Raw genomic sequence first — 56,399 nt, 5'->3', positions numbered from 1 at the left:
GCCCCGTGGCAGGTCGGCAACGAGCGCCAGGGCAGCACCTCTGCCTTCGGCCAGGTACCCAACCCGCCCGCGGCGCGATGACCCCGGCCGCCGGTCCGGCCGACCGCGCGGTGGTCGTACTGGGTCAGGCACAGGGCAGCGGAGTCGCGCTCAACAGCCGCCTCGTCCTCACCTGCGCCCACGTCGTCGGCGACAACCCGGCACCCGCGATCGCCCATCCCGGCCGCGCCGAGCCGATCACCGCCCAGGTCATCTGGCAGGACGCCGGGCTGGACGCGGCCCTGCTGCTCACGAACGCCGACCTGCCCTGCACCTCCCACGTCCGCATCGGCCACCTGGACACCACCCGGCCCCTCCCGCAGTGCGAGACCATCGGCTACCCGGACATTCAGCGGCGAGGCCCGGCAGGTCACCTCGCCTCCGACCAGTACGCGGGCACGGTCCTGCCGGCCGCGGCCCGCCCCCGCTCCGTCCTCACCTTCGCCTTCGACCAGCCGCCCGCCGCCGAACTCCCCGACGGCCCCTCCCCGTTGGCAGGCCTGTCCGGGTCCCCCGTCTTCGCGGGCGACGTCCTGCTCGGCATCGTCGGCACCATCCCCCGCGGGCGCGCTCACCTCCGCGCCGAGGGCACTTTGATCAGTGACCTGACGGACATGCCGTACGACCTGCCGCACAGCGAGCCGATCAGTCATCACCATCCACTGGACCGCCAGTACGAAGCGGAGTACGCGCAGGCCGTCGGCGCCGCCTATCGCAACACCAAGATCTTCGGTCTGGACGATCTCGGTCGTCGTGAATCCGAATGGGACCTGGACACCGCGTATCTGAGCCTGGAGGCGGCGACCCGCATCTCGGAGGCCGACGCGCGCAACCTGGACACCACAACGACGCGGCAGAGGTCGTCCCGGACGAGCCGCACCCCGCTGCGCGTCGATACGCTCATGTCCACCCGCCCCCGCGTCCTGCTGCGCGGTGACGCGGGCGCCGGCAAGACGACGCTGGTGTGGTGGCTGGCCGCCCACTCCGCCGCGGGCACCCACGGCCCCAGCCTGGCCGGGCTCAACGGCCTCGTCCCCCTCATCGTCCCCCTGCGGACCCTGCGCGCCCAGCGTGTGGACTTCCCGCCCCCGTCCCAACTCCCGCACGCGGCAAAACTGGTGATCGACGAGCCGCCCGACGGCTGGGTGGGCCGGGTCCTGCGCGCGGGACGCGCCCTCCTGCTCGTCGACGGCCTGGACGAGGTCCCGCAGACCGACCGCGAGGAAGCGCACCGCTGGCTGTCCGCCCTGCTGCGGCGCTACCCGGGCACGCGCTGCGTCGCCACCGTACGTCCCCTCGCCGTCGAGCCCGACTGGCTCGAGTCGGAGCAGTTCGAGGAGTTACGCCTCCTGCCGATGCGCGACGACGACATCCAGACCTTCATCAAGGCCTGGCACCGCGCCGCCCGCCTGGGCGACGACGACCACGACCTGCTGCGCGAACTGGAAAAGGACCTGTCCCAGCAGTTCCGCCACAATCCCTCTCTCAGCGACCTGGCCCGCACGCCACTCCTGTGCGCGGTGATCTGCGCACTCCACCGCCGCCTGCAGGGATTTCTTCCGGAAACCCGCTTCAAGCTGTACCAGTCGGCCCTGGAGATGCTCCTCGGCAACCGCGACAAGCGCCGCCGAGTGGACGCGCCCGACGGCATCACCATGTCCGTCGAGGAGCATCACCAGATCCTCCAGCGCATCGCGGTCTGGCTGGTCCGCTGCGGCCAGTCCGAATTCACCCGCACCCAGGCCCGTCCCCAACTCGAAGCCGCCCTGGCGGGCATGGAACGCGTACGGGGCCAAGGCACGACCGAAGACGTCCTCACGCACCTCCTCAACCGCTCGGGCCTGCTCCAGGAACGCGCCGCGGATTCCTACCAGTTCATCCACCGCACGTTCCAGGACTTCCTCGCCGCCAAGGAACTCGTCGAAAGCGGCTCCCTGAAGGAACTCGTCCGCAATGCCGACGACGAACTGTGGCAGGACGTCATCCTGCTGGCGTCGGGCCATTGCCGCCGTGAAATCAGGGAGTTGCTGACCGGACTCCTCGCCAAGGCGGAGGCACCGGCCACTCCGGGGCCCTTGCGCACCCAGCTCTACGTCCTCACCGCACTCTGCTCGGAGCACGCGGCATGGCTGGAGGGGGATTTGCGCGACCGCATTCGCGGTCACATCGCCGAGCTGGTCTCCTCCTACACCTCCTCCATCACCGGAACACAGACCGTCCATCTGGCGCGGCTGGGTCCCTACGCCCTCGAGTTCCTTCCCTCAGCCCACGAACTGGCGAACAGTCAGCAGCAGTACCGGGTCGCACAACTCGTTGGCAGAATCGGAGGAGCCGAGGCCATTCCCTATGTGCGTCACCTGGTCTCCAGCCCACATACGAGGCCCTCGGCGATCTCGCGGCTCGTCAGCGCGTGGGCCAATTTTCCCACCGAGGAGTACGCGCGTGAGGTCCTCGGACACGTGCGTCTGCTGGCCCACCTTCCCCTGCCGGTGGCCACCAAAGAGCAACTGTCGCTGCTGCGCCTGCTGCCCGGCGCCAACAACCTCACGCTCACCGGGCCCTTCTCGTCGAAGGAACTCCAAGAAGCTCCCTTTCCGAAGGTCCGGACACTGGTTCTGCACCGAATGCCTGTCCTGGAGGACCTGGCCTTCCTGGACGCTCAGGAAGAGTGCCTGAACAAGCTGACCTTGTCGTCCTGCCCGTCACTCACGGACGTCTCATCCCTGGCTCAGATGTCTTCTCTGAACTCCATCCATCTCAGCCTCCAGCCGCTTCCCGCCGATGCGCTGGACCACGTACGAGCCGTCCCCGGACTCAGGGGTCTGACACTCACCGCTCCCCACCTCACGACGGTGGCATCCATCCCCGCCCACCCGACCGTCACCCGCCTCGAGCTGCCCGGACAACGGCTGCTGGACACCACGGGCCTTGAGGCCTGGCAGTCACTCACCGACATCACCCTGCCCTGCCCGCTGTCCCCCACCAGGTTCTGGGACTGCGTACGTGACGCGGACCGGATCAGCCACGTCGAGACATCGGTCCGCTCCCTGTCCGACCTGCGCCACGTGCGCCCACTGCCCCGCGTCACGAACCTGCGGCTCACCGGGATCGGTGACTGGGGTGACGTGGGCGTCCTGCCCTCGATATTCCCGGCCCTCTCCCGCCTTTCGCTCGGCTTTCAGACGGAGAAACGCGACGAGGAACTGGATCTACGCGAACTGCACACGCTGCCAGACCTCCAGGTGACCCTGACAGGTGCTCGCCCGGTGCGCGTCCTCGGAGGCGAACCGGTCGGTGTCCGGGCCGACTTCACGTAACGCCGGCACACAGAGAAGGGGCTGCCCCAGGACCGAAGTCCCAGGGCAGCCCCTCTGTTCAGCGAACCCGGAGGTTACGCGTCCTTGCTCAGGTTGGGCCCGGCGCCGCCGGCCGCCTGCTCGATCGGCGGGACGTCGGGAAGCGCCGACTTCTCCTCACCCCGGAAGGTGAAGGTCTTGGCGTCGCCCTCGCCCTCCGTGTCGACGACCACGATGTGGCCGGGACGCAGCTCGCCGAAGAGGATCTTCTCGGACAGGATGTCCTCGACCTCGCGCTGGATCGTCCGGCGCAGCGGCCGGGCGCCCATGACGGGGTCGTAACCCTTCTTCGCAAGGAGCGACTTGGCGGACGGGCTGAGCTCGATGCCCATGTCCCGGTCCTTCAGCCGCTCGTCCACCTTGGCGATCATGAGGTCGACGATCTGGATGATGTCTTCCTCGGTGAGCTGGTGGAAGACCACCGTGTCGTCGACACGGTTCAGGAACTCCGGGCGGAAGTGCTGCTTCAGCTCGTCGTTGACCTTGGTCTTCATACGCTCGTAGTTGGTCTTGACGTCACCCGAGGCCGCGAAGCCGAGGTTGAAGCCCTTGGAGATGTCCCGGGTGCCGAGGTTGGTCGTCATGATGATGACCGTGTTCTTGAAGTCCACGACCCGGCCCTGGGAGTCGGTCAGGCGACCGTCCTCCAGGATCTGCAGCAGCGAGTTGAAGATGTCCGGGTGGGCCTTCTCGACCTCGTCGAAGAGGACCACCGAGAACGGCTTGCGACGCACCTTCTCCGTCAGCTGGCCGCCCTCTTCGTAGCCCACGTAGCCGGGGGGCGAACCGAAGAGACGCGAGACCGTGTGCTTCTCGCTGAACTCCGACATGTCGAGGGCGATCAGCGCGTCCTCGTCACCGAAGAGGAACTCCGCCAGGGTCTTCGACAGCTCCGTCTTACCGACACCCGAGGGGCCGGCGAAGATGAAGGAACCACCGGGACGCTTCGGGTCCTTCAGACCCGCTCGCGTACGACGGATCGCCTGCGAGAGCGCCTTGATGGCGTCCTTCTGGCCGATGACCCGCTTGTGGAGCTCGTCCTCCATGCGCAGCAGACGCGAGGACTCCTCCTCGGTCAGCTTGAAGACCGGGATGCCCGTGGCGGTGGCCAGGACCTCGGCGATCAGCTCGCCGTCGACCTCGGCGACGACGTCCATGTCGCCGGCCTTCCACTCCTTCTCCCGCTTGGCCTTCGCGGCCAGGAGCTGCTTCTCCTTGTCGCGGAGGGAGGCGGCCTTCTCGAAGTCCTGCGAGTCGATCGCGGACTCCTTGTCGCGGCGCACGCCCGCGATCTTCTCGTCGAACTCGCGGAGGTCCGGCGGAGCGGTCATCCGGCGGATGCGCATCCGGGAGCCCGCCTCGTCGATCAGGTCGATCGCCTTGTCGGGGAGGAACCGGTCCGAGATGTAGCGGTCCGCGAGCGTCGCGGCCTGGACCAGAGCCTCGTCCGTGATGGAGACGCGGTGGTGTGCCTCGTAACGGTCGCGCAGGCCCTTGAGGATCTCGATCGTGTGGGGGAGGGAAGGCTCCGCCACCTGGATCGGCTGGAAGCGGCGCTCGAGGGCCGCGTCCTTCTCGAGGTGCTTGCGGTACTCGTCGAGAGTCGTCGCACCGATGGTCTGGAGCTCACCGCGGGCCAGCATCGGCTTCAGGATCGAAGCCGCGTCGATGGCGCCCTCGGCGGCACCCGCACCGACCAGCGTGTGAAGCTCGTCGATGAACAGGATGATGTCGCCGCGGGTGCGGATCTCCTTGAGCACCTTCTTCAGGCGCTCCTCGAAGTCACCGCGGTAGCGGGAACCGGCCACCAGCGCGCCGAGGTCCAGGGTGTAGAGGTGCTTGTCCTTGAGGGTCTCGGGCACCTCGCCCTTGACGATGGCCTGGGCGAGGCCCTCGACGACGGCGGTCTTGCCGACGCCGGGCTCACCGATCAGGACCGGGTTGTTCTTCGTACGGCGGGACAGCACCTGCATGACCCGCTCGATCTCCTTCTCGCGCCCGATGACCGGGTCGAGCTTGGACTCACGAGCGGCCTGGGTGAGGTTCCGGCCGAACTGATCGAGGACCAGGGACGTGGAGGGGGTGCCCTCGGCAGGACCGCCTGCGGTGGCGGTCTCCTTGCCCTGGTATCCGGAGAGCAGCTGGATCACCTGCTGCCGCACCCGGTTGAGGTCTGCGCCCAGCTTGACCAGGACCTGGGCGGCGACGCCCTCGCCCTCGCGGATCAGGCCGAGCAGGATGTGCTCCGTGCCGATGTAGTTGTGGCCCAGCTGAAGGGCCTCGCGGAGCGACAGCTCCAGGACCTTCTTGGCACGAGGGGTGAAGGGAATGTGGCCGGACGGGGCCTGCTGGCCCTGGCCGATGATCTCCTCCACCTGCTGGCGGACCGCCTCGAGCGAAATCCCGAGGCTCTCCAGGGCCTTAGCGGCGACACCCTCACCCTCGTGGATCAGGCCCAGGAGGATGTGCTCGGTGCCGATGTAGTTGTGGTTGAGCATCCGGGCTTCTTCCTGAGCCAGGACGACAACCCGCCGCGCGCGGTCGGTGAACCTCTCGAACATCGTTAATCGCTCCTCAGAGCGGTCAGGCAGTAAGGGGACGCTCCCCTCCCTGTCCTTCCGCAGCTTAGTCCCGCAAGCGGGGACCGCTCATTCCAACTGCCGACACCGTCCTTGGCCTCCTGACCCCGAACGCCGACATATGCTCCAACCTGATGGTGCGAGACGATGTTCCCGCAGGCCAGGCAGATACCCTCACCATCTGTACGCCGATGGCGAACGCGAGATGCCCGAGCCATGCGTGTCGCCCACTCCCACTAGGGATGTCTTACCCGTACGCACTGACACTCCATGCGGCGCGCACCGGTTCCCTCCGCTATGGGCGAACATCCTTGCGCCGCCGAACGCCTCCGCACGCCCCCATTTCCGGAACTCTGCGTATTCATTGGAATACCCAGCGTAACTCCGGAGCCCTTCTGGCGGTTGCTCCTGGCATGGTTCCCACCGTCCCTCTCGCCCGTCGGCCGCTCGGTCCGAGTGATCTGGTGCATCACTGGGATCTGGTGCATCAGTGGTACGAGAACGAACTGGGCTGGGCGGCAGTGCCCGGCACACCGGTACGGCTTGCCACCGGCCTGCGCTTCGACGTGCTGGAGGTGCCGGCGGAGGCGGGATTCGCGGCGCTGCGGCATCTGGGGCCCGGGTCTCCGGTGGTCCTGCAGGGCAACCGGATGCGGCTCCTGGTCGCCGCGGGAAGCGCGGACGAGGTGCCGGGGCTGCTCGACTGGCTGGAGTGGGGCGCTCTCGCGCTGGATCTCACGGCGATCGGCGCGGGCGGGAGCATCGAGGCTCCACCGCCGCCCGGAGGGGCCGACGGGAGCCAGACGGATGCCCGAGGGGCCGACATGGGCCTGGGCGGCTTGCTGGGGGCCGCCGTCTGGCTGCGGCCCCCGGAGCCTGGCTGCGAGGTCGAGCCGACGCTGCCGACGCTGTCGGCGCTGGGCGGCGGAGCGGTCGGAGGGGGCGGTGGGGGCGCCCCCGATCTCGTACGACTCGTGGACACGATGGCAACGCAGTGCCACCGAGTAAGGCTGCGGCGCGCGTGCGCTCAGCCGTTGGCCTTCTCGTAGGCCTCACGAATGGACGCGGGAACTCGGCCACGGTCGTTGACCTCGTAGCCGTTCTCCTTCGCCCACGCGCGGATCTGCGCGGTGTCCTGGCTGCCACCGGAAGCGACGCGCGCCTTTCCACGTGCTCCCGAAGCACGGCCTCCAGTACGACGGCCACCCTTCACGTAGGCCTCGAGAAGGCCACGAAGCTTGTCCGCATTGGCGGTCGTGAGATCGATTTCGTACGTCTTGCCGTCCAGCGCGAACGTCACGGTCTCGTCGGCCTCGCCACCGTCGAGGTCGTCGACAAGAAGGACCTGAACCTTCTGTGCCACCGGATTTCCTTTCATCGATAACTTCAGGGCCGAGGGCCGCGGCGTGTGCCGCTGTTTCGCGTCCCCTGTTATATGCAGTACTGCAGTACGTCGGAAAGCAAACCGCTTTTGCTGGAAAAACACAAACCCCTGGGGGAGACTCACAGGGCACTGGCAGTCCGGAAACGTACGCGTTTCGGACATAGGGAACGTGGGCAAGGCGGTCCGCCGGAATAGTCGCCGACGATCACAGGTGCAGAAGCATCCGACTGTTGCCCAAGGTGTTCGGTTTCACTCGTTCGAGACCGAGGAACTCCGCCACGCCCTCGTCATAGGAACGCAACAGCTCGGCGTAGACATCGGTGTCAACGGGTGTCTCGCCGATCTCCACGAAGCCGTGCTTCGCGAAGAAGTCGACTTCGAAGGTCAGACAGAAAACCCGTCGAACACCGAGCCAGCGCGCGGTGTGCAGCAACTTCTCCAGCAACTGATGGCCGACGCCGGCGCCCTTGACCGCTGGGTTCACGGCGAGAGTACGGACTTCCGCGAGGTCTTCCCACATCACGTGCAGCGCACCGCAGCCGACGACCTCCGCGTTGTCGTCGCGTTCAGCGACCCAGAACTCCTGGATGTCCTCGTAAAGCGTCACCGTCGCTTTGTCGAGCAGGATGCCGCGTCGAACGTTCGCGTCAAGGAGCCGGCGCACGGCCGGGACATCGCTGGTCCTGGCCCGCCGGACAGTGATGGCTTTTGCGCTGGCTTCGGGGCGCTCTGCCGGAAGCTCTGCGGGATGCTCTGCTGGCATGAGCGGACGCTATCGCCCGCTGTCGCCCTCGTCGGCGGCGGGGTTCTCGTCCGCCGGGTTCCCGGCCGGGTTGTCGGCAGGCTTCTCGGCCGGGTTGTCGGCAGGCTTCTCGGCCTGGTTGTCGGCCGGCTTCTCGGCCACGGGGGTTTCCGGTCCTTGGACCATACGCACGGCATCGCGCAGCGCTTCGCGCTGTTCCGGGGACATCATGCCGAAGAAGGCGACGAGAGCGGCGGCGGGGTTGTCGCTCTGCGACCAGGCATCGTTCATCAGTGCCGCCGCGTAGGCGGCACGTGTGGAGACCGCCTCATATCGATAGGCCCGGCCTTCCGCTTCGCGGCGCACCCAGCCCTTCTGATGGAGATTGTCCAAAACGGTCATCACCGTGGTGTACGCGATGGACCGTTCCTGCTGAAGGTCTTCCAGGACTTCTCGAACGGTGACCGGGCGGTTCCACTTCCACACCCGCGTCATGACCGCGTCTTCGAGTTCTCCCAATGGGCGAGGCACAGTTCAGAACAATAGTGGGAGATCGGCAACAAAAAGGGCGTACGACTCGAAAAACGTATGAGTCGTACGCCGATGAGTTGCGCGGTGCGGGCGGGGCTCAGCCCTTGATGTCTCGGGAGACCTGGCGGGCGCCCTCCGCGCGCGCGAGGGCGGCGTCGACCACCGCGTCCTCCTTGGACTTGTTGGCCCCGCCCTGGGTCTTCACGATCGTCACGATCAGCCAGATGAAGAACACGGCCATCACTACGGGGGGCACGAGCGCGGAGACATAGTCCATGCCTCCAGAGTAACTAGCCCGCGGCGAGCTGTTGAGGGGGGTTCGCCGGTGGCGGTGCGGGCTTGCGCTTCGGGGGGAAGACCTCGCCCGGGGTGGGGATGGGGCGCTCTGTGGCCGGCTTCGGCTTCGGAGCGGCGGCGGGCCTTTCCGCGGGCTTGGCGGGCTCGTCGGAGGCCAGGCCTCCGGGGAGGGCCAGCAGGCGGGTGCGGGACCGCGGGACCGTGGGTGCGTCCGCATGGCCCGCCAGGCGGGCGCGTACGTCCTGCTCGGCGAGCACCCGGCAGCGGTCCAGGAGGGCCGCCGCGGCCGGGTTGCCGCGCAGCGCGCGGAGTGCGGCGAGGTCGTCGGGGTTGGGCCGGTAGCCGTTGCCGAGCGCCTCCTCCAGGAGTACGAGGTAGCCGCCGGCGGTGCCGGGCAGCGCGCCCCGGTAGCGGGCGAGGTCGGCCAGCAGAAAGGCCCGGAGCCTGGCTCCCTCGTGGGCCGCCTCGTCGACGGACTCGGCGAGACGAAGGCAGTCCTGGACGTCCTCGGCCGAGGCGGGGCTGGGGTGCACGGCGAGGGCGAGAGCGCGGCGGAGCACACGCAGCTCCTCCGCACCGAACGCCATGCCGCCGCGGGATCCGTATGGCGTGGGCATGCGCCGACGATACGCGCTAATCAGACAAAATCCGCATAGCAGGCATATGTGGCGTGGCTTGGGTTTCATCCCCGCCGCCCCTGCCCTCCCCCGTTCTCACTCACTTCGCTCGAGCGGGCGGCAGCCCCCGTCGTCCCCTGGGGGCTGCCGCCCCCGGACCCCTGCTTCGGCCTGAACGGCCTCACGTACGCGACACGTTCCGCTCGTAGACCAGCCGGAGCCCGATCAGCGTGAGCCAGGGCTCGTGTTCGTCGATGACCGAGGACTCGCCGAGGACCATCGGGGCCAGTCCGCCCGTGGCGATGACCGTGACCTCGTCGGGGTCATCGGCGAGCTCGCGGGCCATACGGTTGACGACCCCGTCGACCTGCCCCGCGAAGCCGTAGATGATGCCGGACTGCATCGCCTCGACGGTGTTCTTGCCGATGACCGCGCGCGGCCGCGCCACCTCGATCTTGCGGAGCTGCGCGCCCTTGACGCCGAGCGCGTCGACGGAGATCTCGATACCGGGAGCGATGACACCGCCGATGTACTCGCCCCGTGCACTGACCGCGTCGAACGTCGTCGCCGTACCGAAGTCGACGACGATCGCCGGCCCCCCGTAGAGCTCGACGGCCGCGACCGAGTTGATGATGCGGTCCGCGCCGACTTCCTTGGGGTTGTCGGTGAGGATCGGCACCCCCGTCTTGACGCCGGGCTCGACGAGGACGGCGGGAACGTCGCCGTAGTAGCGGCGGGTCACCTCGCGCAGCTCGTGCAGCACGGACGGGACGGTGGCGCAGATGGCGATCCCGTCGATGCCGTCACCGAGCTCCTCGCCGAGCAGTGGGTGCATGCCCATGAGGCCCTGGAGGAGCACGGCGAGCTCGTCGGCCGTGCGGCGGGCGTCCGTGGAGATGCGCCAGTGCTCGACGATCTCCTCCCCGTCGAAGAGGCCGAGGACGGTGTGCGTGTTGCCTACGTCGATGGTCAGCAGCATGGTCGCGGTTACTCCGCCGCTCGCAGGTCGAGGCCGATGTCCAGGATCGGCGAGGAGTGCGTGAGGGCGCCCACCGCCAGGTAGTCGACGCCCGTCCTGCCGTACGCCTCGCCGTTGCCCAGGGTGAGGCGGCCCGAGGCCTCCAGGAGGGCGCGGCCGTCGACGAGGGCGACGGCCTCCTCGCACTCGACGGGCGTGAAGTTGTCCAGAAGGATGAGGTCGGCGCCCGCGTCCACGACCTCGCGCAGCTGGTGCAGGGTGTCGACCTCGACCTCGATCGGGACCTCCGGGAAGGCCTCCCGTACGGCCTTGAAGGCCTGCGCCACGCCACCCGCGGCGACCACGTGGTTGTCCTTCACCAGGGCCGCGTCCGAGAGCGACATGCGGTGGTTGACGCCGCCGCCGCAGCGCACCGCGAACTTCTCCAGGGAGCGCAGCCCCGGGGTCGTCTTGCGGGTGTCACGCACGCGGGCCTTGGTGCCCTCCAGAACGTCCGCCCACGCGCGCGTGGCGGTCGCGATGCCGGACAGGCGGCACAGGAGGTTCAGCGCGCTGCGTTCGGCCGTGAGCAGGTCACGGGTGCGCGTGGTGACGCTCAGCAGCTTCTGGCCCGCCTCGACGCGGTCGCCGTCGTCGACATGCCGCTCGACCGCGAACTCGTCGGTGCAGACCACGGAGATGACCGCCTCGGCCACCCGCAGGCCCGCGACCACGCCGGCGTCGCGGGCGGTGAAGTCGGCGGTGGAGACGGCGTCCTCGGGGATGGTCGCGACGGTCGTCACGTCCACGCCGTGGTCGAGGTCCTCCTGGATGGCCACGTTCGCGATGTCCTCGACCTCCAGGGGGTCGAGACCGGCGTCGGCGAGGAGCTGGGCGAGCGCGGGGTCGAGGCCGCACTCCAGGTACGCCTCGTCCATGTCGGCGCCGCAGCCGCAGCCGTCGCCGCAGCCGCCGCTCTGGGCGAGGGGAAGGTCGGGGGTGCTCACTGCTGTCACTGCTCCTGTGGACGGGGCGCCGGCTGGGGCATGGGGGTCCCCCCGCGCGAGCGGAGCCGAGCGTGGGGGAGGGTCGGGGGGAAGTCTGCTGTGTCGGTGGTGCGTACCGCGAGGGTCCGGTCGGGATTCAGCCGTACGACGATGTGACGGCGCCAGTCCGAGTCGTCCCGGTCTGCATGGTCCTCGCGCCAGTGGCAGCCTCGGGTCTCCTCACGGAGACGGGCGGCGGCGACCAGGACCCGGGCCACGCACAGGAGGTTGGTGGCCTCCCAGGTGTCGACGCCGGGCTCGGAGGTCTTGCCGTTCTCGTCGAGGGCGTCGCGTGCGTCGGTGTGCAGCTGCTGGAGGCGGTCGGCGGCGGTCGCGAGGGACGTGGCCGAGCGCAGGACGCCCGCGCCGTCCGTCATGATCCGCTGGATCGCGAACCGTGACTCCGGGGCGAGCAGCGGGTGCGCGGGCTTCTCGGGGTGCGCGATCGGCTCGGGCACGCGCGCGTGGAGGCCGTTTTCCGCCTGGCTCTCCGCGATGTCCGCCACGATGCGCTCGGCGTAGACCAGGCCCTCCAGGAGGGAGTTCGAGGCGAGCCGGTTGGCGCCGTGCACGCCGGTGCAGGCGACCTCGCCGCACGCGTACAGGCCGGGCACCGTGCTGCGGCCCCGCGCGTCCGTGCGGACGCCCCCGGAGGCGTAGTGGGCGGCCGGGGCGACCGGGACGGGCTCGGTCACCGGGTCGATGCCGTGGGAGCGGCAGGCGGCCAGGATCGTCGGGAAGCGGTGCTCCCACATGTCGGCGCCGAAGTGCCGGGCGTCGAGGAACATGTGCTCGGCGTCCTGCTCCTGCATGCGACGCATGATGCCCTTGGCGACGATGTCCCGGGGCGCCAGCTCGGCCAGCTCGTGCTGCCCGACCATGAAGCGCACGCCGTCCGCGTCGACCAGGTGGGCGCCCTCGCCGCGTACCGCCTCGGAGACCAGCGGCTGCTGGCCCTCGGCGTCGGGGCCGAGGAAGAGCACGGTCGGGTGGAACTGCACGAATTCGAGGTCGGAGATCTCGGCTCCGGCGCGCAGGGCCAGGGCGACCCCGTCACCGGTCGACACGGACGGGTTGGTGGTCGCCGAGAAGACCTGGCCCATGCCGCCGGTGGCGAGGACCACGGCGGGGGCGTGGACGGCTCCCACGCCGTCGTGCTGGCCCTCTCCCATGACGTGCAGGGTGACGCCCGCGGTGCGGCCGTCGGCGTCCGTGAGGAGGTCCAGGACGAGCGCGTTCTCGACCGTACGCAGCCCGCGCGCGCGGACCGCCTCGACCAGGGCCCGGGAGATCTCCGCGCCGGTCGCGTCGCCGCCCGCGTGCGCGATGCGGCGGCGGTGGTGGCCGCCCTCGCGGGTGAGTTCGATCGAGCCCTCGTCGTCGGTGTCGAAGTGGGCGCCGGTCGAGATCAGGCGGCGCACGGCGTCGGGGCCCTCGGTGACGAGAATGCGTACGGCCTCCTCGTCGCACAGGCCCGCGCCCGCCACCAGGGTGTCGTCGAGGTGCTGCTCGGGGGTGTCGCCCTCGCCGAGGGCCGCGGCGATACCGCCCTGCGCCCAGCGCGTGGAACCGTCGTCCAGGCGGGCCTTGGTGACGACGACGGTCTTCAGGCCCGCGGCCTCGCAGCGGAGGGCCGCGGTCAGTCCCGCGACCCCGGAGCCGACGACCACGACGTCCGCGGTGAGGGCCCAGCCGGGGGCGGGCGCGTGCAGTCGTATGCCAGTGCCTGTACCTGTACCTGTGCCTTTGCCGGTCACGAGGCGGCTCCGAAGGTGAGGGGGATGTTGTCGATCAGCCGGGTCGTCCCGACCCGGGCGGCGACGGCGAGGACCGCCTCGCCGGTGAAGTCGTCGTCGACCTCGGTGAAGTCGGAGGGATCGACCAGGGCCAGGTAGTCCAGGACCAGCGGCGGCTGCATGCGGGCCGCCTCGTCGAGAACCAGGCGGGCGGCGGCGCGAACGCCCGTGGGACCGCCGGGGACGGCCTTCGCCACGGCGTGCGCGTCGGCGGCGGCGCGGGATTCACCGATCGCGCTGAGGGCCTCGGCACGCGCGCGCGTGGCGGGCACTTCGCGGGCACGCGCGCGCAGTGCCTCCTGGGCGGCGTGCCGGTCGCGGCCCGCGAACAGCGCCTGCGACAGGGCGAGCGCGGTGCGCCGCTCCTCGGGCGAGAGGTAGCGGTTGCGGCTGGAGAGGGCGAGCCCGTCCTCCTCGCGCACGGTGGGCACGCCGACGATCTCCACGCCGAAGTTCAGGTCGCGCACCATGCGCCGGATCAGCGCCAGCTGCTGGGCGTCCTTCTGCCCGTACAGCGCCGCGTCGGGCCGGGTGAGGTGGAGCAGCTTGGCGACGACGGTGAGCATGCCGTCGAAGTGCCCGGGGCGTACGGCCCCCTCCAGGCGCTCGCCCAGGGGGCCCGCGGAGATGCGGACCTGGGGTTCGCCACCGGGGTAGACCTCGTCCACGGCGGGGGCGAACACGACGTCCGCGCCCGCCTGCTCGGCGATCTTGAGGTCGGCGTCGAGGGTGCGCGGGTAGCGGTCGAGGTCCTCGCCCTTGCCGAACTGGAGCGGGTTCACGAAGACGGTGACGACCACTTCGCCCCGGTCCCCGGCGATCTCGCGGGCGGTGCGGATCAGCGTGGCATGGCCCTCGTGGAGGGCGCCCATGGTCATCACGACGGCTCGGCGGCCTTCACGCGCGCGTGCGTGCAGTTCGTCGGCGGTGCGCAGCAGGGCGGTGGTCATCGGGCGTCTCCGTTTCCGAGCGCGCGCGTCATCGGGCGTCCCCTTCGGTCCCGTTGGCGAGTACCCCGAGGAGGTCCTCGGCGAGTTCCGGCTTGAGCAGTCCGTGGGCGAGCGCCCGGTCGGCGGTCGCGCGGGCCATCGCGAGGTAGCCGGCGACGGTCTGCGGGGCGTGCTTGCGCAGCTCGGCGACGTGCGCGGCGACCGTGCCCGCGTCCCCGCGCGCGACGGGCCCGGTGAGGGCCGCGTCGCCCGACCTGAGGGCGTTGTCCAGGGCGGCGCCGAGCAGCGGGCCCAGCATCCGGTCGGGTGCCTCGACGCCCGCGGCGCGCAGCAGCTCCATGGACTCGGCGACCAGGGTCACCAGGTGGTTGGCGCCGAGCGCGAGGGCCGCGTGGTAGAGCGGCCGGTTCTCCTCGGCGATCCACTCGGGCTCGCCGCCCATCTCGATCACCAGGGCCTCGGCGGCCAGGCGCAGCTCCTCGGGCGCGGTGACCCCGAAGGAACATCCGGCGAGCCGCTGTACGTCCACGGGGGTGCCGGTGAACGTCATCGCGGGGTGCAGCGCGAGCGGCAGCGCGCCCGCCCTGAGCGCCGGGTCGAGCACGCGCGCGCCGTACCGCCCGGAGGTGTGCACGAGCAGCTGTCCTGGCCGTACGGCCCCCGTCTCGGCGAGTCCCTCGACGAGCCCGGGCAGGGCGTCGTCCGGGACGGTCAGCAGCACCAGCTCCGCACGCTCCAGGACCTGTGCCGGGGACACCAGCGGCACGTCGGGCAGCAGCTGCGCGGCCCGCCGCTTGGAGGTGTCGGAGACCCCGGAGACGGCCACCGGCCGGTGTCCGGCGAGCTGGAGCGCCGCGGCGAGCGCGGGGCCGACACGGCCCGCGCCGACGACGCCGACGGTGAGCCGGGCGGGGCGGTCCTTGGGGTCTGGCTGTGGAAATGTACTCACTCGACGGCGGCCTTCCGTTCCAGTCCGCTCGGGGTACCGGACGATTTCTCGTCATGTTAACGCGATTGGTTCGGGGGCCGTTTTCGTTGTCCACAGGCTGTGGGTTTCCGCGGGGCGCGGGGGCGTGGAAATGCGAGTGCCCGAGCAGCCCGGCTCAAGAGATGATCCGGGGATGAGTGATACGGCGGAGCAGCCCGAAGAGCAGACCGAGGTGCCCTCGGCCGAGCAGGGCGAAGGGCTGGTCGAGGCGCCCTCGGCCGAGCAGCGGCGGGAGCGGCGGACGGCCGCCTACCGGGGAGCTGAGCGCCTCCTGTCGCGCCCCGGGCACAAGGCCACGCTCCGGGAGCGGCTGGCGGACCTGGACGAGGTGGCACACCTGTACGACCTGGACGAACCCGTGGACATGTACGGGAACCGGATAGTCGAGGCCCTGGAGGAGCGGGTCGCCGGACTGCTGGGCATGGAGGCCGCCGCCTTCTTCCCCACGGGCACGATGGCCCAGCAGGTGGCGCTGCGCTGCTGGGCGGGCCGCACCGGCAACACGACCGTCGCCCTGCACGGGCTGAGCCACCCCGAGGTGCACGAACGCAACGCGCTCAGCACGGTCAGCGGGCTGCGCCCGGTCCGTGTGACGAGTGAGCCCCGACTGCCGACCGCCGACGAGGTCCGGGACTTCGAAGAGCCCTTCGGGGCGCTGATGCTCGAACTGCCCTTGAGGGACGCCGGTTTCGTCCTGCCCTCCTGGGAGGAGCTCTCCGAGGTCGTGGCAGCCGCCCGGGAACGCGACGCGGTGGTCCACTTCGACGGGGCACGCCTGTGGGACTGCACCCCGCACTTCGGCCGTCCCCTGGACGAGATCGCCGGACTCGCGGACAGCGTCTACGTGTCGTTCTACAAGTCGCTCAACGGGTACAGCGGCGCGGCACTCGCCGGCCCCAAGACCCTCATCGACGAGACGAAGACCTGGCGCCACCGGTACGGCGGCATGGTCGTCCACCAGTTCCCGGCGGTGCTGTCGGCGCTGGCCGGACTGGAGCGTGAGCTGCCCCGGCTGCCTGAGTACGTGGCCCACGCGCGCGTGGTCGCCGCGGCGCTGCGCGAGGGGTTCGCGGCGGCCGGGGTGCCCTGGGCCCGCGTACACCCCGAGGAGCCGCACACCCACGAGTTCCAGGTCTGGCTTCCCTACGACGTCGACGTGCTGGAGGACGCGGCGACGGCGCAGGCCGAGGAGACCAAGACCTTCCTGTTCGCCGGCCCCTGGGGCAGCGCCGGGCCGGGCCTGGCGTTCACCGAGGTCTCCGTACGGTCCGACGGGCTGGAGTGGACGGCCGACGACGTCAGGGCGGCCGTCTCGGACTTCGTGGCACGGCTGCCCCGCTGAGGCCCGGCCCGGAGCGCCCGGCTTCGGGGTCCGCTCCGAAGGCCGGCCCGGGTCAGCGGCTCGCGTGCCGCCGCTCGACGGCTCGCGTGCCGCCGCTCAGCAGCTCGCGTGCCGCCGGCCGTGCAGCCACCGGCCCAGGGCCTGCCGTATCCGCCCATGGGCCGGGCGCTCCGCCACGGCCGCCCGGAACTGCCGGTAGTCGCGCAGCTCGCGCGCGACCTGCCAGTCGTGCCGTCCGGGCGCCGGAGGGGTGGGCTCGCCGTGCTGCCGAGCCCGGTAGGTGTCGAGGAGGTACTGCTGGGTGACGCTCATGGCGGTTCGCCTCTCGGGACGGGAACTGGGATCCGTAGGCCCCGCGCGGTCTGCCCCGGTTCTGATCCCAGACTGCGCCCGCTCACGGCACATGTCGCCCCGATTGACGGCCGCCGTCAATCGACGGCGGGGTTGTCAGTGGCGGGGTGCACCATGAGGTCATGAGCGTGCACATCGATATCACCGGGCTGCGACGGGAGCGGATCGCCGTCGTGCCGTCACCGCTGGCCGAGCTCGGCATGGCGCTGCACGCGCTGTCCGAGCCGGGGCACCACCCCGGTCTGCAGGGCTGGGCGACCGGGGTGACCGCCCGGCTCGACCCGCATCTCGCCGACCGGATGTGCGAGGCGGACTTCCTGTGGCGTACGACGTTCTCGGATCTGTTCCTGCCGTACGCGGGGATTCCCGGCAGGGCGACGCTCCCGGGCGCCACCCTCGCCGAGGAGCTGGACCTGCTGGACAAGCTGACGGACGAGCAGTTCGTGGACGCGGCCCTGGAGTTCACCTGCGCGCTCCCCTACGCCGCGCCGGGCCGGGACACACTCTCCGACCCGGAGCTGCAGCAGCGCGCGCTGGAGCTGGCCGCCGCGCGCGGGCCGCAGCAGCTGCGGTTCAGCAAGCGGCTGCTGGACGACCCGCCCAGGATCCGGGCGTGGCTGCGACAGTTCCTGGAGGACTGCGACGAGGCGTTCTTCGCGGAGTCCTGGGCCCGGCTGCACCACCAGCTCGCCGCGGACGCCCGCCACAAGACGGACCTTCTCCGGCGCAAGGGCCTGGCCGAGGCCGTGGCGTCGGTGTCCTCGGCGGTGGAGCTCGACGAGGCCGCCCACGCGATCACGGTCGACAAGCTGGGCCACGCGCGTACGGCGACCGGCGACGGCGGCCTCCTGCTCGTGCCGACCAGTCTCGGCTGGCCCCACCTCATGGTGCTGCACCGGTACGGCTGGCAGCCGGTGCTGCACTATCCCGTCGGATCCCCGGAGCTGGCGGCACCGTCCTCGCTCGAGCAGCTGACCCTGCGGATGACCGCGCTGTCCCATCCGGTGCGGATGCGGATCTGCCGGAGTCTGGGCCGCAGCGCGTTCACCACGGGCGAGCTGGCGCAGGTGCACGGAATGACGGCCCCTGAGATATCCCGGCATCTGGGCGTGCTCAAGAAGGCGGGCCTGATCACCACGAGGCGCCGGGGCCGGTATGTGCTGCACCAGCTGGACGTCACCGTAGTGGCTCGGCTGGGGAGCGACTTCTTGGAAGGCATCCTGCGCTGAAGCCGGGGGCACCCGCGGACCGCGGGCGCAGCCTCAGTCGAACCGGATGTGCTTCGCCCCTGTCCATGCCCGGCGCAGCCGCCCCCGCACCACCCCGTCCCGGTTCGGCGTGAGTGCCAGCCCCGCCAGTACGGCGATCCGGTCGGCGGTCTTGGCAACCGTCGTGTGATCGGTCCACAGATGCTCGGCGAACTCCGGCTCGCGCAGCCGCTCCAGGCAGTGGTCGAGCTGCCGCACGGCCCAACTCTCCCTGCGCAAGGGAGCGTCCTTCCCGGCGACGTACTGAAGGAGGTGCCCGAAGCCGCGCTCACGCAGCCGCTTCAGTACGGTCTCGCGCTGGGCGAGGAGCGCGAAGTGACGTACGTCGTGGCCGAGTTCGCCCAGCCGTCCGACGGTCTCCTCGAAATAGCGGGAATTCGTGACCGTCATGGGGGCGATGACCACGCCGTCGTGCTTGGTGAGGACGAGGTCGAGCACCTCGACCACGCCCTGCCGCCAGGAAGCCAAGTCCTGGAAGTCACTGCGGAGTTCGGGCGGCAGCATGCGGCGCAGGCCGAAGCCGGCCTCTTCCGGGTCGCAGATGACGCTGCCCGGCAGGCGCCGCTGGATCTCGTGTGCGGTCTGTGTCTTGCCACCCCCGAAGGGGCCGTTGATCCACAGGAGCATGCGGAGACCCTAGTGGGCACGGATTACGCCCCGGTCACGCGCCCCCACGCAGCCCTGTCCGCCCCGCGCACAACCCCGTCCGCCTCCCCGCGCACCACCCCGTCCGCCCCGGGTCAGCCGTACCCGCCCGCCCGGGTCATCCGTGCCCTCCCGCCCGTACCAGTCCTGTCTCGTACGCCAGGACAACGACCTGCACGCGATCCCGCAGTCCCAGCTTCGTCAGAATGCGCCCCACATGCGTCTTCACGGTCGCCTCGGAGAGCACGAGGCGTGCCGCGATCTCCCCGTTCGACAGGCCCTGCGCGACCAGCACCATGACCTCGCGCTCGCGGTCGGTGAGCCGCTCCAGCTCCTTGTGCTGGGGGGCCTTGCCCGCGTGGGGCAGCATCGGCGCGAAGCGGTCGAGCAGGCGCCGGGTGGTGGAGGGCGCGACCACGGCGTCGCCGCTGTGCACGGAGCGGATGGCGGTGAGCAGCTCGCCGGGCGGCACGTCCTTGAGCATGAAGCCGGAGGCGCCCGCCTTCAGCCCGGAGAAGGCGTACTCGTCGAGGTCGAAGGTGGTGAGGATCAGCACCTTCGGGGGGTTCGCTTCCAAGCAGATGCGGCGAGTGGTCTCCACGCCGTCCAGCTTCGGCATGCGCACGTCCATCAGCACCACGTCGACCGCGGTGGCGCGCAGCACCTGGAGGGCCTCGACGCCGTCGCCCGCCTCGGCCACGACCTCCATGTCCGGCTGGGCGGCGAGCACCATCCGGAAACCGGTGCGCAGCAGCACCTGGTCGTCGACGAGCATCACTCGGATCGCCATCGGGGTCCTCTTCCGTTCGGTCAAAAAGGGCGGCCGCCATCGGGGGCCGTTACAGGTGTCAGTGGGCGGGCTTGAGCGGGAGCAGGGCGCTGATGCGGAAGCCTCCACCGGGCCGCGGCCCCGCGTCCAGGGTGCCGCCGACCATGCCGACGCGCTCGCGCATGCCGATCAGGCCGTGGCCCTGGCCGTCGGCGCCCCCCTCCTCGTACAGCTCATGGGGCGCGCCCTTGCCGTCGTCCTCGACGAGCAGTCCGAGGCCGTCGTCGAAGTAGACCAGGCGCACGCTCGCGCCCGTGTTCGGGCCTCCGTGCTTGCGCGTGTTGGTGAGCGCCTCCTGCACGATGCGGTACGCCGTGAGTTCTACCCCGCTGGGGAGGGGGCGCGGGGTGCCCTCCACCTTGAAGTCGACGGGGAGGCCCGCGATACGGCACTGCTCGATGAGGTCGTCGAGCTGCTCGACGTCGGGCTGCGGCACGTACTCGCCGCTCTCCTGGTGCTCGCCGGTGCGCAGCACGCCGAGCAGGCGGCGCATCTCGGCGAGGGCCTGGCGGCCGGTTCCGGAGATGGTTTCCAGGGCCTTCCTGGCCTGGTCCGGGGCGGTGTCCATGACGTACGCGGCGCCGTCGGCCTGGACCACCATCACCGAGACGTTGTGCGCGACGACGTCGTGCAGCTCGCGCGCGATCCGGGCGCGCTCGGCCGCGACGGCGACCTTGGACTGCGCCTCGCGCTCCTTCTCCAGACGGGCGGCGCGCTCCTCGAGCTGGGCGAGGTAGGCGCGGCGGGTGCGGATGGAGTCGCCCAGCACCCAGGCGAGCGCGAACGGAACCGTCTGGAAGACCGCTATCAGCACGACGGCCAGCCCGCCCGATTCCGCCGCGGGCCAGCGGATCTGCGAGAGGGTCCCCGCACACAGGCCGCCGGTCAGCGCGAGCCGGGAGGCCCAGCGGGCGCCGTCCGCGGCGACGGTGTAGATGATCACCAGCATCGCGAAGTCGGCGGTCATCACCTCGACGTCGAGGATCAGCTGCGCGAGGCCCATCGCGGCGGCCAGGATCAGCATCTTCTCGGGCATACGGCGGCGCAGCGCCACCACCAGGCACAGGACGACGGAGATCAGGAACGACTCGGTGAACGACCCGTGGTGGTTCGGGGCCCCGTTGACGCTCGTGATGTTCACGCCGGTGATCCCGAGCAGGACGACGGCCCAGAAGCTGTCGACCCACGTCGGGTACCTGCGGAGAAAGTCATAGAGGCGCTGCACGTAACCCAGAGTAGGGAAGCGTGCAGTGTGCAGGGGTCAACCGGAGGACCGATCCGCGACCGGCGCTCGTACTCCCCAAGGTGGAGGCTCCCTTGTCCGTGACGCCTAGCCTGGTCCGGTGAGACGTGAGGCGACAGGCGAGTGGCGGGGTTGGCGCGAGGCGACGGAGGAGGCGCTGTACGGGCCCTCAGGCTTCTACCGCAGGCCCGAGGGGCCCGGGGGCCACTTCCGCACCTCCGTGCACGCCTCACCGCTCTTCGCCCAGGCCGTGGCCCGGCTGCTGTGCCGCGTCGACGAGGCACTGGACCGCCCCGCGTCGCTCGCCTTCGTCGACATGGCGGCGGGCCGCGGCGAACTCGTGACCGGGGTCCTCGCCGCCCTCCCGGCCGAGGTGGCCTCCCGCGCGCGCGGGTACGCCGTCGAACGCGCCGACCGCCCCGCAGACCTTGATCACCGGATCGAGTGGCTCCCTGAGCCCCCTGAGGGCGTCACCGGGCTGCTGTTCGCCAACGAGTGGCTGGACAACGTACCGGTGGACGTCGCCGAGGTGGACTCGGAAGGGGTGGCGCGGCTCGTTCTCGTACGCGGGGACGGGACCGAACGCCTCGGGGAGCCCGTCGCGGGGGCGGAGGCGGAGTGGCTGCGGAGGTGGTGGCCGCTGTCGTCCGAAGGAGCCGGCGCGCTCACCGAGGCGTTCGGTCCCGTCCCCGAAGAGGCCCGCGCGCCGTCCGAAGAAGCTCACACGCCATCCGACGAAGCCCACGCGCCGTCCGACGAAGCCCGCGCGCTCCTCGATGGAGCTCGCACGCCCTCCGAAGGAGCGCGCGCTGAGATCGGGCTCCCCCGGGACACCGCCTGGGCCTCCGCCGTCGCCGTCCTCGACCGGGGTCTCGCCGTCGCCGTGGACTACGCGCACTTCGCCGCCGCCCGGCCGTCCTTCGGGACGCTCACCGGATTCCGGGAGGGGCGGGAGACGGTGCCGTTGCCGGACGGGTCGTGCGACATCACGGCGCACGTCGCGCTGGACGCGTGCGCGCTGCCCGGGGGGCGCGTGGTGACCCAGCGCGCCGCGCTGCGCGCGCTGGGCGTGAGTGGCGCGCGCCCGGCGCTCACGCTCGCGTCCACCGACCCCACCGCATACGTGCGCGCCCTCGCGAGCGCGGGCGCCGCGGCGGAGCTCACCGCGCCCGGCGGCCTCGGCGACTTCGGGTGGCTGATCCAGCCGGTTGGAATTCCGAACGATCCCCTTGAGGACTAGCGGTTTGAATTCCGAACGATCTCGTCGGAGGCGGTCGGGGACTTCCGAGACCTACTTGTCGATGTCCCCGACCACGAAGAACAGTGACCCCAGGATCGCCACCATGTCCGCGACGAGCGTGCCCGGGAGCAGTTCGGTGAGCGCCTGGATGTTGTTGAACGAGGCCGAGCGCAGCTTCAGCCGGTACGGGGTCTTCTCGCCCTTGCTGACGAGGTAGTAACCGTTGATGCCGAGGGGGTTCTCGGTCCAGGCGTACGTGTGGCCCTCGGGCGCCTTAAGGACCTTGGGGAGCCGCTGGTTGATGGGTCCCGGCGGCAGCTCCACGAGGCGGTCGAGGCAGGCGTCGGCGAGGTCGAGCGCGTTGTGGACCTGTTCCAGGAGGCACTCGAAGCGGGCGAGGCAGTCGCCCTCCTGGCGCGTGACGACCTTCAGGGTGTCCTGGAGCTCCCCGTACGCGAGGTACGGCTCGTCCCGGCGCAGGTCGAAGTCGACCCCGGAGGCGCGCGCGATCGGCCCGCTCACGCCGTAGGCGTGCACGGTCTCCGGCGTGAGGGCGCCCACGCCCCGCGTACGCCCCCGGAAGATCTCGTTGCCGAGCACCAGGTCGTCGTACACGTCCATCCGCGAGCGCAGGGCCGCGACGGAGGCACGCGCGCGTGAGGTCCATCCGGCCGGAAGGTCCTCCTTGAGGCCGCCGACCCGGTTGAACATGTAGTGCATGCGCCCGCCGGAGACCTCCTCCATGACGTGCTGGAGCTCCTCGCGCTCCGTGAAGGCGTAGAAGATCGGGGTGATCCCGCCCAGCTCCAGGGGGTACGAGCCCAGGAACATCAGGTGGTTCAGGACCCGGTTGAGCTCCGCGAGCAGCGTGCGCGTCCACACCGCGCGCTCGGGGACCTCCATGCCGAGCATCCGCTCCACGGCGAGGACCACGCCCAGCTCGTTCGAGAACGCGGACAGCCAGTCGTGGCGGTTGGCGAGCATGATGATCTGGCGGTAGTCGCGCGCCTCGAAGAGCTTCTCCGCGCCGCGGTGCATATAGCCGATGACCGGCTCCGCGTGCTGGATCCGCTCGCCGTCGAGGACGATCCGCAGCCTGAGCACACCGTGCGTGGACGGGTGCTGGGGCCCGATGTTGAGCACCATGTCGGTGCTCTCCGCGGCGCCGCCGATACCGACCATGGTCTCCGTCGTAGGAGTCATGGGAACAGTCTGTCCTACGTACGCTTGCGATATGGAGACGGGGAGCGCCGAGAACACGGGGACCACCGCGAACGCGCAGGGTGAGCCGGTCTGGACCGGGCTGCCTCCGGGGCTGCTGCGGATGCGACGACTGTTGCTGGTGGTGTGGCTGGGGCTGCTGACGATCGGCGCGGGGCTGCTGCTCACGCTGCTCGCCGGGCCCGTCTGGGCGTCCTTCGCCCTGCTGCCGCTCGCCCTGATGGGGTGGGGCTGGCGGATGCTGGGGCGCAACTGGCGCTCCTGGCGGTACGCCGAGCGCGCGGACGACCTGCTGATCAGCCGGGGTGTGCTGTTCCGCGAGGAGACCGTCGTGCCGTACGGCCGGATGCAGCTGGTCGAGGTGACCTCCGGGCCCGTCGAGCGGCACTTCGGGCTCGCGAGCGTGCAGCTGCACACGGCGGCCGCGGCGACCGACGCCTGCATTCCGGGCCTCGACCCGGCCGAGGCCGAGCGGCTGCGGGACCGGCTGACGGAGCTGGGCGAGGCACGATCGGCGGGGCTGTGAGTACGGCTCCCCCGGGCCAGGAGGGTACGACTCCCCCAGGCCGGGAAGGCGCGACTCCTCCAGGCGAGGAGGGTGCGGCTCCCCCGGACCAGGAGGTGCGGGAGCGGAAATCGCTCTTCGAGCGGCGGCTGCACCCCGTGACGCCGCTGCGGCGGGCGTGGGCACCGGTCGCCGTGATCGCCGGGTGGGCCGTGCACGACCCCAACCAGGCGCAGGAGCAGCTGACCAAACTCACGACGACCGCGCTGCTCATCGGGTTCGCCGTGTTCGTCACCGGCGGGGCCCTCTACGGCCTTCTGACCTGGTGGTTCACGCACTTCGCGGTGACCGACACCGAACTGCGCATCCGAACGGGCCTGTTGTTCCGGCGCACGGCACACATCCGGCTCGAACGCCTCCAGGCCGTCGACGTCACCCAGCCGCTGCTGGCCCGCGTCGCGGGAGTCGCCAAACTCAAACTCGACGTCATCGGGACGGACAAGAAGGACGAACTAGCCTATCTCGGCGAGGACGAGGCCCGCGCCCTGCGCGCCGAACTCCTCGCCCGCGCGGCCGGTTTCGCGCCGGAGACCGCGCACGAGGTCGGCGAGGCGCCGGTGCGGCAGCTGCTGCACGTGCCGGCGGGCGTACTGGCGGTGTCCCTGGTGCTCACCGGCGCCACCTGGGGATCGCTGGCCGCCGCCCTCGTCGTACCGCCGCTGCTGTGGTTCGGCACCCACAGTGTGTGGACGGTCCTGGCGACCGGGGTGCCGCTGCTCGGCGCGGCGGGCGCGAGCAGTGTGGGGCGGTTCGTCGCCGAGTACGACTGGACGGTGGGCGAATCGCCGGACGGGCTCCGGATCGACCACGGGCTCCTCGACCGTACGCACGAGACGGTGCCGCCTGGGCGCGTGCAGACCGTACGGATCGTCGAGCCGCTGCTGTGGCGGCGATGGGGGTCCCCCCGCTCGAGCGGAGCCGAGAGTGGGGGAGGGTGGGTGCGGGTGGAGCTGGACGTGGCGGGGTCGTCCAACTCCGTGCTCGTGCCCGTCGCTCCGCGCGAGGTCGCCGAGTCGGTGATCGCTCGGGTGCTGCCGGGGGTGATGGTGCCGGACTCGCTGTCGCGGCCACCGCGCCGGGCCGGGTGGTGCGTGCCGTTCTGGTGGCGGGGGTACGGGCTCGCCGTCACCGACACCGTGTTCGTCGCGCGGCATGGGCTGCTGCGCCGCAGCCTCGCGCTCGTGCCGCACGCGAAGGTCCAGAGCGTGCGGCTGGAGCAGGGGCCGTGGGCCCGCTTCAAGCGGCTCGCCGACGTTCATGTGGACACGGGGGCCAACAAGACGGTGACGGCCCGCCTGAGGGACGCCTCGGAGGCGGTGGAACTTCTTCAGGCCCAGGCCGACCGGTCCCGTACCGGGCGTCGGGAGGCGCGGCCGGATCGGTGGATGGCTTGACGCCGCGCCGAACGGGATGAGGGCAGTGGCTCGGCGCCACTGCCCTCATGTACGAAAACAGGCGGGTTCAGGAAACCGCGCTCCGCAGCTCCGCCACGTCGATCTGTTCCGTCTCGTCGTGGGCGGTCAGGTCGATGACCTGGCCGATGCCGCGGGACTCCTCGTCCGCGGGCTTGAACCCGGCCTCGGCCTCGGCCTTGTGCAGGGCCAGCGCCTCCTGGCCCACCACGTCCGCGAGATCCTCGTTCTGCACGGCCTCCAGCGCGGCCGCGGACGACTCCTTCTGCGTACCGAAGAAGTCGAACCCGCCCTCGACCGACGGGCGCCGCACGGGCGCGGCCGGTACGACGGCCACCGCGGTCGGCACGGTGAAGTGCCCGGAAGGCTTCGCGGGCTTCACGGGCTTCACGGCCTGCGGCGACTTCACGGCCGGCGACGACAGCGGCGACTCCGCGGCCGGGGAAGGCTGGGACAGCTTCGTCTCGGCGGCCGCGCGCTCATGCCCGCCGGCCGCCTCGGGCTTCCCCTGCGCCTCGCCCTCCTCCGCGGCGGCGGCGTCCGCGGAGGGACCCGCCCCGGCGGAACGTCCCTTCGCGGGCTCGCCGCTCACCGACTCACCGTTCACGGACCCGCCGCGCACGGAATCGCCGCTCACGGAATCGCCATGCGCAGAGTCGCTCTGCACCGGCTCGTTCGGCGCCGGCTCGCTCTGCGCCTCCTCGCTCTGCGCCGAGCCGTCCGGCTCCGGAGTGCCGTTCGCGATCCGGCTCAGCGCCGCGTCGGCCCGAAGGAAGAGCGATGAACCGGCCGGGGAGAAGACCTGGGGAGACTCCGGCGAATCCGTCGACGCGGAGGCGTCGGCGGTGGAGGCGATCTCTGAGCCGGTCTCGGAGGCGTCGGCGGCCTCATCCGCAACAGAAGCCTCAGCAGCCTCGGTTCCCGCACTCCCCGACCCATTCGCGGCAGCCACGTCCTCGAGCACCTCAGGCGCCTCGGACATCTCGGGCACCTCGGGCGCTTCCAGGGACGCCGGCGCCTCGGGAGACTCCGGCTCTGCCGGAGCCGTCCGCGCGGCGGGCAGCGCGCGGGCCGGAACCGACGTCTCTATCGCGAGCAGCCGACGCCCTTCCAGGGCGCTCGCCCGCTCCGTCTCCGCCGTGGCGTACCGCCGCAGCAGCGCCGCGTGTTCGTTGCGCAGGCCCGCCAGCTCCGCCCGCTTCGCGCGCAGCTTGTGCTCCAGCTTGGTGCGCAGCTCACGCGACTCGTCGAGGTCGGTCTCCAGCTCGGCGACGCGCTCCTCATGGCGCCACTCGTCGCTCGCCCGCGCGCGCGTGAGGTCCGCGACCTGTTTGCCCGCCGCGGTGTCCCAGCGGCGCATGACGACCGCGCCGAGGACCGCCGTCACCGCGGCACCCGCGGCCAGCCCACGGAGCACCAGCGGCTCCGCGAACAGCCAGGGCCCCACGGCGCAGACGAGCGAGACGCCTGCGATCGCCGAAGGAGGCAGCAGCCTGTGCAAGGGCGGGGAATGGCGGTGACGTCCACGTGGCATGGCCAGAAACTTACCGCGCGTAGGCGAATCTTGGTGCCCCGCCTGGCAAAAACACAGCCACCCCGAAGCCTTCACGCCGCCTCAGCCGCCCACAAGGGCCACTCCTTGCGCCTACTTGCCGCTTTTTGGCCCTTCTCGCCGCTACCGCTTCTGCCCCTTCTTGCCGCTACTTCTTGATCAAACCCTTCGACTCCAGATAGTCCTTGGCGACATCCGCCTCCTTCTGGCGCTCCGCGTCGACCTTCCGGTTGAGTTCCACGAGATCATCCGTGGTGAGCGTGTCCGTGAGCTTCGCGAGCGCTTCGGCTATCTCCTGGCTGCCCGCGTCCTTGGCGTTCACCACGGGAAGCACGTTGTCCGCGTTCTGCAGTCCCTTGTCGTCCTTGAGGAGCACGAGGCCGAAGTTCTTCAGCGTCGCGTCCGTGGTCGTCGTCAGCACCACCTGGTCCGTGCCGTTCTTGACCGCCTGCTTGGCCTGCGTCGTACCGACACCCTTGGGATCGATTCCGGAGACGTCGATTCCGTACAACTTCTTCAGACCCGGCGCGCAGAAGGGCCGCGTCTCGCATTCGTCGCCGGCCGCGATCTTGACCTTGAGGCCCGACTTCCCGAGATCCGAAAGGGTCGTGAGGTTGTGCTTCTTGGCGAATTCGGAGCTCACCGCGAACGCGTTCTGGTCGACCGCGTCGCCGGCCGGCAGCACCTTCAGGCCCTTGGGCTCGGCGAGCTTCTTCAGCGCGGTGACGGTGGCGTCGACATCGCTGGAGGCGACCGCCTTCGCGTTCGAGCCGTTCTCCTTCAGGTTGAGGAATTCGGCGAGCGTCGCCGCGTATTCGGGGACGATGTCGATGGCCCCCTTCTCCAGCTGAGGTTCATAGATCTCGCGGTTCTCGACCGTCTTGACCGTCACGCTGTAACCGGCGTTGCCCAGCACCTGCTTGTAGAGCTCGCCGAGCACCTTCGCCTCGGTGAATCCGGCGGCGCCCACGACGAGCTTGCCCTTGCCGCCACCGGACGACTTGCCCGAACCGCCGCTTTCGAGGCTGTCCCCGCCGCACGCGGCGAGCCCCGCGGTCAGCGCACCCACGGCCACCGCCGCGATCGTGATCCGACGCGTCCTGCTGTTCATCGCTACCCCTATCAAGAAGTCGAACGTCACCGCGCCGCGCCCGAGCGCCCGCGCATGGGGTCGAAGACCCGCCCCGCCATCACCAGCACGCCCTCGACCAGCAGGGCGAGCACCGCCACCAAGAGGGCGCCCGCGACCACTTGAGGTGTGTTCTGCAGGCTGAACCCGGCCGTGATGATCCGGCCGAGCCCCCCTTCGCCGGCCGACGCGGCGAGCGTCGCCGTGGCGATGATCTGCACCGTGGCGGACCGCACGCCGGTCATGATCAGCGGGTACGCGAGCGGCAGTTCGACCTGCCGGAACACCTGGCCGCCACTCATGCCCATGCCGCGCGCGGCCTCCAGGACCGACCGGTCCACCTCGCTCATCCCGATGTACGCGTTGGTCAGCAGCGGCGGCACCGCGAACAGCACCAGCGCGATGAGCGTCGGCAGATCCCCGTGTTCACCGAGCGGCGTGAGCGTGAGCAGCACCAGCACGGCCAGCGTGGGCACCGCCCGCCCCACATTGGAGAGGTTGACTGCGAGCGCTCCGCCCTTGCCGATGTGCCCGAGCCACAGCGCGAGCGGCAGCGCGATCAGGCAGGAGACGGCGAGCGTGACCCCGCTGAAGTACAGGTGTTCCACGAGCCGGTGCCACACCCCCTTCTCCCCCTGCCAGTTGGCGCCGGTGGTCAGCCAGTCGTACGCACCTGATATCGCGTTCACGCCGCTTCAGCCACCTTCGTGGAGGCCGGGCGCCGCCGTATTCGGGGAGCGCGGGTCGCGCGCACCCAGGGCGTGAGCAGTCGCTGGAGTCCGAGCAGCAGCAGGTCGGCGGCCAGGGCGAGCAGCACGCAGATCACGGACGCGGTGAGCACCTGCGCCTTGAAGTCGCTGTGCAGCCCGCTGACGATCAGGGTGCCGAGCCCGCCGTAGTCCACGATGTACCCCACGGTCGTCAGCGCCACGGTCGACACCGTGGCGATGCGCACCCCGGCGAGCACCGAGGGCAGCGCGAGCGGCAGTTCGACCTCCCACAGCAGCCGCGCGGACCCGTACCCCATGCCGCGCGCGGCCTCGATGGCCTCCTCAGGGACGGCCCGCAGACCCGCGAGGACATTCCGCACGAGGATCGTCAGCGAATACAGGACGAGACCGGTGATCACGAGTGAGGCCGAGAGCCCGAACAGGGGCAGCAGCAGCGAGAACATCGCGAGTGAGGGGATCGAGTAGAGGACCGTCGTCAGGCCGAGGATCGGACCCGCGAAGCTGCGGTACCGCCGGGCGAGCAACGCCAGCGGAAAGGCCACGATCACGCCGATGGCCACCGAAACCGCCGTGATCCACACGTGCTGCACGGTCGCGTCGATCAGTTCCTGACTGCGGGAGCGGACGTACTCCCCGCAGATCCAGTCATTGGCCACCAGACAGTTCTGCTCGCTCACCCACCCCACCTCCCCCGAAAATCCCCAGCACGCGCTCATGAAGGCGACTTGCTGGCGACCCTAACCCCCACCACTGACAATGGCCGAGAGTCGCCGTAAGGCCGAAACATTGCCTTCACACAACTCCCGCCGCACCCGGCCACAATGGGGAGCCATGATCCGGTTCGAGAACGTCACCAAGCGATACGCGGACGGCACCACGGCCGTCGACGACCTGTCCTTCGAGGTTGCCGAGGGCGAACTGGTCACGCTGGTCGGCCCGTCGGGCTGCGGCAAGACCACCACGATGAAAATGGTGAACCGGCTCATCGAACCGTCGAGCGGCCGGATATTCCTCGACGGCGACGACATATCCGTCATCGACCCGGTCCAGCTCCGCCGCCGTATCGGCTATGTCATCCAGCAGGTCGGCCTCTTCCCGCACAAGACGGTCCTCGACAACACGGCGACCGTCCCGCATCTCCTCGGCGTCAAGCGCGCCAAGGCCCGCGAGCGCGCCGCCGAACTCCTCGACCTGGTCGGCCTCGACCCGTCCGTGTACGGCGACCGCTACCCCGAGCAGCTCTCCGGCGGCCAGCGCCAGCGCGTCGGGGTGGCCCGCGCACTGGCCGCCGACCCGCCCGTGCTGCTGATGGACGAGCCGTTCGGCGCGGTCGACCCGGTGGTGCGCGAGCATCTGCAGAACGAGTTCCTCAGGCTCCAGCAGACCGTGCGCAAGACGGTCCTGTTCGTCACGCATGACATCGAGGAGGCCGTACGTCTCGGTGACCGCATCGCCGTGTACGGGCAGGGCCGCATCGAGCAGTTCGACACCCCGCCGGCCGTCCTCGGCGCGCCCGCCACCGACTACGTGGCCGACTTCGTCGGCGCGGACCGGGGCCTCAAGCGGCTGTCCGTGACGCCCATCGAGGAGAGTGACCTCGAAGAGCCGCCCGTGGTGCGCCTCGACGACCCGCTGCCCATGAAGCTGGACGCCCGCTGGGCCGTCGTCCTGGACGCGGCCGGCGATCTGCACGGCTGGATCTCCGCCGAGCACGCGCGCGTGGGGACCGGCACGGTCCGCGAGCACGCCCGCCGCATGGAGGCCTGGCTGCCCGTCGGGGCCTCCCTGAAGCAGGCGTTCTCGACGATGCTCCAGCACGACGCGGGCTGGATCGCCGTCATCGACAAAGACAGCGAGGGCCGCTTCCTGGGCGTGCTCACTCCGGCCCGGCTGCACGAGGCGCTGCGCCGCTCGACGGCCGCGGACGCGCGGGACATCGCGCGCGCGGATGTCGAGCTGGAGACGCTGGACACGGTGGTCAGCGGCCGCTGAAGCGTTTCTTCCCCAGGTGAAGCTTTCTTCCTCAAGTGAGGCTTTCTTCCACAGCGCAAGCCCTTCTTCCCCGGCTGAAGCGTTTCTTTCACCTGCCGGCCCGAGTGACCGTCACCGGTCGCTCAACCGCCCGCTGATCCACTGCAGCGTCGCCGGGATCTCCCGTCGCCACGTGTTGAAGTTGTGGCCACCGCTGTCGAGGATGATCGACGAGATCCGGGTGCGCTGATTGGACTTCACGAGGTCTATGAACTTCAGCGTGGCCTTGTAGTTGGCCTCGCCGATCTTGCTGCTGCTGACGAGCAGTGAGGTGTCGGGCGCGGGCCTGTTCTTGAGGTACCACCTCAGGTCGGCGCTGTTCTGCAGCGCCTTGTCGCCCTGGAAGAGGTCGCCCGTCGTGGGGTCGATCGGCGCCTTGTAGTACGGCGACAGGCCTGCACCGGCGGCGTACACCTCGGGGTGGTGGACGGCGAGCTTCAGGGCGCAGTAGCCGCCCGTGGAGTCGCCGATGATGCCCCAGCTCCCGGGCTTTTTGCCCACCCTGTAGTGGGCCGTTACGGCGTCGGGGAGGTCCTTGGCGAAGAACGACTCGGTCTGCGGGCCGCCGGGGATGTCCACGCACTCGGTGTCCCGCGGCGGCGCGACGGTCGGCCGCAGCATGACCAGGATCATCGGCTGCACCTTCCCGTCCTTGGCCATCTCGTGAGCCGTCTGCGGATAGTGCAGGCCCTTGATGAGCGCCTCGGCGGTGCCCGGATAGCCGGTGAGGACGGTGGCGGCCGGGAAGGTGCGGGTGCGGTACCGAGCCTGGAAGTACTCCGGAGGCAGATAGACGTACGCCGGAGTGGCGATGTGCGTCGTACGGCCGACGATGTCGACCTTCTGGATCTGGCCGCCGGTCTGCGGCCGGGAACCGCCCGACACGTTCACCGCCTGGGTGCCGACGACTTGGAGGGGGCCGCCGCCCGCGCCGTTCTGGCCGTTGTGGTCGACGACCACGCCCTGGCCGCTCTCCTGGCCGAAGAGGTCCGCCCAGCTGGCGTAGAACCCGAACGCCTGGTTGACCGATAGTCCGATCGAGACGAAGACCACCAACTGGGTGGCCAGCAGCAGTCCGACCCGTCCGCTGACGGCCCGCCAGTTGCGCCGCGCCAGCCGTGGCCACAGCCACACCGTGCCGACGAACAGCAGTACGGCGAGCATGACCGCCAGCACCAGCACCTTGTTGCTCGTGAGACCCATGAGCCTTCCTGCCTGCGCTTCCTGTCCCGAACGCGCCCCGCTCCTTCGCGCGGGCTTGCCCCGGACTTTCCTTGCCTTTTGAAACGGCTTTCCGGAGGGGAGTGAACCTGTCTCCCCAAGACACCGTCCTAGAGGGCGCAATGTCGCCGGATGCCGGAATGGCACCGGATTCAAGGTCTCTCGCAGAACTACGGGATGCGATGTCTGTCAGGATAGATGGGGAAATGTCGGGTGGGGTTCCGAGTCGATCAGGCCGGACGCGGCGCATAGTCCGCGGTCCGCGTCCGGACGCCGTGCCCGCCCTTGTCGCCAGGGCCTGCACGCTCGTAGGGGTCCTGGACATCGCCGCCGGCGTCTTCCCGCGTTTCCGGCGCAGCCGTATGCACGCCATGGCCGAGGTACTCCCCGGCGCGCTCGGCCCGTTCGCCGCCGCGCTGTCACTCAGCGCCGGCGTGCTTCTGCTGCTGCTCGCTCACGGGTTGCGCCGCCGCAAACGCCGGGCGTGGCGGGCCGCCGTCGTACTGCTCCCGGCCGGTGCCGTCGCGCAGTTCGTGTACCGCCACTCGCTCATCGGCGTCGTTATCTCCGCGGCCCTGCTCGCGCCGCTGCTGCGCCACCGGAGCGAATTCGCGGCCCTGCCCGATCCGCGCAGCCGCTGGCGCGCGCTCGCCAACTTCGTGCTCATGGGAGCCGGTTCCCTCGTCCTCGGACTCATCATCGTCAGCGTCCACGAGAACCGGATGGTCGGCGACCCGAGCCTCGCCGACCGCATTACCCACGTCCTGTACGGCCTGCTCGGCTTCGAAGGACCCGTCGACTACAGCGGACCCACGTCCTGGACGGTGGCCTTCTCGCTCGGCGCGCTCGGCTGGCTGACCGCCGTCACCACGATCTACCTGGCCTTCCGCCCCGAACACCCCGCCGCGCGCCTCACGGAGGACGACGAGGTCCAGCTGCGGGCCCTCCTGGAGAAGCACGGCAGCCGCGATTCGCTCGGCCACTTCGCGCTCCGCCGCGACAAGGCCGTCGTCTTCTCGCCCAGCGGCAAGGCGGCCGTCACCTACCGCGTCGTCTCCGGGGTGATGCTCGCCAGCGGCGACCCCATCGGCGACGTCGAGGCCTGGCCCGGCGCCATCGAGCGCTTCATGGACGAGGCCAAGGCGCACTCCTGGACACCCGCCGTCATGGGCTGCTCCGAGACGGGCGGCGAGGTGTGGACCCGCGAGACCGGCCTCGACGCGCTCGAACTGGGTGACGAGGCGGTGGTGGATGTCGCGGATTTCTCCCTGGCCGGGCGCGCGATGCGAAATGTGCGCCAGATGGTGAAACGCATCGAGCGGGCTGGTTACGAGACACGGGTACGGCGCATCCGTGACCTCAGCGAGGGGGAGCTGGACCGCATACGGCGCGCGGCGGAGGCCTGGCGCGGCACGGACACCGAGCGCGGCTTCTCCATGGCCCTCGGCCGCATCGGTGACCCCTCCGACGGAAACTGTCTGATCGCCACCGCCCACAAGGCCGACAACGCACCCGGCCCGTACGGCGACCTGAAAGCCGTCCTCCACTTCGTCCCGTGGGGCACGGACGGCGTGTCCCTCGACCTCATGCGCCGCGACCGGTCGGCCGACCCCGGCATGAACGAACTCCTCATCGTGGCGGCGCTCGAGGCGTCCCCCCGCCTCGGCATCAAGCGGATCTCGCTCAACTTCGCGATGTTCCGCTCGGCGCTCGCCCGCGGCGAGAAGATCGGCGCCGGGCCTGTGCTGCGCGCCTGGCGAGGCCTGCTGGTCTTCCTGTCCCGCTGGTTCCAGATCGAGTCGCTGTACAAGTTCAACGCGAAGTTCCGCCCCCGCTGGGAGCCCCGCTTCGTCGTCTACGGCTCCTCCGGCGACCTCCCGCGCATCGGCTTCGCGGCGATGCAGGCGGAGGGCTTCGTGAACCTGGCGCTGCCGCGGTTGCTGCGCCGCCGGACCCGGACTCCGCGCCCCTGCGCGCACGGGGTGACGGAACGCGGGGTCAGAGCGGCGTAGCTCCCCTGAACAGGCCTGAGCGAGGGCCCGACCCGCCCAGCCCTGGGCCCTCGCTCAGGCCGCACCCGGGACGCGGCCCGCTTCCGTGCGCGCCGAAGGCGGGAGGGCTCCCACCCCACCGGGGGCGATTCGGCCCCTCGCCGGAGGCCTAGGCTGGATGTATGAGCAATGAGCGCGGGCGCGGCCAAGTCGCGGGACTGCCGACGTGGGACCGCTGCGCGGTCATGGGGGTCGTCAACGTGACCCCCGATTCCTTCTCCGACGGAGGCCGCTGGTTCGACACGACGGCCGCCGTCAAGCACGGCCTCGGCCTGGTCACCGAGGGCGCCGACCTCGTGGACGTCGGCGGCGAGTCCACCCGCCCCGGCGCCACCCGGGTCGACGAGGCGGAGGAGCTCAAGCGCGTCATCCCCGTCGTACGAGGGCTCGCCTCCGAGGGCGTCACCGTCTCCGTCGACACGATGCGGGCCAGCGTCGCCGAGCAGTCGCTCGCCGCGGGCGCCGCCCTCGTCAACGACGTCAGCGGCGGTCTCGCCGACCCCGCGATGATCCCGGCCGTCGCCGCGGCGGGCGCCCCCTTCGTGGTCATGCACTGGCGCGGCTTCCTGGAGGGCGGGAACGTGAAGGGGACGTACGAGGATGTCGTCTCCGAAGTCGTCGACGAGCTGCACGCACGCGTGGAGGCCGTTCTGGCGGGCGGCGTCGCCCCCGACCGCATCGTCGTCGACCCGGGCCTCGGCTTCTCCAAGGACTCCGAGCACGACCTGGCGCTCCTCGCCCACCTCGACCGGCTGGGCGCCCTCGGCCACCCCCTGCTTGTCGCCGCCTCCCGCAAGCGGTTCCTGGGCCGCGTCCTGGCGGGCCCGGAGGGTGCCCCGCCGCCCGCGCGCGAGCGGGACGCCGCCACCGCCGCCGTCTCCGCGCTCGCCGCCCACCAGGGCGCGTGGGCCGTCCGCGTCCACGAGGTGCGGGCCACCGCAGACGCCGTACGGGTCGCACGGGCCGTCGAGGGAGCCCGGACCGCTGAGGCGCAAGCGCGCGGCACGCGGGCCCAGGCGGCAGAGGGAGCCCGGTGAGCACCCCCCGCACCGACGTCGAGCAGGTCGAGCTCGCCAATACCGCCTTCTACGAGGCGATGGAGCGGGGAGACTTCGAGGAGCTGTCGTCGCTGTGGCTGGCCCCGCTGGACACGGCCGACGACGACATCGAGGACGAGAGGGCGGTGATCTCCTGCGTCCACCCGGGCTGGCCCGTCCTCAACGGCCGCGGCGAGGTGCTGCGCTCGTACGCCCTGATCATGGCTAACACCGAGTACATCCAGTTCTTCCTCACCGATGTGCACGTCTCCGTGGTCGGCGACACCGCGCTGGTCACCTGCACCGAGAACATCCTCAGCGGGGGCCCCGCACCCGACGACAGCGACGAGCTCGGCCCGCTCGTCGGGCAGCTGGTCGTCGCCACGAATGTGTTCCGCCGCACAGTCGACGGCTGGAAGCTCTGGTCGCACCACGCCTCCCCCGTGCTCGCCGAATCCGGTGAGGAGGAGGACGAGGACACCCCCGGTTGAGTGGGTAGACGGCCCACAGGAACCAAGACGTGGTTGGAATCACGAGCCTCGGGGTAGGGGCGGCTACCAACCCGTGAGCCGCCGTGGTCCCCAGGGAAAACGCCCGGTGAAGCCTCTTGGCCTTCGCCCGGGCGCGCGCCCCCGTGGGCAAGCACTGTCAGTGCCCGCAGGTAGATTCGTTTGAGGCCGGTGTGCCGACCGCACTCGGTACGCACCTGCCCCTACCGACGATTGCAGGAGTGATTCGCGTGGATCGTGTCGCGTTGCGCGGCCTGAAGGCCCGCGGGCACCACGGCGTCTTTGCCAGGGAACGCGAAGAGGGCCAGACCTTCATCGTGGACCTGACGCTGGGCCTGGACACCCGGCCGGCCGCGGCCGACGACGACCTGGCGAAGACCGTGCACTACGGCATCGTCGCGGAAGAGGTCGTCGCCATCGTCGAGGGCGAGCCCGTCGATCTCATCGAGACGCTCGCCGAGCGCATCGCCCAGGCGTGTCTGAAGCACGACGGGGTCCAGGAGGTCGAGGTCTGCGTCCACAAACCGGACGCGCCGATCACGGTCCCCTTCGACGACGTGACCGTCACCATCACCCGGAGCCGAGTATGACCGCCTTCTTCACCGAGGGTCAGAGCGACCCGACCGTACAGCCGGTGCCCGCCTCCGTGGTGGAGCAGGTGGACGCCGCCGACACGACCCTGCAGAACCCGAAACGCGCGGTGATCTCCCTCGGCGCGAACCTGGGCAACCGCCTGGAGACCCTGCAAGGCGCCATCGACGCCCTGGAGGACACCCCCGGCGTCCGCATCAAAGCGGTCTCTCCGGTGTACGAGACGGAGCCCTGGGGCATCGAACCGGGCAGCCAGCCGACGTACTTCAACGCGGTCGTGCTGCTCAAGACCACCCTCCCCCCGTCCTCGCTCCTGGAGCGGGCGCACGCGGTCGAGGAGGCCTTCCACCGCGTACGCGACGAGCGCTGGGGCCCGCGCACGATCGACGTGGACATCGTGGCGTACGCCGATGTCATCTCCGACGACCCGGTCCTGACCCTCCCTCACCCGCGCGCCCACGAGCGGGCCTTCGTGCTTGCCCCCTGGTACGACGTGGAGCCCGAGGCGCAGCTCCCCGGCCGCGGCCCCGTGGCCCAGCTCCTCGCGACGGTCACCCGCGACGGTGTCGCGCCCCGCCCCGACCTGGAACTCCGGCTGCCCGAGTAGTCGTTAAGGTCAAGACGACCAGAGGCCGGACGACAGTCCGGGGCGGGCTTACCGAAGGGGCAAAGTGAAAGAGCTGCGCATCAGGACGCTGGCCGCCGTGTTCGTCGTGGCCGGTGTGCTGTCCTGGGCGGGCGCCCGCTTGTGGAGCGCGGTGGGCACGCTCCCCCGGGTCCCGCTGGCCGCCCCCATCGTGCTGGCCCTGATCGCGGTTGTCCTTCTCGCGACGGCGCTCTCCCTGCGCGCCCGCCTCAAGGCCCAGCGCGAGCGCCGCCCCGGCGCCAAGGGCGTGGACCCCCTGATGGCGGCCCGCGCCGTCGTCTTCGGCCAGGCCAGCGCCCTGGTCGCCGCCCTGGTCGCCGGTATGTACGGCGGCACGGGCGCGTTCCTGCTCGAGTCCCTGGACATCGCCGCACGCCGCGACCAGGCCATCTACGCCGGCTTCTCCGTCCTGGCCGGCATCGGCGTCATAGCGGCCGCCTTCTTCCTGGAGCGCGTCTGCAAGCTCCCGGAGGACGACGACGACAACGGCGGGACGGCTCCGGCGGCGTAACGCAGGAGCCGCCGCACAGCTGCGCAGGGCAATACAGCTAGCGCGCCATGATGAGGCTCATCGCCTCATTGCGGGTGGCGGAGTCCCGCAGCTGGCCGCGCACCGCCGACGTGATGGTCTTCGCGCCAGGCTTGCGTACGCCCCGCATCGACATGCACATGTGCTCGCACTCGACGACCACGATCACGCCACGCGGCTCCAGGATCTCCATCAGGGAGTCGGCGATCTGCGTGGTGAGCCGCTCCTGGACCTGAGGCCGTCGGGCGTAGACGTCCACGAGCCGAGCCAGCTTCGAGAGACCGGTGATCTTGCCGTCGGTGGACGGAATGTACCCAACATGGGCAACTCCGACAAACGGCACGAGATGGTGTTCGCAGGAACTCAGGACTTCGATGTCCTTCACCAGGACCATCTCGTCGTGCCCCAGGTCGAACGTCGTCGTCAGGACGTCCTCGGGCTTCTGCCACAGCCCCGCGAATATCTCCTTGTACGCCCGAGCCACCCGCCCCGGCGTCTCGCGCAGGCCCTCACGGTCCGGGTCCTCGCCGACCGCGATGAGGAGCTCTCGTACGGCGTTCTCGGCGCGCTTCTCGTCGAATTCGCCGATCACGCCCTCGCCGTCCAGCGTCACGGGGTCGGTCATCTGGTCCTCGCTCCTGTGCCTCTCGCGCGTGCGGGTCGACGCGTCGAACTTTCGGGCATACGAAAATGCCGCGCCCCCCAGGCTAGAACCTGAGGGGCGCGGCATTCATTCCGGGCCTGGTGAGGCCACCGGGAGCCGGACGATCAGCTCTCGGTGCGGTCCTCCGGGGCCGCCTCCGTCGCCGGGACGGACTCCGTGGCGTTGGCGATGGCCGCCGCCGAGCCGTTCGCCCCGTTCGTCAGTGAGAGCTCCTTGGGGGAGAGCACCGGCGGGCGGGTCGACGGGGTGCGCCGGGAGGAGCCGGTCCACGCGGGGCGGGCCGGGCGCTTGACGATGGGAGCGAAGACCTCGGCGATCTGCTCCTTGCTCAGCGTCTCCTTCTCCAGCAGCTGGAGCACCAGCGCGTCGAGGACGTCACGGTTCTCGACCAGGATTTCCCAGGCCTCGTTGTGCGCGTTCTCGATGAGCTTCTTGACCTCTTCGTCGACGAGCGCGGCGACCTCTTCCGAGTAGTCGCGCGGGTGCGACATCTCCCGGCCCAGGAAGGGCTCGGTGTTGTCGCCGCCGAACTTGATCGCGCCGAGACGCTCGGTCATGCCGTACTGCGTGACCATCGCGCGGGCCGTTGCGGTGGCCTTCTCGATGTCGTTCGCAGCACCCGTGGTCGGGTCGTGGAAGACGAGCTCCTCGGCCGCGCGCCCGCCCAGCATGTATGCCAGCTGGTCGAGCATCTCGTTGCGGGTCGTGGAGTACTTGTCCTCGTCCGGCAGGACCATCGTGTAGCCGAGGGCACGGCCACGCGACAGGATCGTGATCTTGTGGACCGGGTCCGAGTTCGGAGACGCCGCCGCGACCAGGGCGTGGCCGCCCTCGTGGTACGCGGTGATCTTCTTCTCCTTGTCGGACATGATCCGGGTCCGCTTCTGCGGGCCCGCGACCACACGGTCGATCGCCTCGTCCAGCGCGTTGTTGTCGATCAGCTTCCCGTTGCCGCGCGCGGTGAGCAGCGCCGCTTCGTTCAGCACGTTCGACAGGTCCGCACCCGTGAAGCCCGGCGTACGCCGCGCGACCGCCGACAGGTCGACGTCCGGAGCGACCGGCTTGCCCTTCTGGTGAACCTTGAGGATCTCCAGACGGCCCTGCATGTCCGGGCGGTCGACCGCGATCTGGCGGTCGAAGCGGCCGGGGCGCAGGAGGGCCGGGTCGAGGATGTCGGGCCGGTTCGTGGCGGCGATCAGGATGACGCCGCCCTTCACGTCGAAGCCGTCCATCTCGACGAGCAGCTGGTTCAGCGTCTGCTCGCGCTCGTCGTGACCGCCGCCGAGGCCGGCGCCGCGGTGACGGCCGACCGCGTCGATCTCGTCGACGAAGACGATCGCCGGAGCGTTCGCCTTGGCCTGCTCGAACAGGTCACGGACTCGGGAGGCACCGACACCGACGAACATCTCGACGAAGTCGGAACCGGAGATCGAGTAGAAGGGGACGCCGGCCTCGCCCGCGACAGCGCGCGCGAGCAGCGTCTTACCCGTACCGGGAGGCCCGTACAGGAGCACGCCCTTGGGGATCTTCGCCCCGACGGCCTGGAACTTCGCCGGCTCCTGGAGGAACTCCTTGATCTCCTGGAGCTCCTCGACCGCCTCGTCCGAGCCCGCGACGTCCGAGAACGTCGTCTTCGGGGTGTCCTTGGTGATGAGCTTCGCCTTGGACTTCCCGAAGTTCATGACTCGGGAGCCGCCGCCCTGCATCTGGTTCATCAGGAACAGGAAGACGACGACGATGAGGACGAAGGGGAGCAGAGACAGCAGGATGCCCACGAACGCGTTCTGCTTGGTCGGGGAGACCGTGTAGCCGTCCGGGATCTGCTTGTTCTGGTACTTGTCCTGCAGAGTGTTGGCCAGGGTGACGCCCTGGTCGCCGATGTAGCTCGCCTGGATCTTTGAGCTGCCGTCGACCTTCTCGCCGTCCTTGAGCTGGACCTTGATGGTCTGCTCGTCGCCGGTGGTCAGCTTGGCCTCTTGGACCTTGTTGTCATTGATCGCCTGGACGACCTGGCCGGTGTCCACCGTCTTGTAGCCGCCGGACGAGCCGACGACCTGCATCAACACGACCACGGCAAGGACGGCCAGCACGATCCACATGACCGGCCCACGGAAGTATCGCTTCACGTCCATCCATACGGAGCGGAGCCGCCCCGTCCCTCCTGCCATAGTGAGTTTGATAAAGACATTTAAAGACTGCTCTTCGGACGGTACCCCAGCATTGTCACCCGAAGTCGCAGGGGACTGCTGGCATTCCCGCCTACGCATGCTCCAACGGCGGGAAACCCGCTGGGGTTCCCGAACGCCTTCCAGGGACTGACCCGCCCTCACAGAGGGCGGGGCTCAGCCGCCGTAGACGTGAGGCGCGAGCGTACCGACGAACGGGAGGTTGCGGTACTTCTCGGCGTAGTCGAGGCCGTAGCCGATGACGAACTCGTTCGGAATGTCGAAGCCGACCCACTCCACGTCGATCGCGACCTTGGCCGCCTCCGGCTTGCGCAGCAGCGTGCACACCTTGAGGGAGGCCGGCTCGCGGGAGCCGAGGTTGGAGATCAGCCAGGACAGGGTCAGCCCGGAGTCGATGATGTCCTCGACGATGAGGACGTGCTTGCCCTTGATGTCGGTGTCGAGGTCCTTGAGGATCCGCACCACACCGGAGGACTGCGTGCCCGCGCCGTACGAGGACACCGCCATCCAGTCCATCGTGACGGGGGTGGACAGCGCACGCGCCAGGTCCGCCATGACCATCACGGCGCCCTTGAGGACACCGACGATCAGCAGGTCCTTGCCCGCGTACTCCGCGTCGATCTTCGCGGCCAGCTCAGCCAGCTTGGCGTCGATCTCTTCCTTGGTGATGAGCACCGACTTGAGGTCGGTGCCCATGTCTTTCGCGTCCACCCGCATCACTTTCGGTCGTCCGTCCCACCGGCCGCTCGGCCGCCCACGAGCCGCGTGAGCGGTCCCGGTGGAGGGTCCGGTTTCAGCCTTGCCGAATCACCAGTCTGCCACCCTGACGCTGAGCGACGACTTTGCCCGGGAGATTGATGGCTCCCTGGCCGCGCCAGCCGGTGATCAGCCGGTCGACTTCTTCGATGTGCCGGGCGAACAGCGAACCGGCCGGAGCGCCCGCCTCGATGGCGGCGCGGCGCAGGATGCGGCGGCGTACGGCGGGCGGCAGGGCGTAGAGCTTGGCGCACTCCAGGAGACCGGCCGCGTCGCGTACGGAGGCCTCGGCCTGGCGGGCCCAGGCGTCGAGGGCGTCGGCGTCGTCGCGGGAGAGCTGCGCCGTACGGGCGAGTGCCTCGACGACGCCCTTGCCGAGCGCCTTCTCCAGGGCGGGCAGGCCCTCGTGGCGGAGCCGGGAACGGGTGTAGGCCGGGTCGGTGTTGTGCGGGTCGTCCCAGACAGACAGCGACTGGACCATGCAGGCCTTACGGGCGGTCTGCCGGTCCAGGTGCAGGAACGGGCGCCGGTAACGGCCGTCGGCCCCCGAGACCGCGGCCATTCCGGACAGGGAGCGGATGCCGGAGCCGCGGGCGAGGCCGAGCAGGACGGTTTCGGCTTGGTCGTCGCGGGTGTGGCCGAGCAGGACCGCCGTGGCGCCGTGGCGTTCGGCGGCGGCGTCCAGGGCGGCGTACCGGGCGTCGCGGGCGGCGGCCTCGGGGCCGCCGTCGCGGCCGACGGTGACGGAGATGGACTCGACCGGGGCCAGCCCCAGTTCCGTGAGGCGCAACACAACTTCGTCGGCGCGCAGGTCGGAGCCGGGCTGCAGGCCGTGATCCACGGTGATGCCACCGGCGCGGATGCCGAGTTTGCGGGCTTCGAAGGCGAGGGCGGACGCGAGCGCCATGGAGTCGGCGCCGCCGGAGCACGCGACGAGCACGAGCGGCGTGTGCGGCACGTGCGGCTGCTCGCGGGGCGGCTGGGCAGGGGCGGGTGTGCGCCTCGTACCGGGAGCGGGCACACGCTCGGCGCTGGAGGCGGACGGGCGCGCGGCATCGAAAACGGGCGCGCGCCCGGTGTCGGGGGCGGGCGGGTGCTCGGTGAGGATGTCGTGGAGTACGCGGCGAACCGCCAGGCGTATCGCCGCGACCGCAGGATGGGGACCCATGTCCGGTTCCCTTCATGAAGTTTTCGGGGGGTGAGCCCGAGGTCGGTCACTCAGAGTGTGTAGATGGTGACAGAACCGGGCCGTTCCCCGAGCATTGCACGCCTACCCATGGCTCACGGTCCCTCGGACGGGTGATTGGAGGGGCGTTCGCCTGCCGTCGGCCGGATTCGTTTCACGACCTTCCCGTGGGGTTCACGACTCTGCCTTGCGGTGCACCCGCGCGACCCAGTCCGCCGGTTTGGCGATCTCCGCCTTGGTCGGGAGGGTGTTCGGGGAGGTCCACACACGGTTGAACCCGTCGACACCGACCTGCTCGACGACCGACCTGACGAACCGCTCGCCGTCCCTGTACTGCCTCAGTTTGGCGTCCAAACCCAGCAGCTTGCGCAGGGCCAGGTCCAGGCGTGAGGCCCCCTTGGCGCGGCGTTGCTGGAACTTCTCGCGGATCTCGCTCACGGACGGGACCACCGCCGGACCCACACCGTCCATGACGAAGTCCGCGTGTCCTTCGAGGAGGGACATCACGGCGGTCAGGCGGCCGAGGATCTCCCGCTGCGCGGGCGTCTGCACGATCTCCACGAGGGACCGGCCCCCGTCGTCCTCCTCGCCCTCGGGGCGTCCGCCCGCGAGCGACTGGGCGGCCTCCCTGATCCGCTCCAGGACCGTCATGGGGTCGACCTCGGTCTCGCCCAAGAAAGACTGGATTTCGCCCTCCAGGTGGTCGCGCAGCCAGGGCACGGCCGTGAACTGGGTGCGGTGCGTCTCCTCGTGCAGGCAGACCCAGAGGCGGAAGTCGTGGGGCTGTACGTCGAGTTCGCGCTCCACATGGACGATGTTCGGCGCGACCAGGAGGAGCCTGCCGCCGCCGTTCGCGCCCGCCGGGAGCTCGCGGGTCGCCGGGGCGAAGGTCTCGTACTGCCCGAGGACGCGCGACGACAGGAACGACAGCAGCATGCCCAGCTCGACACCGGTCACCTTGCCGCCGACGGCGCCCAGGACGGCTCCGCCCGGGGTGCTCCCCCGCCGCTCCTGCATCTTGTCCAGCAGGGGCTTGAGGATCTCCCGGAACCCCGCGACGTTCGCCCGCACCCAGCCCGGGCGGTCGACGACGAGTACGGGGGTGTCGTGGGTGACCTCCGTGCCCATACGAGTGAAGCCCCGGACGTGTTCCTCCGAGGCTTTCGCATGCCGGCGCAGTTCCGCGACTACCTCCCTGGCCTCGTCGCGGCTCACTTCGGGGCCCGGCCGTACGAGCCGGGTCGCGGTTGCCACCGCGAGATTCCAGTCGACCATCTCGGCACCACCGATGCTCGTCATGCGTCAACCGTACGTGAGCGTGTCCGGCTGCGGTTAGGGGTACGGAGTCCGGGTCGCCCCCTTCCGAGGGGTTGGGGACGCCTTTGGTGCCCTTGGGGCGCCCGGGGTGCCCCTTGCTTTCAGGGCACCCGGCGTTGGTGGCGAAGCAACTACCTGCAGCCGCAGGCCGCCAGTGCCGATGCCGTGTGGTCCAGGGCCGTCTGGGCTGCTGTCGGGTCTGTCGTGTCGGAGGCCAGGAAGGCGAAGGCCAGGAGGCGGCCGTCGGTGTCGACCACGGTGCCCGCCAAGGTGTTCACGCCCGTCAGGGTGCCGGTCTTGGCGCGGACGACGCCGGTGCCCGTGGCGTCGTCGGTGTAGCGGGCGCTGAGGGTGCCGGTGAAGCCCGCGACGGGGAGGCCGGTCAGGACCGGGCGGAGTTCGGGGTGGGCCGGGTCGCCGGCCTCGGCCAGCAGTGCGGTGAGCAGGTCGGCCGTCAGCCTGTCGGCGCGGTTGAGGCCGCTGCCGTCCGAGAACTCCGCGCCGGAGAGCGGGAGTTCAAGCTTCTTCAGCTGGGCGCGGATCGCCGTCGCACCGCCCTCGAAGCTCGCCGGTCCGCCCGTCGCGAGGGCGACCTGGCGGGCCAGGGCCTCCGCGATGTCGTTGTCGCTGTTCGTCAGCATCCGCTCGACCAGGGCGGACAGGGGCGGCGAGGAGACCGAGGCGAGGGTCTGTGAGCGGCTCGTCGCCTTCGAGGGGCCGGGGGACGTGGTCTTGATGCCCCGGTCGTGGAGCAGGTCGGCGAACATGCGGGCCGCGTCCCCCGCCGGGTCCGTGCTGCGGGTGGCCGTGCCGCTGGTCGAGTCGTCGGTGCGGCCCTCGTCGACCATCAGGGCGCTGACGGGCGCGAGGTTGGGGTTGACACCGATGGGGTGCAGGGTGGCGCCCGTGTACAGCGAGGTGTCGTACGAGAGTGTCACCTGGTCCAGGTGACGTGCCTTCAGAGCGGTTGCCGTCTCGTCGGCGAGAGTGCGCAGGCTCGCCCAGCCTGCCGCATCCTTGCGGGCGGTCAGCGTCGGGTCGCCGGCGCCGACGAGCACGACCTCCTTGGTGTCGGGCTCCAGGGCCGCACGCGTCGTGATGCGGTGGTCGAGGCCCGCCGCGGAGAGCGCGGCCACGGCAGTGGCGATCTTCGTGGTGGAGGCCGGGGTCTGCGCCTCGTCGGCCCCCTTGCCGTACAACCGCTTGCCGGTGGCCACGTCGACGACGACGGCGGTACGCCGCGAACCCAGCGAAGGGTCGTCGAGAAGCGGGCCGAGAACGTCCGCGAGGGCCTTCCCGGCCGGTGCGGGCACCGAGTTCGTGGAGCCGCCGAGTCCGGTGAGGACGGATGCGGCGCTGGGCGCGGGCCGGGGCGACTTCGGGGACGTAGCGGACGTATGGCCGTGATCTGCGACACCCTCGCCCTCCCGCGATGCGGCCCAGTCGCGCTCCGCCGTACGCTGGCCGGAGGAGTCCCAGGGACCGGCCGCGGCCACCGCCCCGGCCGCGAGCGCCAGGCCCACGGTGGCGGCACCGGCCGTGAGCTGCCAGGTCTTCGGCTTCGCGACCCGCGCGAGATGCGGCGTCACGGAACGCGTGACCCGCGCAAGACGCGGTTTCACGGCTTCCGCGACCCGCACCACATGCGGTCTCGCGGCCCGCCAAGACCTCAGCTCTGGCACGACCACCAGCCCCTTTCGCGATCACACACCTGCGTGAGGGACACTTAACCACCAGAACTATGTGTTGATCATGGAGGAGCCACCGGTGGAGTTCGACGTCACGATCGAGATTCCGAAGGGTTCGCGGAACAAGTACGAGGTGGACCACGAGACCGGTCGGATCCGCCTGGACCGTCGACTCTTCACCTCGACCAGCTACCCGGCCGACTACGGCTTCGTCGAGAACACCCTCGGCGAGGACGGCGACCCGCTGGACGCGCTGGTCATCCTGGACGAGCCGACCTTCCCCGGTTGCCTCATCCAGTGCCGCACGATCGGCATGTTCCGTATGACGGACGAGGCCGGCGGCGACGACAAGCTGCTGTGCGTCCCGGCGCACGACCCGCGGGTGGAGCACCTGCGCGACATCCACCACGTGTCGGAGTTCGACCGCCTGGAGATCCAGCACTTCTTCGAGGTCTACAAGGACCTGGAGCCCGGCAAGTCCGTCGAGGGCGCCAACTGGGTGGGCCGCGCGGAGGCCGAGGCCGAGATCGAGCGTTCCTACAAGCGCCTCAAGGAGCAGGGCGGTCACTGACCCTCACCGCTTCCGTTCGGGCCGCGTGACCCTTTCGGGGTCGCGCGGCCCGTTCGTGTATCCGTACGCATACTGAGGCATACGGAAGGTACGGACGAGACACACGCGCACGAAAGGCAAGGCACGAGCTGGTGGCGGACCCGGGGACGGAAGACCGCAAGCCGCAGTCGGATGAGGCGAGGAGCGCCTTCAGCCCGCCGGCCGGTGTCGCTCCGCCGCAGACCCCGTCGGCCGACGATGAGTCGTCGACGACGTCCGAGTTCGCGCTCCCCAAGGGGCTGGACGCCCCGCCCGGTCCCGCCGCCGAGACCGAGGGGTCGGCCTTCAGCACCCCGGCCACGTACAGCGCGAAGCACGCGCCGCCCGCCTTCACGCCACCGACCGGCATCCCCGTGGTCAGCCTGACCAAGGACGCGCCCTGGCAGGACCGCATGCGCACGATGCTGCGCATGCCGGTGACCGAGCGGCCCGCGCCCGAACCGGTGCACAAGGAGGACGAGTCGGGGCCCGCCGTCCCGCGCGTCCTCGACCTGACGCTGCGTATCGGTGAGCTGCTCCTCGCCGGCGGTGAGGGGGCCGAGGACGTGGAGGCGGCGATGTTCGCCGTCTGCCGCTCGTACGGCCTGGACCGCTGCGAGCCGAACGTCACCTTCACGCTGCTGTCGATCTCGCACCAGCCGTCCCTGGTGGACGATCCCGTGACGGCGTCGCGGACCGTACGCCGCCGGGGCACCGACTACACGCGGCTCGCGGCCGTGTACCGGCTCGTCGACGATCTGAGCGACCCGGAGGCGGCGATCTCCCTGGAGGACGCCTACCGGCGGCTCGCCGAGATGCGGCGCAACCGGCACCCGTATCCCGGCTGGGTGCTGACCACCTCCGGTGGGCTGCTCGCCGGAGCGGCCTCCGTACTCGTCGGCGGTGACGCGATCGTGTTCGTCGCCGCGGCCATCGGCGCGATGCTCGGCGACCGGCTCGCGTGGCTGTGCGCGGGGCGCGGGCTGCCGGAGTTCTACCAGTTCACGGTGGCCGCGATGCCGCCGGCCGCGATCGGTGTGGCGCTCCAGCTCACACACGTCGACGTGAAGTCGTCCGCGGTGATCACCGGTGGCCTGTTCGCGCTGCTGCCCGGACGGGCGCTCGTCGCGGGCGTACAGGACGGGCTGACCGGCTTCTACATCACCGCGTCCGCGCGTCTGCTCGAAGTCATGTACTTCTTTGTGGGCATCGTCGTCGGCGTCCTTCTTGTGCTCTATTTCGGCGTGAAGCTGGGCGCCCAGCTCAACCCGGACGCGGCGCTGAACATCTCCGAGCGGCCGGTGCTGCAGATCGCCGCCTCGATGCTGCTGTCGCTCACCTTCGCGATCCTGCTCCAGCAGGAACGGTCCACCGTGCTGGCGGTGACCCTCAACGGAGGCGTGGCCTGGTCGGTGTACGGCGCGATGCACTACGCGGGCGGCATCTCACCGGTCGCCTCCACGGCCGTCGCGGCGGGCCTGGTGGGCCTGTTCGGGCAGTTGCTGTCGCGCTACCGGTTCGCGTCCGCGCTGCCGTACACGACGGCCGCGATCGGCCCGCTGCTGCCCGGTTCGGCCACCTACTTCGGGCTGTTGTCCATCGCCCAGAACGAGGTCGACAAGGGGCTGGTGTCCCTCACCAAGGCCGCGGCCCTCGCGATGGCCATCGCGATCGGCGTGAACCTCGGCTCGGAGATCTCGCGGCTGTTCCTGCGGGTGCCGGGCGCGGCGAGTGCGGCGGGGCGCCGCGCGGCCAAGCGGACGCGCGGCTTCTGAGTTTTCGTACGTCTACGGAGTGGGCGATTTCCGCCCGCGTACGTCCCCGTAGTGGGCGTCTTGGCGCTGTGGGCGTCTGGCGCTGTGGGCGTCTAGCGCCTGGCGTGGCGCCCGCGCGGGGGCTCCTGCTGGCCGTGGCCCTGGTGCAGCGGGGGCACGCGCAGCTGAGCCGTCCGGTCGTCCACGGCGGGCTGCTCGGGAGCCCGGGCGGCTTCCTTCTTGGCCTTGGAGCGCGCCCGCAGGAACTCGATGGCGATCGGGACCACCGAGACGAGGACGATCAGGATCAGGATCGCCTCGATGTTCTTGTGGACGAACTCGATGTTGCCGAGCCAGGAGCCCAGCAGTGTGACGCCCGCGCCCCACAGGACGCCACCGATGACGTTGAATGTGATGAACGAGCGGTACTTCATGCCGCTGACGCCGGCGATGATCGGCGTGAACGTGCGCACGATGGGCACGAAGCGGGCCAGGACCAGGGACTTGGGCCCGTACTTCTCGAAGAACTCGTGGGCCTTGACCACGTTCTCCTGCTTGAAGAGGCGGGAGTTCGGGCGGGTGAAGAGCGAGGGGCCGACCTTCTTGCCGAAGAGGTAGCCCGCCTGGTCGCCGAGGATCGCGGCGAGGCAGATCAGTGCGATCGCCGCCCACAGGGGGAAGTCCATCGTGCCCGCGGTGATCAGCAGACCGCAGGTGAACAGCAGCGAGTCACCCGGCAGGAAGAAGCCGATGAGCAGGCCGGACTCGGCGAAGACGATGAGGAGCAGGCCCCAGATGCCGAAGTTGTCCAGGAGCGAGTTCGGATCCAGCCAGCTTGGTCCAAGGGCAAGCGTCGTCACGGTTCCGGGCTCCTGAGGGGTGAAGGAAAGGTACGGCGGTGCTTGTACGGCCGACCAAAGCTATCAACGCAATGTGTCCGTGCCAGGTTCCACCGGTTGCCTCCAGGATGCACTGTGTGCCGACTGGGACAAAGCTGTGAGCCATGGGCATCGAAGAATACGGCGGCGGCCAGGGACCCCAGTCGGACGTCCTGGTCGTGACGACGAACGACGTACCCGGTTACCGCGTCCAGCAGGTCATCGGCGAGGTCTTCGGCCTCACCGTGCGCTCCCGGCACCTGGGCAGCCAGATCGGCGCGGGTCTGAAGTCGATGATCGGCGGCGAGCTCAAGGGGCTCACCAAGACGCTCGTGGAGACCCGCAACCAGGCCATGGAGCGGCTCATCGAGCAGGCACGCTCGCGCGGCGCCAACGGTGTGCTGATGTTCCGCTTCGACGTGACGGAGGCGGCCGACGTGGGAACCGAGGTGTGCGCGTACGGGACAGCGGTGGTCCTGCTGAAGGAGTAGCGCACGCCGGTCCGAGGCCCGGTGCACGCGGTAAGGGGCGCCCGCAATTGGCGGGCGCCCCTTACGGTCAGGCTGCGTGCCGTGCGGCGTTCGCCGTGATCGCGTCCCTCAGGTGCTCGGCGAGGCCCGGCCGCATGGAGTCGTAGAACGCCTTGAAGCGCTCGTCGGACACGTACATCTCGGCGAGACACTGGTGGAGCTCGTACGAGCACTCGTAGAACCACTTGCAGATGTGCTGCCGGTGCTCCTCGGCCAGGTCCATGGCCGCTTCACCGGTCGGCGGCTCGGCGGCGTCCATCAGGGCCTCGTAGCGCTCGCTCCAGGCGTCGACCTCGGCCTGCATGCGCTTCCAGTCGTCCTTGGTGTAACGGGCGGCCCGCCGCTGCGACTCGGCGTACGCCTCCGTGCCGCCCCAGCGCTGCTCCGCCTCCTCGGCGTACTGCTCGGGGTCCTTGTCGCCGAAGACCTCGAACCTCTCCTCGGGCGTGAGATTGATGCCCATCTTCCGTGCCTCCATGGCGTGCTCCACGGCCTCCGCCATCTTCTGCAGCTTCTCGATCCGGGCGGTCAGCAGTTCGTGCCGGCGGCGCAGGTGCGCGCGCGGGTCCGCGTCCGGGTCGTCGAGCAGGGCGGCGACCTCGTCGAGCGGGAAGCCGAGTTCTCGGTAGAACAGGATCTGCTGCAGCCGGTCGAGGTCGGCGTCACCGTAACGCCGATGGCCCGCGTGACTGCGCTCGCCGGGCACGAGCAGGCCGATCTCGTCGTAGTGGTGCAGCGTGCGCACCGTGACCCCGGCGAAACCGGCGACCTGGCCCACTGAGTAACTCACTTCCGCTCCCTTCTTCGTACGCACTTCAGGCTGGGGCCTCACGCGACGTGAGGTGCAAGCGGAAATCCTCCGGATGTGATGTCCCTTTTGCCCGCTTAGGGTGACCGCGTGACCCACGACGCGGCCCAGCGGGCACCATCCCCCGCCCCGGCGACCCCCGCGCGGTCACTCCTGCCGCTGATCCTCCCGGCACTCATCGTCGGTGTCGCCGCCAGCCTGCTGTTCGTCGGGGTGAGCGCGCTCGCCGAGAAGCTCCAGCACGTCCTCTGGGGGAACCTGCCCGACGCGCTGGGCATCGGCCGGTACTCGGTGTTCTGGATGCTCGTCATGCTCACCGCGACGGGCGTACTGGTCGGGCTGGTGGTCTGGAAGGCGCCGGGACACGCGGGCCCCGACCCGGCGACCCTCGGCCTGGCGGGCGCCCCGATGCCGCCCTTCGTACTGCCGGGCCTGCTCGTGGCAACCGCGCTGATGCTGGCCGGCGGGCCGAGTCTGGGCCCGGAGAACCCGATCATCGCCACCAACGTCGCGCTCGCGTTCTGGCTGGGCCGCAAGCTCGCGCCGCGGTTGCCGGGCGGTCTGTGGGCGGCGCTGGCCGAGGCGGCGACGATCGGCGCGCTGTTCGGGACGCCGGTCGCGGCGGCGCTGCTCCTCTCCGAGGCGCTCGCCGGGCAGCAGCTGAAGGGCCTGCTGTGGGACAACCTCTTCGGGCCGTTGACGGCCGCCGCCGCGGGCTCCATCACGACCGCCCTGGTGGCCCATCCGACCCTCGACCTCCAGCTGCCCCCGCTCGGGCGGCCCGGCTGGGGCGACGTCCTCGCCGGGCTGGTGATCGCCTCCGCCGCCGCGGCCCTTGGCATGGCCGCGGTCTACGCCTTCCCGTACGTCCACGGCGCCTTCTCCCGGCTCAGGCACCCCATGGTGGCGCTTCCGGTGGGCGGATTCGTGCTCGGCCTGCTGGGCGCCCTCGGCGGGCAACTGACGCTCTTCAAGGGCCTCGACGAGGTCGGGGAGCTGGCGAGCGACCCGGAGGGCTGGTCGGCCGGGCAGTTCGCCACGATGACGGTGGTGAAGCTGGCGGCGCTGCTCGTCTCCGCGTCCTGCGGATTCCGCGGCGGCCGGATCTTCCCCTCGGTCTTCATCGGCTCCGCCTTCGGCCTGTTCGCCCACGCGCTCGTCCCCGCGGTCCCTCCCGCGCTCGGCGTGGCAGCGGGCGTGCTGGGCATGCTCCTCGCCATCACCCGGCAGGGCTGGGTGAGCCTCTTCACGGCCGCCGTCCTGGTGGCCTCGCCCGCGATCCTCGCCCTGCTGTGCATCGCGTCCCTTCCCGCCTGGCTGCTGGTGACCGGCCGGCCCCAGATGCAGCTTCACGACGACGGAACCCCGATCCATTAGGAGAGTGTCCATGCCGCTTCACCAAGGCCACGAGAAGCCCGACGGGCGCCCGATGTCCGTCAACCCCTTCTACGGGGAGACCAATCCGGTCAGCGGCATGGTCGAGGCCCCGCCCAAGCACCGGCTGCCGGAAGGGCCGCTGCCGCCCACGACCGCGTACCAACTCGTCCATGACGAGCTGATGCTGGACGGCAACGCGCGGCTGAACCTCGCCACCTTCGTCACCACCTGGATGGAGCCGCAGGCGGGCGTCCTGATGGGTGAGTGCCGGGACAAGAACATGATCGACAAGGACGAGTACCCGCGTACCGCCGAGCTGGAGCGGCGCTGCGTGGCGATGCTCGCCAACCTGTGGAACGCGCCCGATCCGGCGGCCGCCGTGGGCTGTTCGACGACAGGGTCGAGCGAGGCGTGCATGCTCGCCGGGATGGCCCTGAAGCGGCGGTGGGCCCAGCGGGCTGCGACACGAAAAGAGGGGGACCGCTACCCCGGGGCCCGCCCGAACCTCGTGATGGGCGTGAACGTCCAGGTCTGCTGGGACAAGTTCTGCAACTTCTGGGAGGTCGAGGCACGCCAAGTCCCCATGGAGGGCGACCGGTTCCACCTCGACCCGCAGGCAGCGGCCGAGCTGTGCGACGAGAACACCATCGGGGTCGTCGGCATCCTCGGGTCCACCTTCGACGGTTCGTACGAGCCGATCGCGGAGCTGTGCGCGGCACTCGACGAGCTCCAGGAGCGTACGGGCCTCGACATCCCCGTCCATGTCGACGGCGCGTCCGGAGCGATGATCGCGCCCTTCCTCGACGAGGACCTCGTCTGGGACTTCCGGCTGCCGAGGGTGTCGTCCATCAACACCTCGGGCCACAAGTACGGCCTGGTCTACCCGGGCGTGGGCTGGGCGCTGTGGCGGTCGCAGGCCGAGCTGCCGGAGGAACTCGTCTTCCGGGTCAACTACTTGGGCGGCGACATGCCGACCTTCGCGCTCAACTTCTCCCGGCCGGGCGCGCAGGTCGTGGCGCAGTACTACACCTTCCTGCGCCTCGGCCGCGAGGGCTACCGGGCCGTGCAGCAGACGACCCGGGACGTGGCCGGCGGGCTCGCCGAGCGGGTCGAGGCGCTGGGCGACTTCCGTCTGCTCACCCGGGGCGACGAGTTGCCGGTCTTCGCCTTCACGACGGCGCCCGAGGTGAGCTCCTACGACGTCTTCGACGTGTCCCGGCGCCTGCGGGAAAACGGCTGGCTGGTGCCCGCGTACACCTTCCCGGAGAACCGCCAGGACCTCTCGGTGCTGCGTGTGGTGTGCCGCAACGGCTTCTCGGTGGACCTCGCCGAGCTCTTCGTGGAGGACCTGAACCGGTTGCTGCCCGAACTGCGGCGGCAGACGCACCCGGTGACGCGTGACAAGGGGGCGGCGACCGGCTTCCACCACTAGGGAGGGCTGGAGAGCACTGAGACTGAGAGAGGTGGAGAGGGCCGGTGAGCGTTAGAGAAGGGCGGGGCGCCAGCGCTCGGGGACCGTGTCGCCGTACTCGATGGCGGTGGCGCCGATGAGGGTGGCCAGGTCGGCGAACTGGGCCGTGATCGCCTTGCGCAGCGCCGCGGTCGGCTTGGTGTCGGGCTCCAGGTACAGGCCTTCGACCAGCAGGACTCCCCGGCTCCGGTCGAAACGGGGTGAGGTCCGGCCGACCAGGCGGTCGCCGTGCAGGATCGGCAGCAGGTAGTAGCCGTACTCGCGTTTGGCCTTCGGCACATACATCTCGTTGCGGAAGGCGAAGCCCCACAGCCGTTCGGTGAGGCGCCGGTCGTTGATCAGGTTGTCGAACGGCGACAGAAGGGCGGTGCGGCCCTGCCAGTCGCCCGCGCGGACCGCCTCCAGTTCGGCCATCGCGTCGCTGTGCACGTACCAGGTCTCGGAGGCGGTGGGGGCGCCCTCGACCTTCACCGGTACGACGCGGCCCTCCTCGGTGAGGGTGCGCAGCACCTCGGGCAGGCCGTCGTACTTGCCGCGCAGGAAGTACTGCTTGATGTCCAGGGGGCGGGCGACGCCGAGGGCGCGCAGGGTGTGCTCCGTGGCCGCGGTGACCATCTCGCGCGGCGACAGCGCGACCCGGTCGGCGCCGGTCGGCAGACAGGCCTCCGGGAGCCCCCAGAGCCGTTGTCCCGCCTCACGCCCCGCCACCATGATCCGGCCCTGGAGCCAGAGGAAGGTCAGCATCCGCTCGACGTTGCGGCCCGCGGTCCAGCCGCTGGAGGGCCAGTCCATCACCGCGCGGTCCTCGAAGGCGTCGGTGGGCAGCGGGGCGCCCTCGCCGAGGCGGCGCAGTATGTGCTCGCGGAGCTCGTCGTTGGCCTCCATCCAGACCCTGGTGAGCGAAAGGTTCGCCGGGGGATAGCCGTCCATCGTCACCCGGTGGATCGGGTAGTCCTCGGTGAGGACGACGGCCGCCGCATGCGCCCAGTACTCGAACAGCCGGCGCTCCTGCCACCACAGGCCGGGGAGATGGGCCCCGGCCGCCGGGCCCAGGCGGCTCCAGACGAGTTCATGGCTCGGGGCGACGACGCTGACGGGGTCCAGTTGCAGATAGCGCAGCGACCGCAGGACGGTGCGCAGGCCGGCCGCGTCCGGCGACGGGCGGACCCCGGAGAGGTGCTGCCGCGACAGGGCCAGCCTGCGCGCCTCGGCCCGACTGATCGTCAGAAGCCGCTGGTGTGTGGGCATGACGGCGCTCCTCGCTCCGGAACCTGAGCCTGCGGGCGAGCGATATTATCGAACACTCAAGCGACTCGGGTGGGCGAATCGCCGCACGCTCGCCGCCGCGCGGAACGGTTTCGCGGCGCACGCACCGGGCGCGCTCACCGCGCATCCCCCGGATGCGGCTCCCCCGTCGCGTACGGGTTCTCCTCGCCCTCCTTGAGTACGCCCACGAACGGCTCGCCCTCCCCCGCGAAGGCGTAGGCCCCGCCCTCGATGCGCACGATCAGGCCGCGCGTCCACTCGGCGTCGGCGTCGGCGGAGTGGACCCACAGGTTCATGATCTCGCCGATGTGACCCAGCTGTTCGGGGCCGCCCTCGGGCACATAGTGCTCGGTCACGGCGGCCCGCCACTCCTCGATCTTCCGGATCCGCTCCCTCAGGAGTGCCACCGCCTCGTCCCTGGGCAGGTCGACGATGAAGCCGATGGCCGCCGACTTGACGTCCATCTTCTGGTCGTACGACGTCAGGGACTCGCGCAGCAGCGCCAGGAACTCCTCGGTGCCCTTGTCCGTGATCTCGTACTCGGTGCGCGGCGGGCCGCCCGCCGTGGAGGGCGCGATCTCGTGGGCGAGCAGCAGTCCCTGCTTCGCCATCTGCTTGAGCGCGTGATAGATCGAGCCGGGCTTGGCGTTGGACCACTCGTTCGCGCCCCAGTACTCCAGGTCGTTGCGCACCTGGTAGCCGTGGGCCCGCCCGTGCTGCCGGACGGCGCCGAGCACGAGGAGACGGATCGCAGACATGCGGTCCAGGTTATGACCTCAGTTTTCGGCGAGAGCGACCAGCTCAAAGGCCGTCTTTCCGTCCAGGGACTCACGGATGATGTCGGCGTGCCCCGCGTGCCGGGCCGTCTCGCGGATCAGGTGGAGTGCCAGCCAGCGCATCGAGACCCGCCCCTCGGGCGGGAACCACGGGTCGTTCGGCAGCGCGAAGGTGTCGTCGAGGCTGGGCACCGAGCGGAGAAACGCCTCCGTCTCGGCGGCGACCTTCTCCCAGTGCGCGAGCTCCGACTCGGCGCTCTCGTCGCCGACGAGCACAAAACACTCGTGCCAGTTCGACTCGTCCCGCTTGACGGCGGGCCGCTCGCCCTTGGCGCGGGCGATCCAGCCCTGCTCGACCTCGGTGACGTGCTTGAGCAGGCCGGAGAGCGAGAGCTCGCTCGCGCTGGGGCGCGAAGCCGCCTGCTCCTCGGTCAGCCCCAGCAGCGCCCGCCGGATGCCGCCACGCTGCTCCTCCAGGAAGGACAGCAGCGCCCCGCGCTCGTCGCCCTGCGTCTCCGCCGCTACGTGAGTGACCATGACCGGCCGCCTTTCATCGGTTCCTGTTGCCTGGCACCGATGAAGCTACGGGCCCTTGCGGTCAGCTTCTGTCCGCAAGGGCCCGGCGACGACGCAGAGTCTTCAGAACGGGAAGAAGCTCCGCCCGTGCTGCACCGAGATCCACTTCTGGGAGGTGAACGCCTCGACCGTCGCCTCGCCGTTCAGGCGGCCGATGCCCGAGTGCTTCTCGCCGCCGAAGGCGACCAGGGGCTCGTCGTGGACGGTGCCGTCGTTGACGTGGAACATGCCGGTGTCGATCTGCTTGGCGAAGGAGACACCGCGCTCGACGTCGGCGGTGTGGACGGCGCCGCTCAGCCCGTACGGGGTGTCGTTGACGAGGCGGACCGCCTCCTCCTCGCCGTCGAAGGGGACGAGGAAGACGACCGGGCCGAAGATCTCCTGCTGGAGGAGGGACGAGTCGGCGGGGACGTCGGTCAGGACGGAGGGCTCGACCAGGTTGTCGGTCGTCGTGCCGTGCACGAGGGCCGTGGCGCCCTCGGCGATCGCCTGGTCGACGGCGCCCGAGATCGCGTCCGCCTGCGAGGAGTTGATGACCGGGCCGATGATCGTCTGCGGGTCGCTCGGGTCGCCGACCTTCAGGGTCTTGACCTTGGCGACGAACTTCTCGGTGAACTCGTCCGCGATCGAGCGGTCCACGAGGACGCGGTTGGCGGCCATGCAGACCTGGCCCTGGTGGACGTACCGGCTGAAGACCGCCGCGTCGACCGCGTAGTCGATGTCCGCGTCGTCCAGGACCACCAACGCGCTGTTGCCGCCCAGTTCGAGGATCGCGCTCTTGAAGTGCGAAGCGCAGACGGTGGCGACGTGGCGGCCGACCTTGTCGGAGCCGGTGAAGGAGATGACCTTGGGGACCGGGTGCTCGATGAAGGCGTCGCCGATCTCGGCGATGTCGGTGATGACGACGTTGAGGAGACCGCCGGGGAGGCCCGCGTCCTCGAAGATCTTCGCGACCAGGGAGCCGCCGACGATCGGGGTGTTCTGGTGCGGCTTGAGGACCACGCCGTTGCCGAGCGCCAAGGCGGGCGCGACGGACTTCAACGAGAGGAGGAAGGGGAAGTTGAAGGGGCTGATCACGCCCACGACGCCGACGGGGACGCGGTAGACGCGGTTCTCCTTGCCGTCGATCGGCGAGGGGATGATCTTGCCCT

At 70.3% G+C, this 56,399-nt stretch carries 52 protein-coding genes and 1 pseudogene (2 of these 53 only partly in view); 20 read left to right on the top strand and 33 right to left on the bottom strand.

The annotated features are described in order from the left end of the window. Both ACZ4WS_RS24870 and ACZ4WS_RS24865 read left to right on the top strand, forming a co-directional pair. A protein-coding gene (locus ACZ4WS_RS24870) for a trypco2 family protein (RefSeq protein WP_327430637.1) crosses the window boundary here: on the top strand, positions 1-81 show its end. 291 nt of this gene lie to the left of the window's left edge; 81 of the gene's 372 nt are visible here — the last part of the coding sequence; the start codon falls outside the window, past its left edge; the stop codon is at positions 79-81. Then, entirely contained in the window at positions 78-3,356 is a 3,279-nt protein-coding gene (locus ACZ4WS_RS24865) for an NACHT domain-containing protein (RefSeq protein ID WP_467983417.1), read from the top strand. The genes ACZ4WS_RS24870 and ACZ4WS_RS24865 overlap by 4 nt, the downstream gene beginning before the upstream one ends. 74 nt (positions 3,357-3,430) lie before the next feature. Here ACZ4WS_RS24865 and ACZ4WS_RS24860 read toward each other — a convergent pair whose 3' ends face one another. Beyond that, entirely contained in the window at positions 3,431-5,956 is a 2,526-nt protein-coding gene (locus ACZ4WS_RS24860; RefSeq protein WP_467983415.1) for an ATP-dependent Clp protease ATP-binding subunit, read from the bottom strand. Positions 5,957-6,387: 431 nt separating this feature from the next. Here ACZ4WS_RS24860 and ACZ4WS_RS24855 point away from each other — a divergent pair, with 431 nt between their 5' ends. Further along, positions 6,388-7,023 (top strand): SCO3374 family protein, encoded by a 636-nt coding sequence (locus ACZ4WS_RS24855; RefSeq protein ID WP_467983414.1) that lies wholly within the window; start codon positions 6,388-6,390, stop codon positions 7,021-7,023. On the opposite strand, the gene ACZ4WS_RS24850 is transcribed toward ACZ4WS_RS24855, so the two are convergent. From ACZ4WS_RS24850 to ACZ4WS_RS24805, 10 genes are all read right to left on the bottom strand, one after another. Then, complete coding sequence (locus tag ACZ4WS_RS24850) at positions 7,002-7,337, bottom strand: histone-like nucleoid-structuring protein Lsr2 (protein WP_467983413.1); 336 nt, start codon at positions 7,335-7,337, stop codon at positions 7,002-7,004. The two genes, ACZ4WS_RS24855 and ACZ4WS_RS24850, sit on opposite strands and share 22 nt — an antisense overlap. 226 nt (positions 7,338-7,563) lie before the next feature. Further along, positions 7,564-8,121 carry an amino-acid N-acetyltransferase gene (locus tag ACZ4WS_RS24845; RefSeq protein WP_467983412.1) on the bottom strand — a complete coding sequence of 186 codons (558 nt, stop codon included), beginning with the start codon at positions 8,119-8,121 and terminating at the stop codon, positions 7,564-7,566. 9 nt (positions 8,122-8,130) lie between these two features. Then, the gene (locus ACZ4WS_RS24840; RefSeq protein WP_467983506.1) at positions 8,131-8,595 is read right to left on the bottom strand and encodes a BlaI/MecI/CopY family transcriptional regulator; all 465 of its coding nucleotides are present in this window, start codon (positions 8,593-8,595) and stop codon (positions 8,131-8,133) included. A 133-nt stretch (positions 8,596-8,728) separates the two neighbouring features. Then, positions 8,729-8,908 carry a hypothetical protein gene (locus ACZ4WS_RS24835; protein ID WP_467983410.1) on the bottom strand — a complete coding sequence of 60 codons (180 nt, stop codon included), beginning with the start codon at positions 8,906-8,908 and terminating at the stop codon, positions 8,729-8,731. Between the two features lie 13 nt (positions 8,909-8,921). Then, positions 8,922-9,515 carry a hypothetical protein gene (locus ACZ4WS_RS24830; RefSeq protein WP_467983503.1) on the bottom strand — a complete coding sequence of 198 codons (594 nt, stop codon included), beginning with the start codon at positions 9,513-9,515 and terminating at the stop codon, positions 8,922-8,924. A gap of 211 nt (positions 9,516-9,726) precedes the next feature. After that, positions 9,727-10,524 (bottom strand): type III pantothenate kinase, encoded by a 798-nt coding sequence (locus tag ACZ4WS_RS24825; RefSeq protein WP_467983408.1) that lies wholly within the window; start codon positions 10,522-10,524, stop codon positions 9,727-9,729. Positions 10,525-10,532: 8 nt separating this feature from the next. Next, the gene (gene nadC, locus ACZ4WS_RS24820) at positions 10,533-11,510 is read right to left on the bottom strand and encodes a carboxylating nicotinate-nucleotide diphosphorylase (RefSeq protein ID WP_467983406.1); all 978 of its coding nucleotides are present in this window, start codon (positions 11,508-11,510) and stop codon (positions 10,533-10,535) included. 5 nt (positions 11,511-11,515) lie between these two features. Then, a complete protein-coding gene (locus ACZ4WS_RS24815; protein WP_467983404.1) occupies positions 11,516-13,306 on the bottom strand; it encodes an L-aspartate oxidase in 1,791 nt (596 codons plus the stop codon). After that, positions 13,303-14,295: a pantoate--beta-alanine ligase gene (gene panC / locus ACZ4WS_RS24810; protein WP_467983402.1), complete on the bottom strand. Its 993-nt coding sequence runs from the start codon at positions 14,293-14,295 to the stop codon at positions 13,303-13,305. Before panC ends, ACZ4WS_RS24815 begins: the two co-directional genes overlap by 4 nt. 28 nt (positions 14,296-14,323) lie before the next feature. After that, positions 14,324-15,244, bottom strand: a complete 921-nt coding sequence (locus ACZ4WS_RS24805; RefSeq protein WP_467983400.1) for a Rossmann-like and DUF2520 domain-containing protein — start codon at positions 15,242-15,244, stop codon at positions 14,324-14,326. Positions 15,245-15,416: 172 nt separating this feature from the next. Between ACZ4WS_RS24805 and ACZ4WS_RS24800 the strand changes: the two genes are divergently transcribed. Then, positions 15,417-16,625 (top strand): threonine aldolase family protein, encoded by a 1,209-nt coding sequence (locus tag ACZ4WS_RS24800; protein ID WP_467983399.1) that lies wholly within the window; start codon positions 15,417-15,419, stop codon positions 16,623-16,625. Between the two features lie 96 nt (positions 16,626-16,721). Here ACZ4WS_RS24800 and ACZ4WS_RS24795 read toward each other — a convergent pair whose 3' ends face one another. Continuing rightward, positions 16,722-16,937 carry a hypothetical protein gene (locus tag ACZ4WS_RS24795; RefSeq protein ID WP_467983398.1) on the bottom strand — a complete coding sequence of 72 codons (216 nt, stop codon included), beginning with the start codon at positions 16,935-16,937 and terminating at the stop codon, positions 16,722-16,724. A 161-nt stretch (positions 16,938-17,098) separates the two neighbouring features. On the opposite strand from ACZ4WS_RS24795, the gene ACZ4WS_RS24790 reads away from it, so the two are divergent. Further along, complete coding sequence (locus ACZ4WS_RS24790) at positions 17,099-18,205, top strand: DUF5937 family protein (protein WP_467983397.1); 1,107 nt, start codon at positions 17,099-17,101, stop codon at positions 18,203-18,205. A gap of 33 nt (positions 18,206-18,238) precedes the next feature. On the opposite strand, the gene ACZ4WS_RS24785 is transcribed toward ACZ4WS_RS24790, so the two are convergent. The 3 genes from ACZ4WS_RS24785 to ACZ4WS_RS24775 all read right to left on the bottom strand — a co-directional run bounded on the left by ACZ4WS_RS24785 (position 18,239) and on the right by ACZ4WS_RS24775 (position 20,943). Further along, positions 18,239-18,871 carry an AAA family ATPase gene (locus tag ACZ4WS_RS24785; RefSeq protein WP_467983396.1) on the bottom strand — a complete coding sequence of 211 codons (633 nt, stop codon included), beginning with the start codon at positions 18,869-18,871 and terminating at the stop codon, positions 18,239-18,241. A gap of 136 nt (positions 18,872-19,007) precedes the next feature. After that, positions 19,008-19,679 carry a response regulator transcription factor gene (locus tag ACZ4WS_RS24780; protein ID WP_467983395.1) on the bottom strand — a complete coding sequence of 224 codons (672 nt, stop codon included), beginning with the start codon at positions 19,677-19,679 and terminating at the stop codon, positions 19,008-19,010. Between the two features lie 58 nt (positions 19,680-19,737). Beyond that, entirely contained in the window at positions 19,738-20,943 is a 1,206-nt protein-coding gene (locus tag ACZ4WS_RS24775; RefSeq protein WP_467983394.1) for a sensor histidine kinase, read from the bottom strand. 118 nt (positions 20,944-21,061) lie between these two features. On the opposite strand from ACZ4WS_RS24775, the gene ACZ4WS_RS24770 reads away from it, so the two are divergent. Further along, positions 21,062-22,201 (top strand): SAM-dependent methyltransferase, encoded by a 1,140-nt coding sequence (locus ACZ4WS_RS24770; protein ID WP_467983393.1) that lies wholly within the window; start codon positions 21,062-21,064, stop codon positions 22,199-22,201. Between the two features lie 51 nt (positions 22,202-22,252). Here ACZ4WS_RS24770 and ACZ4WS_RS24765 read toward each other — a convergent pair whose 3' ends face one another. After that, complete coding sequence (locus ACZ4WS_RS24765) at positions 22,253-23,404, bottom strand: NADH-quinone oxidoreductase subunit D (protein WP_467983392.1); 1,152 nt, start codon at positions 23,402-23,404, stop codon at positions 22,253-22,255. Positions 23,405-23,435: 31 nt separating this feature from the next. On the opposite strand from ACZ4WS_RS24765, the gene ACZ4WS_RS24760 reads away from it, so the two are divergent. Then, positions 23,436-23,948, top strand: coding sequence for a PH domain-containing protein (locus ACZ4WS_RS24760; RefSeq protein WP_467983391.1), 513 nt, complete (start codon positions 23,436-23,438; stop codon positions 23,946-23,948). A gap of 95 nt (positions 23,949-24,043) precedes the next feature. Beyond that, a complete protein-coding gene (locus ACZ4WS_RS24755) occupies positions 24,044-25,381 on the top strand; it encodes a PH domain-containing protein (protein WP_467983390.1) in 1,338 nt (445 codons plus the stop codon). A gap of 67 nt (positions 25,382-25,448) precedes the next feature. Here the strand turns inward: ACZ4WS_RS24755 and ACZ4WS_RS24750 are convergent, their stop codons facing one another. The 4 genes from ACZ4WS_RS24750 to ACZ4WS_RS24735 all read right to left on the bottom strand — a co-directional run bounded on the left by ACZ4WS_RS24750 (position 25,449) and on the right by ACZ4WS_RS24735 (position 29,488). Further along, positions 25,449-26,933: a hypothetical protein gene (locus ACZ4WS_RS24750; protein WP_467983389.1), complete on the bottom strand. Its 1,485-nt coding sequence runs from the start codon at positions 26,931-26,933 to the stop codon at positions 25,449-25,451. A gap of 166 nt (positions 26,934-27,099) precedes the next feature. Then, positions 27,100-28,062: an ABC transporter substrate-binding protein gene (locus ACZ4WS_RS24745; RefSeq protein WP_467983388.1), complete on the bottom strand. Its 963-nt coding sequence runs from the start codon at positions 28,060-28,062 to the stop codon at positions 27,100-27,102. Between the two features lie 26 nt (positions 28,063-28,088). Further along, a complete protein-coding gene (locus ACZ4WS_RS24740) occupies positions 28,089-28,769 on the bottom strand; it encodes an ABC transporter permease (protein ID WP_467983387.1) in 681 nt (226 codons plus the stop codon). Then, positions 28,766-29,488 carry an ABC transporter permease gene (locus tag ACZ4WS_RS24735; protein ID WP_467983386.1) on the bottom strand — a complete coding sequence of 241 codons (723 nt, stop codon included), beginning with the start codon at positions 29,486-29,488 and terminating at the stop codon, positions 28,766-28,768. Before ACZ4WS_RS24735 ends, ACZ4WS_RS24740 begins: the two co-directional genes overlap by 4 nt. A 154-nt stretch (positions 29,489-29,642) precedes the next feature. Here ACZ4WS_RS24735 and ACZ4WS_RS24730 point away from each other — a divergent pair, with 154 nt between their 5' ends. Next, complete coding sequence (locus ACZ4WS_RS24730; RefSeq protein WP_467983385.1) at positions 29,643-30,803, top strand: ABC transporter ATP-binding protein; 1,161 nt, start codon at positions 29,643-29,645, stop codon at positions 30,801-30,803. A 111-nt stretch (positions 30,804-30,914) separates the two neighbouring features. Here ACZ4WS_RS24730 and ACZ4WS_RS24725 read toward each other — a convergent pair whose 3' ends face one another. Beyond that, a complete protein-coding gene (locus ACZ4WS_RS24725; RefSeq protein WP_467983384.1) occupies positions 30,915-32,045 on the bottom strand; it encodes an alpha/beta hydrolase in 1,131 nt (376 codons plus the stop codon). 224 nt (positions 32,046-32,269) lie between these two features. On the opposite strand from ACZ4WS_RS24725, the gene ACZ4WS_RS24720 reads away from it, so the two are divergent. From ACZ4WS_RS24720 to ACZ4WS_RS24695, 6 genes are all read left to right on the top strand, one after another. Next, positions 32,270-34,075, top strand: coding sequence for a phosphatidylglycerol lysyltransferase domain-containing protein (locus ACZ4WS_RS24720; protein ID WP_467983383.1), 1,806 nt, complete (start codon positions 32,270-32,272; stop codon positions 34,073-34,075). Between the two features lie 161 nt (positions 34,076-34,236). Next, positions 34,237-35,151, top strand: a complete 915-nt coding sequence (gene folP, locus ACZ4WS_RS24715) for a dihydropteroate synthase (protein ID WP_467983382.1) — start codon at positions 34,237-34,239, stop codon at positions 35,149-35,151. Next, entirely contained in the window at positions 35,148-35,642 is a 495-nt protein-coding gene (locus ACZ4WS_RS24710) for a nuclear transport factor 2 family protein (protein ID WP_467983381.1), read from the top strand. The genes folP and ACZ4WS_RS24710 overlap by 4 nt, the downstream gene beginning before the upstream one ends. A 248-nt stretch (positions 35,643-35,890) precedes the next feature. Then, on the top strand, positions 35,891-36,250 hold the full coding sequence (gene folB / locus ACZ4WS_RS24705) for a dihydroneopterin aldolase (protein WP_467983380.1): 360 nt from the start codon (positions 35,891-35,893) through the stop codon (positions 36,248-36,250). Then, positions 36,247-36,858 carry a 2-amino-4-hydroxy-6-hydroxymethyldihydropteridine diphosphokinase gene (gene folK, locus ACZ4WS_RS24700; RefSeq protein WP_467983379.1) on the top strand — a complete coding sequence of 204 codons (612 nt, stop codon included), beginning with the start codon at positions 36,247-36,249 and terminating at the stop codon, positions 36,856-36,858. Before folB ends, folK begins: the two co-directional genes overlap by 4 nt. Before the next feature lie 64 nt (positions 36,859-36,922). Then, positions 36,923-37,408 (top strand): DUF3180 domain-containing protein, encoded by a 486-nt coding sequence (locus ACZ4WS_RS24695; protein WP_467983378.1) that lies wholly within the window; start codon positions 36,923-36,925, stop codon positions 37,406-37,408. Between the two features lie 37 nt (positions 37,409-37,445). Here the strand turns inward: ACZ4WS_RS24695 and folE are convergent, their stop codons facing one another. The 6 genes from folE to dacB all read right to left on the bottom strand — a co-directional run bounded on the left by folE (position 37,446) and on the right by dacB (position 45,223). Beyond that, the gene (folE, locus tag ACZ4WS_RS24690; RefSeq protein WP_467983377.1) at positions 37,446-38,051 is read right to left on the bottom strand and encodes a GTP cyclohydrolase I FolE; all 606 of its coding nucleotides are present in this window, start codon (positions 38,049-38,051) and stop codon (positions 37,446-37,448) included. A gap of 143 nt (positions 38,052-38,194) precedes the next feature. Beyond that, a complete protein-coding gene (gene ftsH / locus ACZ4WS_RS24685) occupies positions 38,195-40,222 on the bottom strand; it encodes an ATP-dependent zinc metalloprotease FtsH (protein WP_467983376.1) in 2,028 nt (675 codons plus the stop codon). Positions 40,223-40,432: 210 nt separating this feature from the next. Then, the gene (hpt, locus tag ACZ4WS_RS24680) at positions 40,433-40,993 is read right to left on the bottom strand and encodes a hypoxanthine phosphoribosyltransferase (protein ID WP_010986089.1); all 561 of its coding nucleotides are present in this window, start codon (positions 40,991-40,993) and stop codon (positions 40,433-40,435) included. A gap of 76 nt (positions 40,994-41,069) precedes the next feature. Further along, positions 41,070-42,200 (bottom strand): tRNA lysidine(34) synthetase TilS, encoded by a 1,131-nt coding sequence (tilS, locus tag ACZ4WS_RS24675; RefSeq protein WP_467983375.1) that lies wholly within the window; start codon positions 42,198-42,200, stop codon positions 41,070-41,072. A gap of 192 nt (positions 42,201-42,392) precedes the next feature. Further along, positions 42,393-43,517 (bottom strand): zinc-dependent metalloprotease, encoded by a 1,125-nt coding sequence (locus ACZ4WS_RS24670; protein ID WP_467983374.1) that lies wholly within the window; start codon positions 43,515-43,517, stop codon positions 42,393-42,395. 149 nt (positions 43,518-43,666) lie between these two features. Continuing rightward, positions 43,667-45,223 (bottom strand): D-alanyl-D-alanine carboxypeptidase/D-alanyl-D-alanine endopeptidase, encoded by a 1,557-nt coding sequence (gene dacB, locus ACZ4WS_RS24665; RefSeq protein ID WP_467983373.1) that lies wholly within the window; start codon positions 45,221-45,223, stop codon positions 43,667-43,669. A 79-nt stretch (positions 45,224-45,302) separates the two neighbouring features. Between dacB and ACZ4WS_RS24660 the strand changes: the two genes are divergently transcribed. Together ACZ4WS_RS24660 and ACZ4WS_RS24655 are read left to right on the top strand one after the other, a co-directional pair. Next, entirely contained in the window at positions 45,303-45,794 is a 492-nt protein-coding gene (locus ACZ4WS_RS24660; RefSeq protein WP_405880567.1) for an inorganic diphosphatase, read from the top strand. A gap of 131 nt (positions 45,795-45,925) precedes the next feature. After that, positions 45,926-47,587 (top strand): threonine/serine exporter family protein, encoded by a 1,662-nt coding sequence (locus ACZ4WS_RS24655; RefSeq protein ID WP_467983372.1) that lies wholly within the window; start codon positions 45,926-45,928, stop codon positions 47,585-47,587. A gap of 107 nt (positions 47,588-47,694) precedes the next feature. Here the strand turns inward: ACZ4WS_RS24655 and ACZ4WS_RS24650 are convergent. Then, positions 47,695-48,426: pseudogene (locus ACZ4WS_RS24650) on the bottom strand (DedA family protein); the annotation flags it as partial. Between the two features lie 143 nt (positions 48,427-48,569). Here ACZ4WS_RS24650 and ACZ4WS_RS24645 point away from each other — a divergent pair. Continuing rightward, positions 48,570-48,935 (top strand): YbjQ family protein, encoded by a 366-nt coding sequence (locus ACZ4WS_RS24645; RefSeq protein WP_467983371.1) that lies wholly within the window; start codon positions 48,570-48,572, stop codon positions 48,933-48,935. A gap of 67 nt (positions 48,936-49,002) precedes the next feature. Here the strand turns inward: ACZ4WS_RS24645 and ACZ4WS_RS24640 are convergent, their stop codons facing one another. Then, complete coding sequence (locus ACZ4WS_RS24640; RefSeq protein WP_467983370.1) at positions 49,003-49,764, bottom strand: MerR family transcriptional regulator; 762 nt, start codon at positions 49,762-49,764, stop codon at positions 49,003-49,005. Between the two features lie 108 nt (positions 49,765-49,872). Between ACZ4WS_RS24640 and ACZ4WS_RS24635 the strand changes: the two genes are divergently transcribed. Together ACZ4WS_RS24635 and ACZ4WS_RS24630 are read left to right on the top strand one after the other, a co-directional pair. Next, complete coding sequence (locus ACZ4WS_RS24635) at positions 49,873-51,159, top strand: ion channel protein (RefSeq protein ID WP_467983369.1); 1,287 nt, start codon at positions 49,873-49,875, stop codon at positions 51,157-51,159. 10 nt (positions 51,160-51,169) lie between these two features. Continuing rightward, a complete protein-coding gene (locus ACZ4WS_RS24630; protein ID WP_467983368.1) occupies positions 51,170-52,591 on the top strand; it encodes a glutamate decarboxylase in 1,422 nt (473 codons plus the stop codon). 51 nt (positions 52,592-52,642) lie between these two features. Here the strand turns inward: ACZ4WS_RS24630 and ACZ4WS_RS24625 are convergent, their stop codons facing one another. From ACZ4WS_RS24625 to ACZ4WS_RS24610, 4 genes are all read right to left on the bottom strand, one after another. Then, positions 52,643-53,878, bottom strand: a complete 1,236-nt coding sequence (locus ACZ4WS_RS24625) for a winged helix-turn-helix domain-containing protein (protein ID WP_467983367.1) — start codon at positions 53,876-53,878, stop codon at positions 52,643-52,645. 134 nt (positions 53,879-54,012) lie between these two features. Continuing rightward, the gene (locus ACZ4WS_RS24620) at positions 54,013-54,654 is read right to left on the bottom strand and encodes a PadR family transcriptional regulator (protein WP_467983366.1); all 642 of its coding nucleotides are present in this window, start codon (positions 54,652-54,654) and stop codon (positions 54,013-54,015) included. 18 nt (positions 54,655-54,672) lie between these two features. Further along, positions 54,673-55,209, bottom strand: a complete 537-nt coding sequence (locus ACZ4WS_RS24615; RefSeq protein WP_467983365.1) for a DinB family protein — start codon at positions 55,207-55,209, stop codon at positions 54,673-54,675. Positions 55,210-55,311: 102 nt separating this feature from the next. Then, positions 55,312-56,399 carry the 3' portion of an aldehyde dehydrogenase family protein gene (locus ACZ4WS_RS24610; protein ID WP_467983364.1) on the bottom strand. It continues 373 nt past the right edge of the window, so only the last 1,088 of its 1,461 coding nucleotides appear in the window; the start codon falls outside the window, past its right edge; it ends in the stop codon at positions 55,312-55,314.

The organism is Streptomyces sp. NPDC029292, assembly GCF_055569295.1.
Note: the sequence above shows the minus strand (reverse complement) of the source record. Positions and strands in the feature narration are given on the sequence as shown.

Excerpts from the sequence above, each read along its gene's own strand:
- ACZ4WS_RS24630 (WP_467983368.1), top strand. The coding sequence starts at position 51,170 with ATGCCGCTTCACCAAGGCCACGAGAAGCCCGACGGGCGCCCGATGTCC.
- folP (WP_467983382.1), top strand. The coding sequence starts at position 34,237 with ATGAGCAATGAGCGCGGGCGCGGCCAAGTCGCGGGACTGCCGACGTGG.
- ACZ4WS_RS24830 (WP_467983503.1), bottom strand. The coding sequence starts at position 9,515 with ATGGCGTTCGGTGCGGAGGAGCTGCGTGTGCTCCGCCGCGCTCTCGCC.
- ACZ4WS_RS24730 (WP_467983385.1), top strand. The coding sequence starts at position 29,643 with ATGATCCGGTTCGAGAACGTCACCAAGCGATACGCGGACGGCACCACG.
- ACZ4WS_RS24795 (WP_467983398.1), bottom strand. The coding sequence starts at position 16,937 with ATGAGCGTCACCCAGCAGTACCTCCTCGACACCTACCGGGCTCGGCAG.
- ACZ4WS_RS24765 (WP_467983392.1), bottom strand. The coding sequence starts at position 23,404 with ATGACTCCTACGACGGAGACCATGGTCGGTATCGGCGGCGCCGCGGAG.
- ACZ4WS_RS24750 (WP_467983389.1), bottom strand. The coding sequence starts at position 26,933 with ATGCCACGTGGACGTCACCGCCATTCCCCGCCCTTGCACAGGCTGCTG.
- ACZ4WS_RS24855 (WP_467983414.1), top strand. The coding sequence starts at position 6,388 with ATGGTTCCCACCGTCCCTCTCGCCCGTCGGCCGCTCGGTCCGAGTGAT.
- ACZ4WS_RS24785 (WP_467983396.1), bottom strand. The coding sequence starts at position 18,871 with ATGCTCCTGTGGATCAACGGCCCCTTCGGGGGTGGCAAGACACAGACC.
- ftsH (WP_467983376.1), bottom strand. The coding sequence starts at position 40,222 with ATGGACGTGAAGCGATACTTCCGTGGGCCGGTCATGTGGATCGTGCTG.
- hpt (WP_010986089.1), bottom strand. The coding sequence starts at position 40,993 with ATGCGGGTGGACGCGAAAGACATGGGCACCGACCTCAAGTCGGTGCTC.
- ACZ4WS_RS24670 (WP_467983374.1), bottom strand. The coding sequence starts at position 43,517 with ATGACGAGCATCGGTGGTGCCGAGATGGTCGACTGGAATCTCGCGGTG.
- ACZ4WS_RS24620 (WP_467983366.1), bottom strand. The coding sequence starts at position 54,654 with ATGTCTGCGATCCGTCTCCTCGTGCTCGGCGCCGTCCGGCAGCACGGG.
- ACZ4WS_RS24780 (WP_467983395.1), bottom strand. The coding sequence starts at position 19,679 with ATGGCGATCCGAGTGATGCTCGTCGACGACCAGGTGCTGCTGCGCACC.
- tilS (WP_467983375.1), bottom strand. The coding sequence starts at position 42,200 with ATGGGTCCCCATCCTGCGGTCGCGGCGATACGCCTGGCGGTTCGCCGC.
- ACZ4WS_RS24800 (WP_467983399.1), top strand. The coding sequence starts at position 15,417 with ATGAGTGATACGGCGGAGCAGCCCGAAGAGCAGACCGAGGTGCCCTCG.
- ACZ4WS_RS24745 (WP_467983388.1), bottom strand. The coding sequence starts at position 28,062 with ATGAACAGCAGGACGCGTCGGATCACGATCGCGGCGGTGGCCGTGGGT.
- panC (WP_467983402.1), bottom strand. The coding sequence starts at position 14,295 with ATGACCACCGCCCTGCTGCGCACCGCCGACGAACTGCACGCACGCGCG.
- ACZ4WS_RS24860 (WP_467983415.1), bottom strand. The coding sequence starts at position 5,956 with ATGTTCGAGAGGTTCACCGACCGCGCGCGGCGGGTTGTCGTCCTGGCT.
- ACZ4WS_RS24865 (WP_467983417.1), top strand. The coding sequence starts at position 78 with ATGACCCCGGCCGCCGGTCCGGCCGACCGCGCGGTGGTCGTACTGGGT.
- ACZ4WS_RS24720 (WP_467983383.1), top strand. The coding sequence starts at position 32,270 with ATGTCGGGTGGGGTTCCGAGTCGATCAGGCCGGACGCGGCGCATAGTC.
- ACZ4WS_RS24645 (WP_467983371.1), top strand. The coding sequence starts at position 48,570 with ATGGGCATCGAAGAATACGGCGGCGGCCAGGGACCCCAGTCGGACGTC.
- folK (WP_467983379.1), top strand. The coding sequence starts at position 36,247 with ATGACCGCCTTCTTCACCGAGGGTCAGAGCGACCCGACCGTACAGCCG.
- ACZ4WS_RS24725 (WP_467983384.1), bottom strand. The coding sequence starts at position 32,045 with ATGGGTCTCACGAGCAACAAGGTGCTGGTGCTGGCGGTCATGCTCGCC.
- ACZ4WS_RS24790 (WP_467983397.1), top strand. The coding sequence starts at position 17,099 with ATGAGCGTGCACATCGATATCACCGGGCTGCGACGGGAGCGGATCGCC.
- ACZ4WS_RS24615 (WP_467983365.1), bottom strand. The coding sequence starts at position 55,209 with ATGGTCACTCACGTAGCGGCGGAGACGCAGGGCGACGAGCGCGGGGCG.
- folE (WP_467983377.1), bottom strand. The coding sequence starts at position 38,051 with ATGACCGACCCCGTGACGCTGGACGGCGAGGGCGTGATCGGCGAATTC.
- ACZ4WS_RS24625 (WP_467983367.1), bottom strand. The coding sequence starts at position 53,878 with ATGCCCACACACCAGCGGCTTCTGACGATCAGTCGGGCCGAGGCGCGC.
- ACZ4WS_RS24825 (WP_467983408.1), bottom strand. The coding sequence starts at position 10,524 with ATGCTGCTGACCATCGACGTAGGCAACACGCACACCGTCCTCGGCCTC.
- ACZ4WS_RS24840 (WP_467983506.1), bottom strand. The coding sequence starts at position 8,595 with ATGACGCGGGTGTGGAAGTGGAACCGCCCGGTCACCGTTCGAGAAGTC.
- ACZ4WS_RS24835 (WP_467983410.1), bottom strand. The coding sequence starts at position 8,908 with ATGGACTATGTCTCCGCGCTCGTGCCCCCCGTAGTGATGGCCGTGTTC.
- ACZ4WS_RS24845 (WP_467983412.1), bottom strand. The coding sequence starts at position 8,121 with ATGCCAGCAGAGCATCCCGCAGAGCTTCCGGCAGAGCGCCCCGAAGCC.
- ACZ4WS_RS24760 (WP_467983391.1), top strand. The coding sequence starts at position 23,436 with ATGGAGACGGGGAGCGCCGAGAACACGGGGACCACCGCGAACGCGCAG.